This window comes from Amycolatopsis roodepoortensis (assembly GCF_014873915.1).
GTDB classification, from domain to species: Bacteria; Actinomycetota; Actinomycetes; order Mycobacteriales; family Pseudonocardiaceae; genus Amycolatopsis; species Amycolatopsis roodepoortensis.
Genome location: NZ_JADBEJ010000008.1, coordinates 1,073,544 through 1,130,443 on the forward strand (window position 1 = coordinate 1,073,544; position 56,900 = coordinate 1,130,443).

Here is a 56,900-nt window from a genome sequence, read left to right on the forward strand (position 1 = left end):
TGGCATGAACACGCTCGCGCTCGGTGACGACGTCGCCGTCGCGCTCGGACGGCGGGTCGGCCGGACGCGGCTGCTCGGGGTCGCCGCGATCACGCTGCTGACCGGCGCGGCCGTCGCCGCCTGCGGCCCGATCGCGTTCCTCGGCCTGCTGGTCCCGCATTTCGCGCGGGCCATCAGCGGACCCGACTACCGGTGGCTGGTGCCGTTCTCCGCCGTGCTCGGCGCGATCCTGCTGCTGGCGGCGGACCTGCTCGGCCGCGTCGTCGCCTCGGACAACCTGGAGGTCGGCATCATGCTGGCGGTGCTCGGCGTGCCGGTGTTCGTCCACCTCGTCCGCAAGAAGGGCCTGGCACGGATATGACGGCTCCCAAGGTGATCTCACTCGGCCCGGCGGCCTGGACCGTCCGGCCGAGGACGCTCGCCGTCGTGCTCTTCGCGGCGGTCGCGCTGGTGCTGGTCGCGGCGCTGAACATCGGTATCGGCACCTCCCACATCGGCGTCGGCGACGTTTTGAAGACGCTGTTCGGCGGCGGTACCGCGCGGGAACGCGGGATCATCTTCGACCTGCGGATGCCGCGTACCTTGACCGCGATCGGCGTCGGCGCCGCCCTCGGGCTGTCCGGCGCGCTGTTCCAGACCATCGCCAGGAACCCGCTGGCCAGCCCGGACATCCTCGGCATCACCTGGGGTGCGGGCGTCGGCGCGGTCGGCGTGATCGTCGCGGGCGGTACCGGCGGCCAGGTCAGCGGCCTGGCGAGCACGCTGGGCGTCCCGCTCGCCGGGCTGGCGGGCGGCGTGATCGCGGGAATCCTGCTGTACGCGCTTTCGTGGCGGCGCGGGATCGACGGCTACCGGCTCGTGCTGATCGGCATCGCGCTTTCGGCCGTCGGCTACAACCTCGTGTACTGGATGCTGACCATCGGAGACGTCGACAACGCCGCGCGGGCGACGACGTGGATCGTGGGCAGCCTCGCCGACGTCGGCTGGGAATCGGTCGCTCCGGTCCTACTGGCGCTGGCCGTCCTCGCGCCGATCACCCTGGTCGCCGGGCACACCATCGGCGGCCTGCAGTTCGGCGACGACACCGCGCGCGGCCTGGGTATCCGGGTCGACGCCGCCCGCGCGACCCTGCTGCTGCTCGGTGCGGCCTTGGCCGCCGTCGCCACCGCGGCCGCGGGCCCGATCACCTTCGTCGCGCTGGCCACCCCGCAGATCGCCTTGAGGCTGGTCCGCTCCGCGCAGCCGCCGTTGTTCGGCTCGATGGTCCTCGGCGCCCTGCTGACCGTCGGCGCGGATTTCGTCGTCCGGGTGACGCCGGGCCTGTCCGGGCTCCCGGTCGGGGTGCTGACGGCGATCCTCGGGGCGCCGTATCTGATCTTCCTGTTCATCCGCAGCCGTAAGGAGGAGCGCGCGTGAACGCCAGACTGCGTGCCCGGGAATTGGAACTCGGCTACGGCGAAACGCCCGTCGTGACCGGGCTGGACCTCGACGTCCTCGACGGGACCGTCACCGCGATCATCGGCCCCAACGGCTGCGGCAAGTCGACCCTGCTGCGCGCGCTGGCGCGCTTGCTCAAGCCACGGCAGGGCGCGGTGCTGCTCGACGGCGAGCGCATCGACAAGCTGCCGACCCGCGAGGTCGCCAAGATCATCGGCCTGCTGCCGCAGACCCCGTCCGCGCCCGAGGGGCTGACCGTCTCCGATCTGGTCCGGCGGGGGCGGCATCCGCATCAAAGCTGGTACCGGCAGTGGTCTTCCTCCGACGACGAGGCGATCGAGCGGGCGCTGCGGCTGACCGGGATGGAAGAGCACGCCGGCCGGGTCGTCGACCAGCTTTCCGGCGGGCAGCGGCAGCGGGCGTGGATCTCGATGACGCTGGCGCAGGAGACCGGCCTGCTCCTGCTGGACGAGCCGATCACGTATCTCGACCTGGCGCACCAGATCGACGTGCTGGACCTGGTGTACCGGCTGCACGAAGAACGTGGCACCACCGTGGTGATGGTGCTGCACGATCTGAATCTCGCCGCCCGCTACGCCGACAAGCTGGTCGCCATGCGCGGCGGCCGGATCGTCGCGCAGGGCCCGCCCGCCGAGGTGCTCACCGAGCCGCTTCTCGAGGAGATCTTCGGCCTGACCGCGAAGGTCATGGCGGATCCGGTGTCCGGTACGCCCCTGGTCGTGCCGGTGAGCGCACACCTTCGGGGGTAAGGCCGCAACCTGCCCGTCGGCTGGGCGTCTAACAGGCATGGAAAGAAGGGCGTTCCTCAAACTCGCCGGTGCGACGGCGGCCGGGTTGGCCGCGACGGCGTGTTCCGCCGCGCCTCCGGCCCAGGCGCCCAGCTCCGCTCCGGGAACGTCGTTGCCGCCGAGCACCGACGTCACGCCGCCGTCCGGCCCGCCGGACTGGGCGGCGTTGCGGAACAAGGTTTCCCTGCTCTTGCCGGGGGATTCCGGCTACGACAGCGCCAAACGCGTGTTCAATCCTGCCTTCGACGGGTTCAAGCCCGCCGCGATCGCGAAATGCGCCAAGCCCGAGGATGTGCAGGCGGCTGTTTCCATCGCGGCGAGACGGGTTCCCATCGCCGCGCGCAGTGGTGGGCACAGCTACGCCGGATACTCGGTTCCCGACGGGGGATTGATGATCGACCTCGGTGGAATGTCCTCAGTGGACGTCCAAGGTGAACAGGTCGTGATCGGCGCGGGCGCGAAGCTGAAGGACGTCTACGCGGCGCTCGGCGGGGCGGGCCGTTGCCTGCCCGCGGGTTCCTGTCCCAGCGTCGGGATCGCCGGGCTGACGCTCGGCGGCGGAATCGGTGTGCTCGCGCGGAAATACGGGCTCACCTGTGACCATCTGGTGTCCGCGCAGGTCGTCACGGCGGACGGGAAACTGCGGACGGCGTCGGCGGATTCCGAGCCGGAACTGTTCTGGGCGCTGCGCGGCGGGGGAGGCGGCAACTTCGGTGTCGTCACCTCGTTCACCTTCCGTACCGATCCGGCGCCCTCGGCCGTTTCGGTGTTCTCCTTGCGGTTCCCGGCGGGCAGCGCGAACGACGTCGTAGCCGAATGGCAGCGTTGGCTTCCCGAAGCGCCGCCCGAGCTGTGGGCGAATGTCGTGCTGTCCGGCGGATCGACGGTCGGTGTGCGCATTTCCGGTTGCTACGTCGGCGATTCCGCTTCGCTGGGCAGGCTTCTCGACCAGGTCGGTGGAACGCGGACGGTCAAGCAGCTCGACTACCTCGGTGCCATGAAGTACTTCTCCGGCAGTGAGAACCGTCAGTCCTTTGTGGCCTCATCGCGGATACTCGAAGAACCGGTGGAGCCCGCGAAACTGACGTCAGTCCTCAAGGGCAGGCAAGGAATGGACCTGCTGGTCGACGGTCTCGGCGGCGCCGTCGCCGATATCGCCCCGGACGCCACCGCGTTCTGGCACCGGAAGGCGATCGGGAGCGTGCAGATCTACAGTCAGGCGGACGTGAGCAATCGTTCCGCGGCAACGAAATCCGTCGCGGAGGTGGTGTCGGGTCTCGGGCTGGGCGGGGGCTACGTCAACTACATCGACCCCGCCCTGCCCGACTGGATGACGGCCTACTACGGCGGCAACGTCGCGCGCCTCAAGCAGGTGGCGAAGACCTACGACCCGGACAAGGTGTTCGGGTTCGCGCAGGCCGTCACCCGGGACTAGAGGTCGATGCCGGTGAAGACGGTGACCCGTTCCTCGGTCAAGTCTTGCATCGCGGCGAGGACGCCTTCCCTGCCGACGCCCGATCCCTTGACGCCGCCGTAAGGCATCTGGTCCGCTCGGTAGCTCGGGACGTCGCCGATGATCACGCCGCCGACTTCGAGTTCCGTCGACGCGTAGAAGGCGAGATGCACGTCGCGGGTGAACACCCCGGCCTGCAAGCCGTACGCGGATTCGTTGACCGAAGCGAAAGCCTCGTCCACGCCGTCCACAATGGACACGGCGAGCACCGGGCCGAAGATCTCCTCGGCCCAGGCCTTTGTGGACGGTGGCACGTCGGTGAGCACGGTCGGCTCGACCGTCGCGCCGTCCCGTTTGCCGCCGGTGAGGATCTTCGCGCCGGCGGCGACGGCCTCGTCGATCCAGGCGACGATCCGCTCCGCCGCGGCCTCGTCGACGACCGGGCCCACGTCGGTGTTCTTGTCGTACGGGTCTCCGGTTCGCTGTGCCCGCACGGCTTCCACCAGTGCGGGCACGAATTCCTCGGCGACCTCACGTTCGACGATGACCCGCTGCACGGCGATGCAGGACTGTCCGGCCTGGTAGTTGCCGAAGGTCGCGATGCGTTCCGCGGCGCCTTCCGGATCCGGCCAGTCGCGGAGCACGACGGCGGCCGCGTTGCCGCCGAGTTCGAGCACGACGTGCTTGCGTGGCGCGGCGTCCGCGATCGACCAGCCGACCGGACCCGAGCCGGTGAACGAAACGACCGGCAGCCGGGGATCGGCGACCAGCGCCGACGTCTCGTCGTTGCCGAGCGGCAGCACCGAGAACGCGCCTTCGGGCAGGTCCGTCTCGGCCAGGATCTCGCCGAGGATCAGCGCGGCCAGCGGCGTGCGCGGCGCGGGTTTGACGATGATCGGCGCGCCGACCGCGAGCGACGGCGCGACCTTGTGCGCCACCAGGTTCAGCGGGAAGTTGAACGGCGCGATGCCGAGCACCGGTCCGCGCGGGATCCGGCGGGTGAGGGCCAGCCTGCCTTCGCCCGCCGGATCGGTGTCCAGGCGCTGCAGGTCGCCGCTGAACCGGCGGGCCTCTTCGGCCGCGATCCGGAACACCGACACCGCTCGCCGGACCTCCGCCTCGGCCCACTTGAGCGGCTTGCCGTTCTCGGCGGTGATGACCTCGGCGATCTCCTCGGTCCGGCCGGCGATGACCCGCGAAACATGGTCGAGCGCCGCGGCGCGGCTGTGCGCCGACGACCGGCGGAACTCCTTCGCGACGCTCGCCGCCGCGCTCACCGCTCGTTCGACCTGCTCCGGGCCGGGCACCGCGACGGTGGCGACTTCGCTGCCGTCGTAGGGGTGGTGCACGGTGATCGTCGAAGCGCCCTGCTCGGGGCGTCCGGCGATCCAGGCGGGGCGCGGCTCCGGGGTGATCATGTCCATGGAGACAAGGTATTCGAGGCAGGGCTTGACGAGCACCTCGAGCATCGCGTTTAGCCCGCTAAACGCGATCCGGCCGTGGGCGTGAGCGAAAGAGGTCGCGCAGGAGGAGGACCTCGGCGCCGTGGTGGATGGCCTCCCGGTTGATGTGGAGGACGAGGGTCGCGAGCGGGTACTCCGCGTACGGGCCTTCGGCCTCGCCGCAGGGGCGCTGGAGGTCTTCGGCGGTGAGGCCGCGGACGCCGTCACGCCAGTGCGCGTAGGCGTCGTCGAGTTGCTTCAGTGCTTCTTCGGCGGAGGCCGCGTAGGGGAAGGTCTGGTAGTCGGCGGGCGGACCGCCGAAGTGCGACGCGTTCCGCATCGCGAAGACGCCGACGATGATGTGGGCGAGGCGCCAGGCGATCGTCGTCACGGGCGGCGGCGATGGCTCCGGATACGCCCAGTCGATCGTCGGCTTGCCGCTCTCGTCCCGCCGGATGCTCCAGCAATCCTCGACGGGTTCCCAGAGGTATTCGTCGTCGATGAGGTCGTCCAGCCGGGGCCGGAGATGCCGCGTCCAGTGCCAGTCGAGCTGTTCGGAGAGTTCCTTGCTCCAGTCGATGTCCATGTCCGGACGGTAGGACGCCTCGCGGTCATCCGCTGCCCTGAATCGTGAGGGGGTTGGCGACGAGGTGGCCCGGCCCACCTGGGACGATGGTGGGGAAGCGTACTGCTCTGATCTGGAGGTTTCAGGTGCCAAGTCCCACCGGTCCGGTACTCGTCGTGGACTTCGGGGCGCAGTACGCGCAACTGATCGCGCGGCGCGTGCGTGAGGCGCAGGTCTACTCCGAGGTCGTCCCGCACACCGCCACCGCCGAGGACATCCTCGCCAAGGACCCCGCCGCGATCATTCTTTCCGGTGGTCCTTCCAGCGTGTACGCGGAGAACGCCCCGGCTCTCGCCCCCGGGCTGGTCGACGCGGGCGTGCCGATCCTCGGCATCTGCTACGGCCACCAGGTGCTCGCGCAGGCCCTCGGCGGGACGGTCGAGCCGACCGGGATCCGCGAGTTCGGCCGCACCGAGGTCCGCGTCGCCGGTGAAGGCGGCGTGCTGCACGCCGGTCTCCCGAGCAACCAGCCCGCGTGGATGAGCCACAACGACAGCGTCACCAAGGCTCCCGAGGGCGCCACCGTGACCGCTTCGAGTGACGGCGCCGCCGTCGCCGGGTTCGAAGACGTCGAACGCCGCTTCGCCGGCGTCCAGTACCACCCGGAGGTGCACCACTCGCCGCACGGCCAGGAGGTGCTCCGCCGCTTCCTGCACGACATCGCGGGCATCAAGCCGCAGTGGACGACGTCGTCCATCGTCGACGACCAGGTCAAGCGCATCGCCGAGCAGGTCGGCGACGGCCGGGCGATCTGCGGGCTCTCCGGCGGGGTCGACTCCGCCGTGGCCGCCGCGCTGGTCCAGCGGGCCATCGGTGACCGGCTGACCTGCGTGTTCGTCGACCACGGTCTGTTGCGTTCCGGCGAGCGCACCCAGGTCGAGCGCGATTTCGTCGCCGCCACCGGGGTGAACCTGGTGACCGTCGACGCGCGGGATCGGTTCCTCGACGCGCTGGCCGGGGTCACCGACCCGGAGGAGAAGCGGAAGATCATCGGCCGCGAGTTCATCCGCGTGTTCGAGCAGGCCGAGCGCGACCTCAAGGCCGAGGGCGACTACAAGTTCCTGGTACAGGGCACGCTGTACCCGGACGTCGTCGAGTCCGGCGGCGGCGAGGGCGCGGCGAACATCAAGAGCCACCACAACGTCGGCGGCCTGCCCGACGACCTGCAGTTCGAGCTCGTCGAGCCGCTGCGCCTGCTGTTCAAGGACGAGGTGCGGCGCGTCGGGCTGGAGCTCGGGCTGCCGGAGACGATCGTGCAGCGGCAGCCGTTCCCCGGTCCGGGGCTCGGGATCCGGATCATCGGCGCCGTCGACGCCGAGCGGCTCGAGACGCTGCGCGCGGCCGACGCCATCGCGCGTGAGGAACTCACCGCGGCCGGGCTGGACGGCGAGATCTGGCAGTGTCCGGTGGTGCTGCTGGCCGACGTCCGCAGTGTCGGGGTCCAGGGCGACGGGCGGACCTATGGGCACCCGATCGTGCTGCGGCCGGTGTCGTCCGAGGACGCGATGACCGCGGACTGGACGCGGCTGCCGTACGAGGTGCTGGAGCGGATCTCGACCCGGATCACCAACGAGGTCGCCGAGGTGAACCGGGTGGTCCTGGACGTCACGTCCAAGCCGCCGGGCACCATCGAGTGGGAGTGACCGCTCCCGGCTCGGACCTGCGTTTAGCGGGCTAATCGCGATCTGCCGCCTCTGGGCACCCAGGCGACCGGATCGCGTTTAGCCCGCTAAACGCGCTCTGGGTTCTGGGGGCACCCGGCGCGACCCGGATCGCGTTTAGCCCGCTAAACGCAGGTCGGCGGCCGGGGCATCTGGAGCGGCCCGGATCGCGATTAGCCCGCTAAACGCAGGTCCGGGCGCAGGTGGGAGCAAGGCGAAGGCCCCGGCGAGGGGCCGGGGCCTTCGGAGTGGGGTGGAGCGTGAAGCGGCGCCGCTAGCGGCGGCTCTTGCGCAGCGAAGCCGCGAGCAGCATGACGCCGACGAAGATCGCCCCACCCGCCATGACCCACCGGAAGTCGAACTGCGGGAGCCACGAGGCGCCGTCCGAGAGGACGTACCCCGACACCAGCAGCGTCGCGATCCCGAAGATCAGGGTGAAGACGTCCACCCCTCGCTTGGCGGGCTGCGACGACTGGGCCTGCGCGTTGTCGTAGTCGTACTCAGCCACGGCGCACCTCCACGTTCCCGACACCGTTCTCGACCTTCACGGTGATCTTCTGTCCATTGGTGCCCGGCGACGTGAAGTCGACGACCTCCTCGCCGACCCCCGAGCGCGACTGGCCTAGGCAGTCGATGTCGCCAGCGCCCGTCTCGCAGGAGACCTTCACTTCGGCGCCCGCCGGCACGAGCACCGTCGAGTTGCCCGCCCCGTTCGAGACCTTCGTGCTCACCGACGCGCCGGCGGGCAGCTTGGTCAGGTCGACGTCGATGTTCCCCGCCGACCGGTGGTACTCCGGGAGCACCTCGGACGCCTGGACGGGCGTCGCCGTCAGGTCGCCGACGCCGCCCTTCACCGAGAAGTTCTCGAACGGGACCGTGGTCAGCGCCATCCCGACGATCGCGAGCGGCACCGCGAGCCCGATCAGCCCGCGGCCGCCCCGGACGAACGAACCGGCCACCAGCCCGATACCGATCACACCCAGGGTGAGCCCGACGACGTGTTGCGGAGTGAACCACGCTTCGCCGTCCAGTCCCAGGACGGTGCCGACCCCGGCGACCAGCACGGCGATCCCGAAGGTCGCGACACCGATCTTCGACTTACGACCGCGGGGCGCGGGCGGCGCGGGAGACGGCGGAGGAGTCTGCGGCGGCAGCCCGCCGGATGGCGAAGCATTCGGCAGATCCCAAGCGGACGGGTCCGCCGCGAGCGGGTCCCAGCCGCCCTCGGTCGCCGTCGAGGTGGAGGCCGCTGACGCCGATGCCATGGAGAACGCGGCCGTCGGATACACCGGTGCGGGCATCGTCGGCCGGTTGAACTGCCCGCGGTTGCGGTGCAGCAGATACAGCGCGACGGCCATCAGCGCGAACCCGATCAGCCCGGTGCCGTCGGCCATCCAGCCGCCGCTCAGGGTCCAGGTGAGCCCGGGGAAAAGCAGAAGCAGCAGCAGCACCGCGAACGCCGGCGAGCTCGACGCGCGCCCACGGCCGATCAGGCTCTCGAACGCGGAAACGGGGTCGCCCTCCTGCGGCAGGAACAGCCAGCCCAGCAGATAGACGAAGACGCCGAAACCGCCGAACACGGTCGCCGCGACCAGCGCGACCCGGACCACGGTCGGGTCGATGCCGTACCGGTAGCCGATACCCGCGGCGACGCCGGCGAACTTGCGGCCGGCCACCGGACGGACCGGCCTGCTCCGCCAGAAATCCTTGACGGTCTCCTCGAAGCCGGCCGCGGGGCCGCGCTTCGGAACCTGTGTCTCACTCCCACTCATGCCACAAAGAATGCGCCCCGCCGGGCCCCACCACATCCGGGAACGTCCCTGAGGTTTCCCCCAGCGGGAAGAGTCAGGGGTTTCCCCGATGGATCGGTACCCCGTGGCATGTGACCATGGAGAACGTGCAGGAATCCGCCCCCAACGACCTCGCCGAGCAGGTGAAGCCGACGATCATCGAGCGCCCTCCGGTGCCCGTTCCCGGCAGCCTGTCCCCGGCACCGTTCGAGCCGCCCAAGATGTACCGCCGCCGTTCCGGCCGCGCCATCGCGGGTGTCGCCGGCGGTCTCGCCGATCACCTCGGCGTCAAGGTGCTCTGGGTCCGGACGGCGTTCGCGTTGCTGGCCGCGCTGAACGGCGTCGGCCTGCTCGCCTACGGCCTGCTCTGGGTGTTCGTCCAGCAGCAATCCGGTGAAGTCGAGCCGGAGAAGTCCGCGCCGAAGGAGAAGCAGCAGGCGTTCGGCCTGATGGCGCTGGGGGTCGGCCTCGCCGTCGCCAGCGGCACGCTGACCGGCCTGATCAGCGGCTGGGTCGCCATCCCGCTGGCACTGGCGATGATCGGCGCGGCCGTCGTCTGGCGTGAGGCCGACGAGTCGCAACGCCGCCGCTGGCGCCTCGGTGCCAAGGGCGGTGTCGCCACGGCGTTCCTCGGCGGCGGTGGCTGGTCGGCCGCGATCCGCGTGGTCGCCGGCGTCGCGCTGGTGATGACCGGGATCGGCGTCGTCGTGCTGGAGAGCGGCAGCATCGACCAGGTCAAGTTCGCGCTGGTCGCCGTGATCGCGACGCTGTTCGGGGTGGCCGTGCTGACCGTCCCGTTCTGGCTGCGCCTGGTCCGTGACCTGTCCGACGAGCGCATGGCCCGCATCCGCACCGACGAACGCGCCGAGATCGCCGCGCACCTGCACGACTCGGTCCTCCAGACCCTCGCGCTGATCCAGAAGCAGGCGGATTCGCCCCGCGAGGTCGCGAGGCTCGCGCGCGGTCAGGAACGTGAGCTGCGGGGCTGGCTGTACGGGCCGTCGGGGTACGGCAAGAACAAGAAGACCGAGGACGAGGCCGTCAGCGGCCAGCTGTCCGAAGTGCTCGCTGCCGCGTGCGGCGAGGTCGAGGACGCGTTCGCGATCTCGGTGCAGCAGGTCGTCGTGGGGGAGGCCACGCTGAACGAGCCGCTGACCGCGTTGGTCCAGGCGGCGCGCGAAGCGATCGTCAACGCCGCCAAGCACGCGGGTGTCGACGAGGTCAGCGTGTACGCCGAGGTCGAGCCGACCGCGGTGACGGTCTTCGTGCGCGACCGGGGGAAGGGGTTCGACCCCGACGTCGTGCCGAGCGATCGGCACGGGCTCGCCGATTCCATCCGGGGGCGGATGGAGCGGCACGGCGGGAAGCTCAAGCTTCGTACCGCACCGGGTGAAGGGACCGAGGTCCAGCTGGAGATGCCGGTCAAGGCGGGGAAGGGCGCGGCGTGAGGTCGCTATGCTCACGGGACAGGGCGAGCGAGGGAGCATCGTGACGGAGAACCAGCAGACGCGGGAGCCGGTCAAGGTCTTCCTCGTCGACGACCACGCGCTCTTCCGCGCGGGTGTGCGCACCGAACTGGACTCGATCACCGACGACGTCCGCGTGGTCGGCGAGGCGGGCTCGGTCGCCGAAGCGGTCGCGGGTATCGCCCGGACCAAACCGCAGGTCGTGCTGCTCGACGTGCACATGCCGGACGGCGGCGGCGCCGAGGTGCTGCGCCGGGTCCGGCCGGAACTGCCGGACGTCGTGTTCCTCGCGCTGTCGGTCTCCGACGCCGCGGAAGACGTGATCGCCGTGATCCGCGCGGGGGCGCGGGGGTACGTCACGAAGACGATCTCGTCGAAGGAGCTCGTCCGCGCCGTCGTGCGGGTCTCGGACGGGGACGCGGTGTTCTCGCCGCGGCTGGCCGGGTTCGTGCTCGACGCGTTCGCCGACCGGCCGGGTTCCGCGCCGATCAGCGACCCGGATCTCGACCTGCTGACCCCGCGCGAGCGCGACGTGCTGCGGCTGCTCGCGCGCGGGTACGCGTACAAGGAGATCGCGTCGGAGCTGTTCATCTCGGTGAAGACCGTCGAGACCCACGTGTCGAGCGTGCTGCGGAAGACGCAGCTTTCGAACCGGTACGAGCTTTCGCGCTGGGCTTCCGACCGGCGTCTCGTCTAGGTGGCGGCTGTTCTCATCGGCCTGGTGGCCGTGTTCTTCCTGGGCATGGGGCTGCTCGGGCTCGTCGCGCCGAAGCGGCTGATCCGGCCGTTCGGTATTTCGCTGGAGTCGGCGACGGCGCGAACCGAGGTGCGCGCGGTGTACGGCGGCTTCGGTGTGGCTGTCGCGGTGCTGCTCGGGTTCGCGGCTTTCGACGTCGGCGGGATCCAGCGGGGTGTCGCGATCGCGGTGGCCGTCGCGCTCGCCGGGATGGCCTTCGGGCGGCTGGTCGCGCGGTTCGCGGAGCGGCCCGAGCGGTTCTATCCGAGCTGGCTCTACTTCTGGGTCGAGCTCGTTCTCGCCACTCTGCTCGTCCTCGCGGTCGCGTCGCCTTTAGCGGGCTAAACGCGATCCGGCGAGCCCCCAGGCCCCACCGCATCGCGTTTAGCCCGCTAAACGCAGGTCACGGCGCGGCGTCCCCGGCGGCGGCCAAAGGGCGCTCGACCTGCGGAGTGGTAGCAAAGGTCCCTTGCTCCCGCGGGCGCAGCCGGGTCAGCGCGACCCCACCCAGCACGACGACCATCCCGGCGATCACCCGCAGGTTCAGCGGCTCGGCCAGGAACACCGCTCCCAGCAGCACCGAAACCACCGGCAGCAGGTAGCCGACGATCGACGCCGCGACGGCGCCCTCGCTCGCGAGGAGCTGATAGTTCAGCGCGAACGCGATCCCGGTCGACCCGATCCCCAGGATCACGACCGCGACGACCGCGCCGGTGCTCAGGTGCACCGGTTCGAAACCGCCCATCGGCATCGCGAGCAGCAGGAACCCGGTCGCCAGCAGCATCTGGCCGCCGGCCAGTGACATCGGCGAGTCGCCGGTGCCGGTGAGGTACTTGCCCTCGTAGACGAAGGCGAAACCGTAGCTCGCGGCCGCCGCGAGGCACGCCAGCGCGCCCCAGCTCAGCAGGCCGGAGGCCTCCCACGGCGCGAAGATCAGCAGGATCCCGACGAGCCCGACGACGAGCCCGGTGACCCGCACCGCGGTCATCTTCGTCCGCGAGCCCATCATCGGAGCGGCCAGCAGCACCCACAACGGCGTGGTCGAGTTCAGCACCCCGGTGATCCCGGAGTCGACGGTCAGCTCACCCCACGCGAACAGCAGGAACGGCAGCGCGTTGTGGAAGAACGCCGCGACGGCCAGATGTCCCCAGATCCGCCGCCCCGACGGCAACCGGTCCCGGCCGAGGTAGCAGAGCCCGATCAGCACCGCCGCGCCGAGCGCCACCCGCGCCAGCACCAGCTGCACCGGCGTGAACGCGTCGAGCCCCAGTTTGATCCAGAAGAAACTCGATCCCCACATGAGCGCCAGCGCGCCGATCCGCAGCAGGGTCTTCGTCTCGCCCACCAGTCCTCCTTAAGTGCCCGGCCCAGCTTCGCCGCGCCGACGCGTAAGGACAAGCGAAAATAACTGCAGGAAGCCTTAAGAAGAACTGTAAGATCGGGGCATGCTGGACGTCCGCCGCATGCAGGTCCTCCGAGCCGTGATCAGCAGTGGTTCGATCACCGCCGCCGCCCGGAATCTCGGCTACACACCTTCCGCGATCAGCCAGCAATTGTCCACCCTGGAAAGGGAAGCGGGCGTCGAACTGCTCGAGCGCGTCGGCCGCGGCGTGCGGCCGACGCCCGCCGGTTCGCTGCTGTCCGAACACGCAGAAACGCTGAGCACCCAGCTCGCGAAGGCCGAAGCCGCGCTCACCGAACTCAAGGAAGGCCGCACGGGCAGGCTCGCGATCCGCTACTTCGCCACGGCCGGCGCCTCGTTGGTGCCCTTGGCCGTCGCCGCCCTGCGCCGGGAGTTCCCCGGTGTCCGCCTCGACCTGAAACTGGTCGAGCCCGACGATTCGATGCCCGAGATCGAGTCGGGCAAGGCCGACGTCGCGATGATCGTGCTTCCCAGCAGTACTCCCCGGATCAAGGGGGTCGAGTACGTCCACCTCCTCGACGACCCGTACCGCGCGATCCTGCCGAAGAACCACCGGCTCGCCCGCAAACGCGTCCTCGATCTCGGCGAACTCGCGGAAGATCCGTGGGTCGGCGTGGACGGCCTTCCCGGCGCCTGCCGCGACATCCTGCTCGACGCCTGCGGCGCGGCCGGATTCGCCCCGAACCACGTCGTCGAATCCGAGGATTACCAGACGGCGCAAGGGTTCGTGGCCGCCGGTCTCGGTGTCGCGCTGATCCCGGAGCTCGGTCTCGGCGCCCCGCACCCCGGCGTCGCCATCCGCAAGGTCCGCCGCCCGGATCCGGTGCGGTCCATCCACGCCGCCGTGGCCGCGCACGCCAGGGAACACCCCGCCGTGCGCCGGTTCCTCGGCGCGATCCGCGAAGGGGCCGGACAGGTAAGCGGGACTGGCCGAGTGGGCACGAAAACCGGCTGAGCTTGATCAGCCGCGCCGGCGGTCGACAACCTGGCAGGGAACCCGCCAGCGAAAGGACCCCGGTGCGTCCCCTGATCGTCCTGCACGGCTCTTGGCACCAACCCGCCCATTTCGACGACGTCGCCGGACGCCTGCGCCGGGAAGGCGCCGACGTCACCGTCCCCGACCTCGGCGGGCGTCCGATCGCCGAAACCACCCGGACCGTCCAGGAACTCGTCGACCGGGCGGCCGAACCACCGGTGGTGCTCGCGCACTCCTTCGGCGGGCTCACCGCCGGCGGGCTTCAGGGGATTTCGCACCTCGTCTATCTGGCCGCGATCGTCAGCGAGCCGGGGGAAACCGCTCAGTACTGGATCGAGCGGATCAAGGAGGAAACCGGTCGCGAACCCGCCCAGGTGCCCTTGACCTTCGACGACAAGGGCCTGACCCATCTCGACCTGGCCGCCGTCCGCGAGGCCATGTACGCCGACTGCACGGACGCCGTCGCCGAGCGGGCGACGGCGTTGCTGCGCCCGGAACCCGTCACGATCTTCGACGAGTCGCCGGAGGGTTCGGCGTGGAAGGACACCCCGAGCACGTACATCGCCTGCACCGAAGACCGGACCCTCGCCCCCGAACTCGTGGCTCACTGCGCCGCGCGCTGCGACACGACGGTGACCTGGCGGGCGAGCCACAGCCCGTATCTCAGCCGTCCGGTCGAGCTGGCGACTCTGGTCCTCGAGCGGCTCTAGCCCGGACCCCGCCCCGCCACCACCCTCAACGGACAGGCGGAGCCTGGCTGGTCAGATCAGGAACAGTTCCGCGAACAGCACACCGATGAGGATCGCCGCCACCACGGCACCGGCCGTGATCAGCCACTTCCGGGTGTCGGGCGACTTCGCGGCCACCGGCGCGGCGGGCGCGTACTGCTGGGTCGGCGGCGCGTATTGCGGCTGCGGCGGCTGATACTGCTGCGGCTGGTGCTGCGGGAACTGCTGCATCGGCTGCTGCGGTGCCTGCTGGACGGGCATCGGCATCGAGGCCGGAACCGTCGGCATGGCGGGCGCGGTCGGCGGGATGAACGCCGTTTGCCGCCCCTCCGTGATCGCGTTCAGCGAGCGCACCGTGTCGGCCATCGTCGGCCGCGCGTCCGGCTCCGCCCGCAACATCTTGCGCAGCGCGCCCGCCAGCGGTCCGGCGGTCTGCGGCGGCCGTTCCGAGGATTCGCCGTCTTCACCGAACGGCGGCACCCCCTCGACGGCCGTGTACAGCGTCGCGCCCAGCGAGAACACGTCGGACGCCGAAGTCGCCGGTTCGCCGCGCGCCACCTCGGGCGCCCGGTACGCGGGGCTCGGGCCACCACCGGTGATGCCGATGTCGGTGAGCTTCACGCCGCCGTCGTCGGCCAGCAGGACCGTGCCCGGCTCGACGGTCCGGTGCACCACCCCGGCCTCGTGCATCGCGGCCAGCGCGCGGCCGAGGACGATGCCCAGCCCGGCGGCCTGTTCCGCGGTCAGCCTGCCGTGCTCGGCGAGGAAGGTCGCCATCCCACGGGACGGGATGTACTCCATCACCAGCCACACGTCCGGCCCGTCGGGCAGCACGTCGTACACCTTGATGGCGGTGGCGTGCTCGAACTTGGCCGCGTCCTTGCCTTCTTGGACGACGACGGCCTTGGCCTGCTCCGCCCGGTCCGGCGGCAGGCCGACCGGCAGGTACATGCGCTTCATCGCGACGGTGCGGAGCAGGCGTGTGTCGAACGCCAGCCACACGATGCCCGCCCGGCCGCGCCCGATGGGCTGGTCCAGGCGGTACCGGCCGCCGACGATGGAACCTTCAGAACTCAATTGCAGCCTCGGATCAAGTGCCGGCCGGAGTCGAAGTCGGTGTCTCCGTGTTCGACTGAGTTGTCGGTGTGGTCGGAGTCGTTGTCTTCGTCGGCGTCGTTTTGGTCGGAGTCTTCGTCGGCGTCGGCGGATCCGGTTCCTGAGTCTGGCTCGCCTTGCTCGAGGTCTTCTTCGACGAAGTCGGAGTGTCCTTGGGCGGCTCGGCCGACTGCGTCTCGGTCGGCGTTTCCGTCGTCTCCGGAGCCGAAGACGTCGCCGAAGGAGTCGGCTTCGTCGACGAGTTGCCCACCTGCGCGGGCGTCTCCGGGTTGTTCGGGCTCAACAGCCAGAAACCCAGCGCGGCCAGCGCCACGACCACGACACCGCCGATGAGCGCGGGCTTCTTCCACGCGCCCGGCTTCTCGTCGTCGTCCTCGTCAACCGGGCTGGTCTGCGCGCGGGTGGGCGGCGGCGGGGGCGGGTCGTCGTAATCGTCGTCGTAGGGGTCGTCGTCGTAGTCGCCCGCGGGGATCGGGACGGCGCGCGTGGGCGCGGGGCCGCCGCCGGGGTGGCCCCGTTCGGCCAGCAACGCCGTCTCGTCGTAGTTGTCGTACCCGTCGTAGTCGTCTTCCGGGTAGCCCGACGCGGGCGGCTGCTGGTAGTCGTCCTCGTCGTCGTAGTACGACCCGGCCGCGTCCTGCTGCTCGTCGAGGAGCGAGCCCGAGTGTCCGGCGGCTTCGCTGTCGAGCGCCTGGGTCACGCCGCCACCGGCGAGCGCGCCCGCGATCGGGGCGGCGAGCACGGTGTCGTCCGCGGGGCCGCCCAGCGGCGTTTCACCGCGGGCGACGGCGGCGAGGAGCTCTTCGCACTCTTCGGCGGTGGGGCGGTGCCGCACCTCCGGGTGCAGCAGCACGGCCAGCACGCTGGCGAGCGGGCCGGACTGGCGCGGCGGGATGATCTGCCCGGCCGCGACCGCGTGCAGCAGGCTCAGCGTGTTCTCGCTGAGGCCGAACGGCGGCTGGCCTTCGCAGGCGGCGTAGAGCGTCGAGCCGAGCGAGAAGACGTCGGACTCCGGGCCCGGGTCGCCGCCGATGGCCACCTCGGGCGCCAGGTAGGCGGGGGTCCCGGCGATCATCCCGGTCTTCGTGACCGTGACGTCGTCCTTGGCCCGCGAGATGCCGAAGTCGGTGATCTTCACGGTGCCGTTGGGCGCCAGCAGGATGTTGCCCGGCTTGATGTCCCGGTGCACGATGCCGACCGCGTGCGCCTCGGTCAGCGCGGCCGCGACCTGGGCGCCGATCCGCGCGACCTCCGTCGGCGGCAGCGTCCGCTCCTCCTGCAGCACCTGGGCGAGGCTGGTGGAGTTCAGGTACTCCATGATCAGGCACGGCTGGCCGTTGTCGTCGGTGACGACGTCGAACACCGAGATGGCGTTCGGGTGGTGCAGCCTGGCGGCGATCCGCCCCTCGCGCATCGTGCGCTGCCGGGCGTCTTCGGCGTCGTGAGCCTCAAGCCCGGGTTGCAGAAGCAACTGCTTGATCGCCACCGTGCGGCCGAGTACCTCGTCGTGCGCTTGCCACACGGCCCCCATCGCGCCCGTGCCGATCCGCCCGGCGATGCGATATCGACCGGCGACCAGGCGACCCTCGTCGCTCACGCGACCTCCCTTTGGGCTCCGTCTTCACGACGCGGAATCGTCCGCGTGCGCGGTGCGGCCTTCAGCACGCCACAGCGTTGGAGCGTATGCACATGTAGTGGTCTGTGTGCCGGCTTTTCCGAGACCGACTCGTGACAAGGCTAGGCGCTCACTCTGCGCACACACACGCGGCACACTCTGATCGCCCTGGGTGGAGGGCTGTTACACGCGCGGTGTCCGTCACATGTGCTGAGCGGACAGCAGCCGCGCGTCGGTGATCAGGCCGGAGGTCTCGTCGGCGAATTCGAGCACCTGCGTGACCCGCAGCAGGCCGCCGTCCGGGTTGCGCATGGTCACGACGGCGAGGATGGTGCCGTCGGCCTGTTCGTGGAGGTCCTGGATCTGGATGGCGTCCATCGCGCTCCACGCCTCGATCAGCTTGCCCGCCTCCGACTCGGCCAGCACCGGCGTGATCAGCGACATCGCGCCGTAGGGATCGGCGTCGACGGTCTGGTAGAACTTCCGGACCGCGTCGATCTTGTCCTCGGCCGTGCTGACCGCGGCGGGCTTGACGGCGGGCTGCGAGCTGGTGCTGCTGGACGACGAGCCCTGCGGCGGGAGCGAGCCCGAGCCGGTGCCCGAAGACGGCTGAGGTGTCGTGCTGGTGCCCGACGGCGTCGGGGTCTCCTGCTTCCGCTGCGGCTCGGTGGAGTCCGGGACGGCGAGCCCGCCGAGCGCGGCGGCCCCGCTCATGGCTTCGGGTGCGGCGGCACCCGGCACGGTGCCCTGCGGCTGCGCGCCGGCGAGCACGCCCGCGGTGACGACGGCGCCCGCGACCAGGAGCCCGGCGGCGACCAGGCCGGCCAGCTTGGCCCGCCGGACGGTGCGGCTCTCCGGCTCGTCCACCTCGGGTTCGGGTCGCGCCGGCCGCTCTTCGCGGGTGCGCGCGGGTACGAACTTCTGCGGCTCGCGGAAGACCTGCTCCAGGTACTCGCGGTCGACGCGGGTGTCGTTCAGGATCTCTTCCGGGATGACGTCCTCGACACGTACGGCGTCCTCACGCCGTATGCGCTGTCGATCAAGCACGAAATTCCTCGCTCTGGTCCGGGGCAGGCGCTGGGCCGTTCGGCCGACGCCTCTGGTCCGCGCGGCCGTCTTCTGAACGGTGCGGACCCTGCAGTCGCCAGGTAACCCTGTGCGGACGGCCCACGGCCAGACTCCATCGCCGGAATGCCGTCGCGATACGACGAACGGCAGCTTAGGTCACCCACCCGGACCAGGGACGACCGCTCAACGCACCGCACGTGCAGAGGAACAGGACACTTGCACGTGCGTGGTCGCCTACATGCCGTCGTCGACGATCTTGGCCTCGTCGCCGAAGGTGAACGTGCGCTGCTCCATGGTCTTCGTGCCGTCCTTGTGCGTGACCTCGACGGTGTTGACCGTGACGCCGCGGCGCTGGTCGATGCTGACCTTCTTCACCTCGAAGTAGGCGACGTCGGCGTAGCGCTCACGGAGGCCCTCCGCGCCTTCTTCGCGAAGGCCGCCGGAGGTCACCGAGGCCGCTTCCTGGGGGTTCGTGGTGACCGAGTTGAGGAAGATCTCGGTGTTGTCACCCATCGCCTCCGCGTCCTGCTGCTCCGAGTACCAGGGGGCCGGTGTGGTGGTGCGGTTGGCCGGGACGACCGGCGGCTTCTGTGGCCGGTCGCTCGACGGCGGCGCGGGCCGCCCCGACGTCACCGGTCCGCTCGAATCGGGCCGCGACGAGCCGGTCCCGGCGGTCTCGCTGTCCGAGGGGGTGCCGGAGTTGGCGGAGCTGCGGTCGTCCCTGGTGGCGGACTCGGTCTGGGATTCGGACGGGTTGCCCGCCGCGCCGCCCTGCGGCGGTGTGGCCGGATGTCCGGCGACACCGTCCTGGGTCAGCGGGCTGCCACCGCGGTAACCGGGCCAGCCGCCCTGGCTCTGCTGCTCCGGGAGGGGTTTGCCGACCAGGTACGAACCGGCGAAGAGCAGTCCGACCACGACGAGCGCGGAAGCCGCCGCCGCGAACCAGGCGGCCTTGCGCCAGGTCTTGGGCGGGGTCACCGACGCGGGCACCGAACCGAGGTCGAAGGTGCTCAGGCCGTCGACCGGCGGGGCGAGGTAGACGCGGACGTCGTCGGTGTCGTCGACCTCCACTGGCTCAGGACGGCGGGGCGCGGGGGCGGTCAGCGTCACCTTCGTACGCTGCGCGACCTTCGCGGTCCGTTCCCCAGTGGGGGGCGAAACCGGTTCGGTGAAGGAGACCTCGACGCGCGCGGGGACCTCGCGTGCGGGTTGTGGGAGCGGCAGACGGCCGCTCGATGGGGCGTAGCCGGGGCTCGGCGCCCTCCTGTCCCGCGGTGGCGGCAGGGGAAGGGAACCGGTGGAGGGCGGGGCGAACTCGCGGTGCGCGTGATGGCCGTGCCCGCCTGGGCGCTGCCGCCTCGGCGGCACGGCCGGAGTCCAGCCTTCGGTACCGCCCGCCCGGTGACGGCCCGCATGCGTGGCGCCGTCCCGTCCCTGGTGTTCCGCCCAGCCGTTCATGTCCGAGCGACCCCCTCACAGGCCGGCCCTGACGGCGATGTGACACCGGTTAAGCCGAACGGAGCAGCGGGTTCACGGGATCCCTCGCTTGCAGACTCCCAAGCACTCTCGTGAGCAAATGCACGCGCATACGACTGGGGGCGCGCGGGGCCATCGCCCCCGCGCGCCATGCGGGCATCGCCCGACCCAGACGCAAGGGTCCACACGAGGTCCACACTAAAAGTTCGACACCCGCAAGTCTTCACCCACTCTGCAAGTTGCAGATGTTTCACTCGGTCGGGCGCGGCCGAACGGGCCTCGGTGACGTTACGGAGTGCTATCGGCGCTGGTGAAGCCGTTCAGTTGCCGCTGCGGTACTTCTGCTGGGTCGATTGCAGGGCTTTCGTGGCGGTGATTCCGCTACCCGCTGCAAGCAGAATGGCGATGATGTCGAGCGTCGTTCCCCCACTCGTGAGCAGCCAGGCGAAAAGCGAGGCGGCGGTGGTACCCGCTGCGATCGGCCAGCGCGTCTTGACGTACTGGGCGATGGGGGTGCCGCCCGCGCGCTTACCCGCCGCGTTGTTCAGCATGGCGAGATAACCGAGATGGCCCAATGCCGCGAGGACACCGGCGATCGCGATGATCACGGCGATGAGGTTAATCATGTGTCCAGTTTGCCCTGTCCCGCGCCGTCGTGGCTCGGGGATCACCCTGAGTTCCGCCTCACGGCACAGGATCGTGACGTCGCCGGATCGCGTTTAGCGGGCTAAACGCGATCCCGGCGCGCCGTGGGGGAGCAAGGGACCTTTGCTACCACCTACCGCCCCAGCCTGCCCCGCCCGAGGTTGAGCAGCGCCATCGCCAGCTGCCGTCCCTCCGGCCCGAGCTCGCGGTAGCGCGCCAGCACGTCCATCTCGCGGTTGTAGACGATCCTGGTGCCGCCCGCGGCCATCCTGGCCGCACCGATCGTCTTGGAGACTTCGACGCGGCGTTTGACCAGCCGCAGGATCTCGCCGTCGAGGAAGTCGATCTCCTTGCGGAGCTCGCCGATCTCTTCGGCGGTGGCGGTGGGTTCTTCGGCGTCGGGCTTCTGTGTGGTGTTCATCGGGACCTTTCTTCGGTCCGGATTCCCATGCTGGCCCCCGGAACAGCGTAAAGCCCCGGGGTCCGTGGACTCCGGGGCTTCGGGTGATGGCATTTCGGCACTATGCGATCACGGGAGCCGGAGTCCGGGTCCCGTAAAAAAATCGCGTCGCGTGGTGCCGCATGCCGCTCATTATGCCACAGCGACCCCGTCCTCCGGCTTGAAGCGGCGGCGTGCTCCGCGGACGCGGGCGTGCACGAGGACGCTCATCGCCAGCCAGAACATCGGCATCGCGGGCCAGAAGAACGGCGCCCCCGAAGCCGTCCAGCGGACGATCAGCAGCACCGAAAGCACCACGGCGATCGCGAGGTGGATCCGCACCGCCGGATGCCCGAAGGCGACCGGGCGCCGCTTCGGCACGGGTTCCGGCAGATCCGACGTGAGCGCGACGAGGTCGTCCGTGTATTTGGCGGAATACACAGCGCTCAGCCGGTCTTCCACTTCTTCGAGAGTGAGACGGCCTTCACCGCCGGCGGCCTGGATGCGGGTGGCGACCCGCTCGCGGTCGACGTCGGCGGCCCTGAGCCGGGAGGGGATTCCGTTGGTGTCCATGACGACCGATCCTCCGCCGCGAACACCGCTCGCGCGTCGGACGGCAGGCGGCAACATCGCCTACGCCCGGCGCTGTAGCGTGGACCGGCGATGAACACCCTCTTCGATCTCCCAGCGGACGGTCCGGCCAAGTCCCGGCACTCGGACCTGCTCGACGACCTGAACCCGGCGCAGCGCGAGGCCGTGACCCATGCGGGCTCGCCGCTGCTCGTCGTCGCGGGCGCGGGTTCCGGCAAGACCCGGGTGCTGACCCGGCGGATCGCGTACCTGCTGGCCGAACGGGACGTGCACCCCGGCCAGATCATGGCGATCACGTTCACCAACAAGGCGGCCGCGGAGATGCGGGAGCGCGTGAGCGACCTCGTCGGCCGCCGCGCGAACGCCATGTGGGTGTCGACGTTCCACTCCATGTGCGTGCGGATCCTGCGCCGTGAGGCCAAAACGCTGGAGATGTCGTCGAGTTTCTCCATCTACGACTCGGACGACACGAAGCGGCTCATCACCCTCGTCGCCCGGGATCTCGACATCGACCCGAAGAAGTACGCGGCGCGCACGCTGGCCGTGCACATCTCGAACCTCAAGAACGAGCTGATCGATCCGGAGACGGCGGTCGCCGACGCGGGCAACGACCTGGAACGCCGCGTCGCCGAGGTCTACGTCGAGTACCAGCGGCGGCTGAACCAGGCCAACGCGTTCGACTTCGACGACCTCATCATGCGGACGGTCGAACTCCTGCAGCGGTACCCGGACGTCGCCGAGTACTACCGGCGGCGGTTCCGGCACGTGCTCGTCGACGAGTACCAGGACACGAACCACGCGCAGTACACGCTGGTCCGCGAGCTGGTCGGCACCGAGGCGAACGAGGCCGGGATCGAGCCCGCCGAGCTCTGCGTCGTCGGCGACGCGGACCAGTCGATCTACGCCTTCCGCGGCGCGACGATCCGCAACATCGAGGAATTCGAGCGCGACTTCCCGAACGCGCGGACCGTGCTGCTGGAACAGAACTACCGCTCGACCCAGACGATCCTGAACGCGGCGAACGCGGTCATCGCGCGCAACCCCAACAGGCGCGCGAAGCGGCTGTGGACCGATTCCGGTGACGGCGAGAAGATCGTCGGCTACGTCGCGGACAACGAGCACGACGAAGCGGCGTTCGTCGCGGGCGAGATCGACGCGCTGGCGGACAAGGGCGAAGCGGACTACTCCGATGTCGCGGTCTTCTATCGCACCAACAATCAGTCCCGTGTCTTCGAAGAGATCTTCATCCGCCTCGGCCTGCCGTACAAGGTCGTCGGCGGGGTGCGGTTCTACGAGCGGCGCGAGGTCCGCGACATGCTCGCGTACCTGAGGGTGCTGGCGAACCCGGAGGACACGGTCAGCCTGCGCCGCATCCTCAACGTCCCCAAACGGGGCATCGGGGACCGCGCCGAAGCGGTCATCGCGACGTACGCCGAGCGCGAGCGCATCTCCTTCGCGCAAGCGTTGCGCGGCGCGGTCAACGGCGAAGTGCCGCTGCTGAACCCGCGCTCCGCCAAGGCGATCACCGGTTTCGTCGAGTTGATGGACGAGCTCGGCGAGGTCGTCGAGAGCGGCGCGGAAGTCGCCGACATCCTCGAAGCGGTGCTGGAACGCACGGGCTACCGCACGGAACTCGAGGAATCCGAAGACCCGCAGGACGCGTCGCGGGTGGAGAACCTGACGGAACTCGTCACCGTCGCGCGGGAGTTCACCGAATTCACCACCGAGGTCGCCGGTCCGGAGGGTGAACTGCCGGAGGCCGAGCCGGGAGTGCCGGAGCCGGGGTCGCTGCCCGCGTTCCTGGAGCGGGTCTCCCTGGTGGCGGACGCGGATTCGGTCCCGTCGCCCGACGGTGGCGATGACGGAGAGGGGCACGACGCGGGCGTGGTCACGCTGATGACCGTGCACACCGCGAAGGGCCTCGAATACCCGGTCGTCTTCGGAACGGGCTGGGAGGACGGGATCTTCCCGCATATGCGCGCGCTCGGTGACCCGACCGAGCTGGCCGAAGAGCGCCGCCTCGCCTACGTCGCGATCACGCGGGCGAGGAAGAGGCTGTACGTCTCCCGTTCGATGGTGCGCTCCGCCTGGGGCCAGCCGCAGATGAACCCGGCCTCGCGGTTCCTCGACGAGCTTCCCGCCGACCTGGTCGATTGGCGCAGGCTCGCGCCTTCCTCGTCCTCCGGTGGTTTCGGTTCGTCCGGCGGGTCGCCGCGGGCCGCGACGACCTGGGGGAGCCGCGGCGGTGGCTCGCCGGCGTCGAGGACGGCGAGCACGAGCCCGTTCGGCAAGGGCTGGAAGGACACCGTCGCGCTCAAACTGGACGTCGGTGACAGGGTCAGCCACGACAAGTACGGGCTCGGAACCGTCGTCGCTTGTGACGGCACGGGCCCGCGGGCCACGGCGACGATCGACTTCGGTGCCGCCGGCAAGGTCCGGCTGATGCTCATCGGCAGCGTCCCGATGGTCAAACTCTAGCCCTGACCTGCGGTTTCTTCACCGCTCGCGAAAACTGTCGGACCCTTCCCGTATACCTGTGCCATCGAACACGAGTTCGATGCGCTGGGGTAGGCTGGACGAGCCGGTGTGCCCCGATCAGGAGGAGGGGGCGCAGTGGTGTGGACGGGGTCTTGTTTGGGGTTCTCTCGAGTGGGGTACTCGAGTATCTGCGGGGTGTTGAAGAAGGGGCGGGGACGGATCGGGGTCCGGAACCGCCGGAAGTGCTCAGGCTGGTCGCGGCCTGGCGCGCGTTACTGCGGACGCACGAACCGGACGGGGCCGGACGGTGCGTCGTATGCGGGCACGCGCGGCGATGGCTGTTCGGGCCGCGGCCAGCCGGGTGCCGAACTCTTCCTTGGGGACTTTTCGCCCGACGGCGGCCAGCGGGTCTCTGCACGGTCTGGCAGATCGCCGTGGGGTACTTCGTCCGGAAGCTGCCCGACGGCGTCGCGTGAGGTCGCTGAGGGTCTGAAAGACCACACATGCTCCGGGCCTGATGGCCTACGACGCTTCCCGTTGTCCTCGAAGCTGTTGTCTTCGCAGGGGAAAGCGGAGGTCTTGAAGGCGCGCCAGAGCGTCGTCGCCCGGCGCGCCCTCTACGCGAGCGGCCTCACCGGTGTGGTGAAAAGGTGCGGCGTCGAAAGGAAAGCGGAGGCTCGATCAGCCGACGCTCACGCCACGGGCGGCGAGCCACGGGCGCGGGTCGATCTTCTTCGTGCCGTTCTGCCAGACCTCGAAGTGCAGGTGCGGGCCCGTGCTCTGGCCACGGTTGCCGACCTCGGCGATCTCCTCGCCGCACTTGACCTTCTGGCCTTCGCGGACGGAGAACGAGTTCATGTGGCCGTAGACGTGGATGGTGCCGTCGGCGAGCTGGACCTTGACCCAGAGGCCGAAACCGCTGGCCGGGCCGGCCTCGATGACCGTGCCGTCGGAGGCCGCGACGATCGGCGTGCCGATCGGGGCCGCGATGTCGATGCCGAGGTGGCTCGTGCCCCACCGGGCGCCGAAGCCCGAGGTGAAGGTGCCCTTGGCAGGCATGCAGGTCTTGGGGCGCTTGGCCTCTTCTTCGGCCTTTCGGGCCGCTTCGGCCTCACGCTTGACCCGGGCCTGGGTGATGCTGTTGTTCTCCGAGAGCTTCTGGGCTTCGGCGGAGGCATTCGTCGACTGGCTCGTCGGCAGCAGCTCGGGTGCGCCACCACCGGCTCCGCCACCGAGGGCGAACGAGGCGCTCGCGTCCTGGGTGCTGGCCAGCGGCGTGACGGCGGCGTCGGAGGATTCCGAAACGGACTTCAGGGTCTGCCCGGCAGCGGCGGCCGCGAAGGCGCCGGCAGCGACGGCTGCGACCACGACACGACCGCGAAGGGCCGAGGACGGGGGCGACAGGCGGTGCGAGCCCCGGACGCGGACGACCGCACCATCGAGTGCGTTCTCGAGCGCCGGGGAAGGAGCTTGGCCGCCGGGGGAGCGGTGTGAAGCCAAGACGGGGCCTTCCGTGTTCGGGGAGTCGGATCAAGAGCCCGGGCGGGGGATCCCGGTGAAGAACCTCGGGGGTGGTTCGTTCGGTGCTCTCATTCGTGATCTGACTGTAATGGGGACCCCGGGACAGTAACGAAGCGGCACCCCGATCAGCAAGATCTGGCGGCGCTCTCGGCCGATCGGGTGGCGGCGATCTGGCCGTTGTCCAGTGAGGATTACCCAAAGTTAGAGCAGGTTTACTCGCAACCGTGTGACTTGCGTTACAAGATCAGAGGGCCGTTCGGGGGTACCGGAGGGCCGGAAAGGAGGCAAACGAGGGAAATAAGCGGTTGCCCGACGGTGTTGAAGGAGGTTTACCCGGACTGGACCGTCTCAACCCTTCTTCAAGGGCTGGCCGAGCGCCGATGGAACCAGGGCGCCCCCTGCTGCCGGGTCGCGCCGGCCCCGGCTTGCTAGCGTCGCCGTCGATGACTTCGCGCTCACGGCACCCTGGCGACTCCGCCGGGCAAGCCGTCCCCGGTACCGCGTCCGCCGAACTTCTCCGGAGCGAACCGGGGTCCCGCCCGCGAGCGCTCCTTATGTCGGCGGGGCTGGTGTCGGCCGGTGCGGTCGCGCTGGCGGCCGGTGCTCTCCTGCCCGTCATCCAGGGCGGTTCGCCTGGTTTCACCGCCGCTCCTCTGCTGGTCGTGCTGGCCTTGGCGCCCGCGGCGGCCGTGCTCTTCGCGGTGGTCACCGGACGCTCAGGGCTCGCGGCGGGTCTGGTGCTCGGGCTCACCGCGCTCGCGCCCGGACGGCTACTGCTGGATCTGCAGCTGCTCGCCGACGGCTCCCTCGCCGCGCGCCCGGAACTGTTCCTCGCCGACAGGCTGCTTGCGCTGCCTCCGGCGGGGCCGGGACTGTGGCCGCTGGTGGCGGGTCACCTGCTCACGCTCGCGGCCGGCGCGTTCGCCGCCGGGGCCGCCCGCGACGAGGCGGAACTGGCGGGTGAACTCGACGGGCGGCGCCGCTGGCGGCTGCTCGGGCCGGTGCTCGGAGTGGCGGGCGGGGTCGGCCTGCTCCTCGCGCCGTTCGGTTCGGGCAACGCGTACCTCCTGGCCAAGAACGCCTTCGAGGGTCCGACCGTCGCGATGGCCGGGTACCTGTTGCTCGCGGCCTTGCTGCCGTTGACCGCGCTCGTGGCGGTGAGTTCGCCCTCGGCCGAGGTCGGCAAGGGCGGATTCGCCGGAGCGGGGCTGGCCGCGCTCGCGGTCGGTGTCCCGCCCGTGCTCGCGGGACTGGTCGTGGACCGGCTTTCGGTCGCGCCGGGTTCGGTGGTCGTGGCCGTCGCGGGCCTGGCGCTGGTGGGGCTGGCCTTCACCCGGTTCGACGTCGCGGAAGCGGGCGAAGCCGTCACCGGGGACATGGCGGGCGAGGCCAAGCTGCCGGGGCTGTTCTGGTGGCGGCTGGCCACCGGCGGTCTGGCGCTGCTCGCCGCCGCGGCCGCGGCGGCGGGTGCGCTGGCTCCGGTACTGAAGGCCAACGGTCCGGCGCCGGTACCCGAGACACCGGCGCGCTGGCTGCTGCTCGGCGCCGCGGTCGTGCTCGCCGTCCCCGCGCTGTTCGTCTTCGTGCCGCGGCTCTCGGCGTTCGCCAGGGGAGTCGTCGCGGCCACGTGGGCGGGTGTCGTCCTCGCGGGCGCGGCGGTGCTGAGCGCGGCCCTGTCCGTGACCGAGGACAAGGCGGTGGACCCGGCGCTGTTCGGCGTCGACCTGCCGGTGCCGTTGCCGGACAAGGTCGGCTTCTCGGCGGGCCCCGGGGTCACGTGGACGTTCATCGCGCTCGTGCTGGCGGCCGTGGCCGCGCTCGCCGCGGTGATCACCGGCGTCGTGGAACGCGACGTCTCCGACGACGACAACGCGGAACTGGACACCGGCCTCGACGGAACGCGGGCCGGCGGGAACGTGCTCACCCCGCTCGTCGCGGCGGCGGTACTGGCGATCGCCGCGTTCGGCACGCCGGTGTTCACCGCGCCCGGCTACACCGCTCCCGGGCTGTGGTCGGACTTCGGTGCGGCGTCGTGGGGCCTGCTCGGCGCGCTCGCGGTCGTCCTGGGGCTGTACGCGCTCGTCCCGCGCTCCCGGCCGGTCGCGGCGGCGTCCGCCTTGGCCGGGGCCGCACTGGTACTCGGCCTGCGCGCGGCGGAACTCCCGCTCGTCGGCTCGGAGTACGACGGCTCGTCCGCCGGGATCGGGTTCTGGCTCGCGCTGGCCGGCGCCGTCGTCACCCTCGTCACGGCCGGGATGGCCGTCGCGGGCGCACGGCGGGCCGGATGACGCGCCGTCTTCTCCGGGTCGTGCTGGCCGAGTTCGACGTCGAGGAAGGCGCGGCCGTCGCTCTCGGGCGGCTGCTGCGTGACGACGGCGTCGAGGTGGTCTACGCCGGGCGTCTCGACACGGTCGACCAAATGGCCAGAACAGTCGAACAGGAGGATCCGGACATCCTCGGCGTCCTGTGCGGCGCGAGCGAACCGGCGGGTCTGGCCGACGCCGTCCCCGGCGTTCTCCTCTTCGCGGTCGGTAACGGCCCGAGCGGGTTCGAGAACGCCTTCGAAAGCCTGGAAAACGCGGCGAACTGGGTCTCCGGTGTGCGGTCTCACACCGTGGAAACACCGTCTGACCGCGTACGGTGACCGACTTCACCAGGTGCGGAGTCCCCTGCTTCTACGCAGGTCGCTAACCTCGACTGGTCCGACAGCGCGGTCCGGCAACGGACCACCACAGTGGCGTGTCGTCAGGAGACTGGAGTAGTGGACCTCTACGAATACCAGGCGAGGGATCTCTTCGCCGCCCACGGAGTACCGGTTCTGCCGGGTGCCGTGGCAAACACCCCCGAAGAAGCCAAGGCCACCGCCGAGAAGATCGGCAACCAGGTCGTCATCAAGGCCCAGGTCAAGACCGGCGGCCGCGGCAAGGCCGGCGGCGTCAAGCTGGCCCAGACGCCGGATGAGGCCGCCGAGAAGGCCGAGGCGATCCTCGGTCTGGACATCAAGGGCCACATCACGCGTCGCGTGCTGGTGGCCGAAGCCTCGGACATTTCCGAGGAGTACTACTTCTCCTTCCTGCTGGACCGTGCGAACCGCACCTTCCTCGCGATGGCTTCCGCCGAAGGCGGCGTGGAGATCGAGCAGCTGGCCGTCGAGCGTCCCGAAGCGCTCGCGAAGATCCCGGTCGACGCGATCGCCGGTGTCGACACGGCGAAGGCCGTCGAGATCCTGACCGCGGGCAAGTTCCCGGAGAAGGTCGTCGACGAGGCCGCCGACGTCGTCGTGAAGCTCTGGGAGACCTTCGTCTCCGAGGACGCCACGCTGGTCGAGGTCAACCCGCTGGTCCGTGACCCGCAGGACAAGATCATCGCCCTCGACGGCAAGGTCACCCTCGACGAGAACGCCTCGTTCCGTCAGCCGGGCCACGAGGCCCTGGTCGACAAGGACGCGGAGAACCCGCTCGAGGCGAAGGCCAAGGCCAAGGACCTCAACTACGTCAAGCTCGACGGCGAGGTCGGCATCATCGGCAACGGCGCGGGCCTCGTGATGTCCACGCTGGACGTCGTGGCGTACGCGGGCGAGAAGCACGGCGGCGTCAAGCCCGCCAACTTCCTCGACATCGGCGGCGGCGCTTCGGCCGAGGTCATGGCGGCCGGGCTGGACGTCATCCTCAACGACACCGACGTGAAGAGCGTCTTCGTCAACGTCTTCGGCGGCATCACCGCTTGCGACGCGGTCGCGAACGGCATCGTCGAAGCGCTGAAGATCCTGGGCGACGAGGCCACCAAGCCGCTCGTCGTGCGGCTGGACGGCAACAACGTCGTCGAGGGACGTCAGATCCTTGCCGACGCGAACCACCCGCTCGTCACCGTGGTGGACACAATGGACAACGCGGCCGACAAGGCCGCCGAGCTCGCCGCGGCAGGTGCGTGAGATGTCGATCTTCATCAACGAGAACAGCAAGGTCATCGTCCAGGGGCTCACCGGCTCCGAGGGCATGAAGCACGCGACCAAGATGCTGAAGTCCGGCACGAACATCGTGGGTGGCGTCAACGCCCGCAAGGCCGGCCAGACCGTCTCCATCGAGGGCAAGGACCTCACCGTGTTCGGCACGGTCGAGGAGGCCATCAAGGAGACCGGCGCCGACGTTTCGGTCATCTTCGTGCCGCCGAAGTTCGCCAAGGACGCGGTCATCGAGGCGATCGACGCCGAGATCCCGCTCGCCGTGGTGATCACCGAGGGCATCCCGGTGCACGACTCGGCCTACTTCTGGGCGCACGCCGTCGCGACCGGCAACAAGACCCGCATCATCGGGCCGAACTGCCCCGGCGTGATCAGCCCCGGCAAGTCGAACGCGGGCATCATCCCGGCCGACATCACCGGTGCCGGCCCGATCGGTCTCGTGTCGAAGTCGGGCACGCTGACCTACCAGATGATGTACGAGCTGCGTGACATCGGTTTCTCGACCGGTGTCGGCATCGGCGGCGACCCGGTCATCGGCACGACGCACATCGACGCCCTCGAGGCGTTCGAGGCCGACCCCGAGACCAAGGTCATCGTGATGATCGGCGAGATCGGCGGCGACGCCGAAGAGCGCGCCGCGGCCTACATCAAGGACAACGTGACGAAGCCGGTCGTCGGCTACGTCGCGGGCTTCACCGCGCCCGAGGGCAAGACCATGGGCCACGCCGGCGCCATCGTCTCCGGTTCCTCCGGCACGGCCGCCGCCAAGAAGGAGGCCCTCGAGGCCGCCGGCGTCAAGGTCGGGAAGACCCCGAGCGAGACCGCCGTCCTGGCGCGCGAGCTGTACAACAGCCTCTGATCTTCCGGAGACTGACGCTTTCCCCGGCGGGCCGGGCACCCTCACCGGTGCCCGGCCCGCCTCTTTCGCCCCGGATCGCGTTTAGCCCGCTAAACGCAGGTCGGGGGCAGACCTGCGTTTAGCGGGCTAAACGCGATCGGGCGGCCGTGTCGCGTTTAGCGGGCTAATCGCGGTCGGGTGCCCGTGTCGCGTTTAGCGGGCTAATCGCGATCCGGGGGCCGACCTGCGTTTCGCGGGCTAATCGCGATCCGGCGGTCGCGTCGCATTTCGCCCCCTAATCGCGATCCGGTCGTCGTCGAGGGGTTCCGCCGGGAACCTGACCGGGTGTAGAGACGTCTCAGAGCCCGAGGCGTGGGGTGTCCGCGTGTGCGCTAGCGTTCGAGCATCACAGCCGCCTCGTTTGTCCCGGGAGTCCCGCGCGCCCCGGGGTGCCGGTCGAACGACAGGAGAGCATTCGGATGTCCTATCCCAGCGGTGGGCCCGGCTACCCCCAGCAGGGTGGCGGCCAGCAACACCCCAACCCCAGCTCGGGAGCCTTTCCTCAGCAGCAGGCGCCGTCACCGGCCGCCCCGCTGAACCTGGCGTTGCTGCTCGCGCTCGCCGTCACCGTCCTCGGCCTGGTGCAGTTCTTCATCGGCTTCTCAGACGAGGCCGACGCCGCCGGGCAGGTCTCGCTCTTCCTCCTGGTCAGCGGTCTGCTCGCGGCCTTGCACGCGCTGCCGCGCGGCCCGAAGACGCTGCCGTTCGCCGCGCTGTTCAGCGTCATCGGCGCGTTCGGGGCACTGGACCTGGTCATCGGCTACGGGAGCGGCCGTGAGGACGTTTCGGTCCCCGGCATCCTCACCGTGGTGCTGATCCTCGGCATCCTGCAGATGCTGGTCGCGGTCGCCGCGCTGCTGTTCGAGCACGACGTCATCAAGCTGCCCGCCGCGAAGCCGCAGCAGCAGGCGCCGCAGGCCCCGTACAGCCAGCAGTTCCCGCAGCAGGGCCCGCAGGGTCCGTTCGGCCAGCAGGGTCAGCAGGGCCCGGCCGCCACGCAGGTCCAGCCGTTCCCCGGCTCGGGTCAGCAGGGCCAGCAGGGTGAGCAGTCCGGTCCGTTCTCGCAGCCGGGCGGGTTCCAGCCGCCGGTCACGCAGCCGCCGGGCCAGCAGGCCACGACGTACGCGCCGCAGCAGGGCCAGTTCTTCCAGCAGCCGCCGTCCTCCTCGTCGGAGTCGGGCCAGAGCCAGAACCCGGGCACGCCGCCCGGCGGTTTCGGCAAGCAGAGCTGACCTCTCGCTTCAAAGAACACCCGCTGTGACTCTCCGTGTCACGGCGGGTGTTTTTCTTTTCCGGGTTACCCGACCGGGTGGGTTGAGCCACGTGCGCTGTCCGGCGGCGGCGTGCCTCACCCGGACGGCCCAGTCCGGATGTAATGGTGCGGATCATGAAGCTGCTCACCCGCGACGAACGCCCGCCGGGCGAAGAGCCGGTGAGCGACCTCGTCCCCGAGCTGGAGGTCTCCAGGGCGAAGCGGGTTCGTGTGTTGCTCGCGGCGGCCTGCTCACCCCTGTTGTTCTCCTTCACCGCCATCGCGGCGGTCCTCGCGATGGTTTCGTTCGCCGCCGACCGGTCCCGCTTTTCCGCCACCGGCGCCGTGCTCGCCGCAGGCCCTGGCTGGCTCGCCTCGTGGCAGGTGGAGCTCGACCTCGGCGGTCATCCGCTCGGTGTGCTGCCACTGCTGCCGACCCTCCTCGTCGGCTGGCTCGTGGCGAGGGCGGCCGCGCGCGCCGCTCGCCGGTGCGGCGGCCGGACCCCGGCGGACGCCGTTCCGGTGGTGACGGTGATCGCCGGCGCCCACGCCCTGTTCGGTGTGCTCGTCGCCCTGCTGGCGGGAGGATCGCCGGTCGACGTGAACCCGCTGACCGCCTTCTGCGTGCCGGGCCTCCTCTCCGGACTCGCCGCCATCGCGGGCGTCGCGAAGGTCTGCGGGCTGCCTGCCGCCGTGCGGGACCGGTTCGATCCCGTGGCCGTCCAAGGCCTGAAGGCGGGCGCGCTCGGCCTCGCCGCGTTGATCGCGTGTGGTGCCGTGGTGTTCACCGCGGCCACCGCGCTCTCCTGGTCCACTGTGGACAGGCTGTTCGAGCCGGGGTTCGGTGCGAGCTTCGGCCTGTTCGTGCTTTCCGTCGCCTACCTGCCGAACGCGGTCGTCGCCGCGCTGTCGTTCACCACCGGGCCGGGTTTCTCGGTCGGTTCGCTGACCGTCGGCATGTTCGGCTACCAGGAAGGGCAACTTCCGGGAGTGCCGGTGCTGGCGGGGATCCCGTCGCAGCACGCCGTCTGGTGGCCCGCGTTGCTGGTCCTGCCCGCGCTGGTCGGCGCGCTGGTCGGCTGGCGGATCCGCGCGATCGACGAGGACCCGATGCTGCGGATGCGGGCGGTCGCCGTCGCGGGCGCGCTCGTCGCGTTCGGCTGCGTCATCCTCGGGACCCTGTCCGGCGGCAGGCTCGGCGATGGTCCGTTCGATCCGGTCAGCGTGCCGGTCGGGGTCGCGTCGGTGATCGCCTTCTGCTGGATCGTCGTCCCTGGCGGCTTCGTGGCGTTCTTCGCCGGAGCGCACGAGGCCCCCGAGCCGCCGGGCGAACCCGAAGTCGAGGAAGACCTCGTCGAGCCCGAAGAGGATGAACCGGCGGAGGAAGAAACCGAGGCCGAAGCCGAAGAATCGGCTGAGGACGTCGACGAGGCCCCCGCGGAAGAAGAGCCCGAACCCGAGCCCGAAGCGGAGTCGGAACCCGAACCCGAGCCCGACGGTGCCGTCGACGACGCTGTGACCGAATCCACCGAGGGGTCCGGCGACGAAAGCGCCCCCGGCGACGACCGTTAGGGTTGTCGCGACCAGGTGAAGCGCCGTACGCCCGAGTGCGTACCGCCGTGGCAAGGAGCCCGTTCTGGCTAGTCGGTTGGACCTGCCCACTCCGGTGAAGCTCGTCGTCCTCGCGTCCGGTTCCGGCACGCTGCTGCAAGCCGTGCTCGACGCCGTCGAAAAGCCGAACTTCCCGGCGAAGGTAGTCGCCGTCGGAGCGGACCGCACCGGGATCGAGGCGCTCTCCCGTGCCGAACGCGCCGGCGTGCCGTCGTTCGCCGTGCGGATGGCCGATCATCCGGACCGCGCGGCGTGGGACAAGGCGATCACCGAAGCCGTCGCCGCCTACCAGCCGGACCTGGTCGTCTCGGCGGGGTTCATGAAGATCCTCGGCGCCGAATTCCTCGCGCGGTTCCCCGGCCGCGTGATCAACACCCATCCGGCGTTGCTGCCGTCGTTCCCCGGCGCGCACGCCGTGGCCGACGCGCTGGCGATGGCCGTCAAGGTCACCGGGTCGACGGTCCATTTCGTCGACGCCGGAGTCGACACCGGGCCGATCATCGCGCAGGAGCCGGTGATCGTGGAGCCCGACGACGACGAGCACGTCCTGCACGAGCGGATCAAGGCCGTGGAACGCAGGCTCCTGGTGGAAACGATCGAAAAACTCGGCCGGAGCGGGTGCGCGGTCGAGGGACGAAAGGTGAGGTTTTCGTGAGTACCGCACAGGGACAGCGTCCCGTCCGGCGCGCGCTGATCGGCGTCTCCGACAAGGCCGGCCTGCTCGAACTCGCCACCGGGCTGCACGCGGCGGGTGTCGAGATCGTGTCGACCGGCGGCACGGCGAAGGTCATCGCGAACGCCGGGGTGCCGGTGACGCCGGTCGAAGAGGTCACCGGGTTCCCCGAGTCCCTCGACGGCCGGGTCAAGACGCTGCACCCGCGCGTGCACGCGGGCCTGCTCGCCGACCGCGACCGCCCGGAGCACGTCGAGCAGCTCAAGCAGCTCGACATCGCGCCGTTCGACCTGCTCGTGGTCAACCTGTACCCGTTCACGCAGACCGTCGCCTCGGGCGCGAGCCCCGAAGACTGTGTCGAGAACATCGACATCGGCGGCCCGGCGATGGTGCGCGCCGCGGCGAAGAACCACAACAGCGTCGCCGTCGTGGTCGACCCGTCCCGCTACGAGTGGGTGCTGGAGCGTGTCGCCGCGGGCGGTTTCGAGCTGGCTGACCGCAAGCGGCTCGCCGCGCAGGCCTACGCGCACACGGCGGCGTACGACACCGCCGTCGCCTCGTGGTTCGCGAACGTCTACGCGCCCGCGGACGACTCCGGCTTCCCCGACTTCACCGGTGCTTCGTGGGAGCGCGGCGATGTCCTGCGTTACGGCGAGAATCCGCACCAGAAGGCCGCGCTGTACAAGCACTGGCGGCCGGGCCTCGCGCACGCGGAGCAGCTGCACGGCAAGGCCATGTCGTACAACAACTACGTCGACACCGACGCCGCGCGCCGTGCCGCCTACGACTTCGAGGCCCCGGCCGTCGCGATCATCAAGCACGCCAACCCGTGCGGGATCGCGGTCGGCGAGGACATCGCCGAGGCGCACCGGAAGGCGCACGCGTGCGACCCGGTCTCGGCCTACGGCGGGGTGATCGCGACCAACCGGCCGGTGAGCCGCGAGGCCGCCGAGCAGATCTCCGAGGTGTTCACCGAGGTCGTCCTGGCGCCGGACTTCGACGCCGAGGCGCTGGAGATCCTGCAGCGCAAGAAGAACGTGCGGCTGCTGAAGCTGCCCGCGATCACGTCGCCGGATCCGATCGAGTTCCGGCCGATCTCCGGCGGCATGCTGGTGCAGACCGTCGACACGATCGCCGCCGAGGGCGACGACCCGGCGAACTGGACCCTGGCGACCGGCGCGCCCGCCGACGAGCGGACGCTGGCCGACCTCGAGTTCGCGTGGCGTTCGCTGCGCGCGGTGAAGTCGAACGCGATCCTGCTGGCGAACGACGGCGCGACCGTCGGCGTCGGCATGGGCCAGGTCAACCGGGTCGACTCCTCGCGGCTCGCGGTGTCGCGTGCGGGCGACCGGGCGAAGGGCTCCGTCGCGGCTTCGGACGCCTTCTTCCCGTTCCCGGACGGGCTCGAGGTCCTGCTGGAGGCCGGTGTCCGCGCCGTCGTCCAGCCGGGCGGCTCGATCCGCGACGCGGAGGTCATCGCCGCCGCCGAGGCCGCCGGGGTCACCCTGTACCTGACCGGCACGCGCCACTTCGCCCACTGACGCCGACCTGCGTTTAGCGGGCTAATCGCGATCCGGGCCCGACCTGCGTTTAGCGGGCTAAACGCGATCCGGCGGGGTGGACAGGACCACGGGCATTTCGGTGCCCGGCCGCGGCGGTCGTGCCATGCTGGCCGCGGATCGCGTTTAGCCCGCGAAACGCAGGTCCGGGCGCGCGTCGCCTTTAGCGGGCTAAACGCGACGCGGACGTAGGCGAATCGGTAGGGGAGGATCGGTGCACCAGCCGCCGCAGGGGTACGGCCAGGGGCCGGGTTACGGCCCGCCACCTGGGCAGGGTTACGGGCAGCAGCCGGGGTACGGCCCGCCTCAGCCCCCGTACGGTCCGCCGCCCGGGTACGGCACTCCCGGTTACGGACAGCCGCCCAAGAAGAAAAAGACCGGGCTGATCGTCGGACTGATCGTGGGCGGCGTGGTCCTTCTCGGGCTGGGCATCCCCGGTGCGATCTTCGCGTCCGAGTACTACTCGTCGGTCGGCAAGGCGCCGGTCTCGCAGCAGCCGCCCGCCGAGTGCGCCCTCTCCCCGGAGATCCTGAACAAGACGTTCACCAGCAGCTTCCAGGGCGTCCGGGACAACGAGATCAAAGCGGGCGACATCGTCACGAAGCAGCAGGGTTGCTCCTGGCTGCCGCCGGAGAGCGACAACGTCCACGACCGCGCCCTCCAGGTCATGGTGTACCGCTACGAGGGACGGGACGCCGAGAGGCGCGCGTCGGAGTCGTCCACCGGGTCGGCCGCGCCGTCCGAGCGTCAGCAGCAGGTGCAAGGCATCGGGGAGAAGGCGGTTCTCGTCTCCCTCGACACCGACAGCGCCTTCAGCGGCGCGGAGCTGCGGGTCACCCAGGGCGTGTACGTCGTCATCGTCACCTACAAGGGCTGGGACAAAGGGTTCTTCACGAACTCGCCGATCCCGCCCGCGGAGTCCGCCGAAGTGGCGAAGTCCGTGGGCGCGGAGCTCGTGAAGAACCTGCCCCGCTAGGCGTACAGGTCGTTCAGCCAGGCCGTCCACGCCTTCGCGGCCTTCTCCGCGTCGGCGTCTTCGGCGAACAGGTGGTGCCCGATGCCGACGGGCCAGCCCCAGACGTTCCGGCCGTAGAAGCGGTACAGCGCGTCTTCGGTCCGAACGCCGATGAAGGCCGGTGTCAGGTAGTCGACGACGCCCTCGACGCCGGGGACATCGAGATACACCCGGTCACCCACGGCCTTCGCGCCTATCGCCGCCCGGACGGCCTCGAACGCCTCCGGGGCCGCCGATGCTTCGGGTGCATCGGCCGCGAAGTACTTCGCCTGACGCCGGTTGAAGTGCGTCAGATACTCGCCCAGCGAGTGGTAGTAGAACGACGTGTGCTGCACGCACGCGTCGTATTCGACGTCCCAGTCGTCGAGGACGGTGGTGTGCTCGAAGCGCAGGTAGGTGCCCCCGTCCTTCGGTTCGAGGACGTATTCGAGCGTGTTGAACCAGCCGCTCTCGTCTTCCGCGTAGGTGACGAAGCGCTGTGACGGCTTCCAGACGGTGACCATGCCGCCGTCGGGGGTGAGGCCGGACTCGGCGCCGCCGTCGCGCGGTTCGTACTGGATCGGCCAGAGCCAGCCGCCGCTGCCCGTGGTGATCGCGGCCCAGGTGTCCTCGGGTGTGGTGGGGAGGAAGCCCTCGAAGCGGACCTCGGATTCCTTCGCCATGACTTGTCCCTCTTTCTCTGCCTTTACAAGAGCGACGCCTGGCCAGGGGCACTTTCGACAACCAGATCGCGTTTAGCCCGCTAAAGGCGGTGTGACGCGGGGCACATTCTGGAGTGTCGAAGTGCGCAGGACAGCGGCGTCCCTGGGGTGTCCGCGAAGACGGCGACCTGAGGAGAGAGACATGAAGCAGAACACGATCGACGAGATCCTGAACCGCCCGCTCAGTCAGGAGCTCCTGGCGCGCGACCTGGCCCGCCTGGCCTACACCGCGCTCGACGGCACGCCGCGGGCGATCCCGATCGGCATCCACTGGAACGGCAGGGAGATCGTCATGTGCACGTCGACGAACGCCCCGAAGCTGCCGGCGCTGCGCCGCAACCCGGCCGTCGCGCTGACCATCGACACCGAATCGCACCCGCCGAAGGTCCTGCTCCTCCGCGGCACTGTCGAACTGGACTACGTCGACGGCATCCCCGACGAGTACCTGCAGTGGAGCGGCACCTACGAGATGACGCCCGAGCAGCGGGTCGAGTGGGAGGAAAACGTGCGGTCGCTCTACGACGGTATGGTCCGCATCGTGCTGACCCCGACCTGGGTCAAACTCATCGACTTCGAGACGACACTGCCTTCCGCCGTCGAGGAGCTCATCCGCCGGAAGAGTGCCTGAGCTCGTACGCCGGGAAGCGTAGACGAGAAGCCGCGCCTCGACGGATTCCCGCGAAGCCGTGCGCTGCCAGCATTTCCGCCATGACACTGACAGGAATCCTGGCCGCCGCGCTGATCGTCACCGGCGCGCCCGCCATCGCGACGGACGACGTCCGCGTGCACACCGGAGTGATCGACGGCGCCCGGTACCGGGTCGAGGTGCCGTCTGACTGGAACGGCAAATTGCTGCTGTACAACCACGGCATCTACCCGCCTGGGTACGTCCCCGAAGAGATCGAACTCGCCAACCGGGAAGAGGCGAAACCCGTTCTCCTCGGCGAGGGTTACGCGCTGGCCGCGTCGCTCTACAGCAAGCCGAACGGCTTCTCGGCCCGCGAAGCCGTCCACGACCAGACGGCGCTGCTGTCCTGGTTCGACCGCGCTGTCGGCCGTCCGGAGCAGGTGCTCACCTGGGGAGCTTCCGGCGGCGGGCTCAACGCGGCCCTGCTGTCCGAGCGGCTTCCGCACCGGATCGACGGCGTGCTGGCGATGTGCGGCCCCGTCGCGGGCGGTTCCGCGTTGTTCGGTCAGGCGCTCGACCTGGGGTTCGCGGTCCGGACGCTGCTGGCGCCGGAACTGGAGGTCGCCCGCATCGCCGACCCCGGGGCGAACCTCGCGAAAGCCCGCCAGGTGGTCGCGAAGGCGCTGGAATCACCCGGTGGGCGGGCGCGACTCGCCCTCGCCAACGCGTTCGCCGACGTCCCCGGCTGGTCGACGGCGCACCATCCCCGATCCACCGACGTCGCCGCGCAGATCCGTCAGCAGACGGAGTTCGTTCTGGCCGTCTACGACCAGCTGGCCTGGGGTGCGCACCGGGCCGACCTGGAGGTGCAGGCAGGCGGGAACCCGATCGGGAACACCGGAGTGGATTACCGCGACGTGCTCGCCCGGTCGAGCGAACGTGACCTCGTGAAACAGGCCTATCGTGCGGCCGGGCTGGATCTCGGCGCCGACTTGGCCGCGCTCGCCGCCGCGCCCCGGGTCGAGGCCGACAACGCCGCCGCCCGATGGCTCACCCGCGTCGGGACGCCGACAGGACGTGGCCGGCCGCCCGTCGTCACGCTGCATCCCATCGGTGACGGCGTCGCCCCTGAACACGAGCGGACCTACGGCGAGCGCGTCGATCCCGGCCGGATCCGGCAGCTGTTCGTGAACCGGGGCGGCCACTGCCAGCACACCGCCGCGGAGGAACTGACGGCGTTGCGCGTGCTGCGGGACCGCGTCGAGACCGGCCGCTGGCCGTCGACGTCACCGGAGCGGTTGAACGCCGAGGCGAACCGGTTCGGCCCGGAATTCCGCTTCCTCTACGACTGGCTGCACGGTGAAGGTGGCACCGCCACAGCCGCGTTCCAGCGGCACCACCCGGCCCCGCTGCCTCGCTAAGGCTTATCGCGGAACCGGTCCGTCGCCTCCAGCAACGCGGGCAGGATGCCGGGCTCGTCGTACACGTGCCCGGCGCCCGGCACGATCACCAGCTCCGATTCCGGCCACGCCTTGTGCAGCTCCCACGCGGATACCGCGGGCGTGGCGAGGTCGTACCGCCCCTGCACGATCACGCCGGGGACGCCCTTCAACATGTCGGCGTCCCGGATCAGCTGGCCCTCCTCGAGCCAGCCGTTGTGCGCGAAATAGTGGTTCTCGATACGCGCGAACGCCAGCGCGTACTCGGGCTCGGCGAAATCCGCCACCAGTTCGGGGCGGGGGAGCAGCGTGGTCGTCGCGGCCTCCCAGGTACTCCACGCGACGGCGGCGGGTCCGTGCACCGCGGGGTCGGGGTCGGCGAGCAGCTTCGCGTACAGCTCGACGGGATCGCCCTCGAGCCCGGCGATCGGCGTGGTGAACTTCTCCCATAGATCCGGGAAGACGTTCGCCGCCCCACCACCCCGGTAGTACCAGTCCACTTCGGACGAACGCATCGTGAAGACCCCGCGCAACACCAGCTCCGACACCCGTTCCGGGTGCTTCTCGGCGTACGCCAACGCCAGTGTCGACCCCCAGGATCCGCCGAACACCTGCCATCGGGAGATGCCCAGCGACTCCCGCAGGCGTTCCATGTCGTCGACGAGATGCCAGGTCGTGTTCGACGAAAGATCGCCCGACACCGAAGCGTGCGGCAGCGACCGCCCGCACCCGCGCTGGTCGAACAGGACGATCCGGTAGGCGGACGGGTCGAACTGCCGGCGGTGCGACGGCGAGCAGCCGCCGCCGGGGCCACCGTGCAGGAACACAACGGGCTTGCCGTCGGGATTCCCGCATTCCTCCCAATACACGAGGTTGCCGTCACCGGTGTCCAGATGACCTGACGCGTGGGGCTCGATCTCCGGGTACATGTGCCTATCGTGGGGCAAGCGACGGGTTCACGGCGACGAGGTTTCATTCCCCGTGGTAGCGCAGGCCGGTGCGCTTCAGGACGACCCAGCGTTCACCGGGACGGTCCGCCACGACCGGATACCACCGCGGAGCCACCGCGGCGGTCAGTTCGCCACCCCGTTCGATGAGGGAGCTCACCGCGGGTTCACCCACCACGATGAGCGCGGACCAGTCGACGTGCGCCAGCAGGTCGTCCTCGGTGACTCCGAACCGTTCCTCCAGCACCGTGACCAGGTCGTGCCCGGTGTCCGGACCGGACCGGACTTCGGTGACGTCAGGCATTTCTTCGGCTACGACGGGTTCGTCGTAGTCCTCGTAGTCGTCATCATCTTCTTCGTCGTCTTCACGTTCTTCGGACCAGACGTGGTGATCGAGCCGCGAAATGCTGTTGCTCAGGTCGAAGGCCTGCTCGTCGGTCATGACCAACGTCACGGTGTGCCCCTCGGTCAGCGTGAACGTCAGTTCGGCCTCCGGATGACCGCTGGTGCCGGGCTTCGCCTCGACCATCCCCGCCACGGTCCCGGCCAGCGCCGAGTCCGCCGGACTCGTGCTCCAGTCCAGTGACGGCAGGTTCGCCGCCATCTCCAGCACGCACGTCGCGGCGGTCCAGAACGCCTTCTTGTCGCGGAAGTCCTTGCGACTGCTGGTCAGGGTCCGTCCGCCCCCCAGCGGTTCGGTGCGGGCGTCGACCTGGCCCCGCCCGGTCCCGTTCTCCCAGATCGCGGTGACCGTGACCCGGTTGGCCAGCCGTTTGCGGTAGTTCTCGATATGGCCCTCCCTGGCGAGTTCCCAGCCGTTCACCGTCTCGGGCCAAGCGTCGTCCACTGCGGGTTTTCCTTTCCTGACGCGGTGATTCCGGGTATCGGACGTGACAGGTCCGGTGATCGTTCCGGCTCGCTTGACAACCGCTGCGCCACCCGGTCTACTGGAGGCATCGAACACGCGTTCGAAGTGCCGCCTTCCCCGTGGCACGCCGGTTCCGTCCACAAAGGACGGTCTAGGTGTCGTGGGGAGGCGAGGTCCGGTGACAGCGGAGGTGGTCGAGGCGCGGGCCTTGCCGTTGGCGAGGCTGGCGGCTTTGCCAGGAGTGAGCACGGCCAGTGGCGTGGCTTCCGCGGCCGAACACGCGAGGACGACGGGAAGGGTGCTCCCGGTGTCCCCGGCGTTGTCCGGTCTGCTGCCCGCCGCGGGGCTCCGGCGCGGGAGCACCGTTTCGGTGCTGGGGTCCACGTCACTGATGCTCACCCTGCTGGCCGCCGCGACCGCCGGCGGTGCGTGGGCGGTCGCGGTCGGCCTGCCCACGCTCGGGGTGGTCGCCGCCGCGGAACTCGGGGTCGAGGTGGGCAGGCTGGCGCTGGTCCCCCGTCCCGGTGCCGAGTTCCCGGCGGTGACCGCGGCCCTGCTCGACGGTTTCGACCTCGTGGTCGTCGGTCCGGGGCTCGCCCGGCCCGAGGTGGCGAGAAGGTTGTCCGCCCGCGCGCGCAACCGTGGTTCGGTGCTGCTTTCGCTGGGCTCCTGGCCCGGTGCGGAGGTCGAACTGAGCTGCCGTCGCACGCGATGGACGGGTTTCACCGGCGGCGGCGCGGGCTACCTGCGCACCCGTGAGGTGGAGGTGCGGGCGGGCGGCCGGGGCGCGGCCGCCCGGCCGATGTCGGCCCTGCTGCGGTTTCCCGGCCAAGGCGAGGTCGAGCGGGCGGACTTCCCCGCGACCAGGTGGGGGACAGCGTGAACCTGCCTGTACGCATGCTGGTGCTGTGGTGCCCGGACTGGCCGGCGGTCGCCGCCGCGGCCGTCGCGGGCGAACCCGTCGGCCGTCCCGCCGCGGTCTTCTCGGCGAACCGCGTGGTCGCCTGCACCGCGGTGGCCAGGGGATACGGCGTCCGCCGCGGGATGCGGCGGCGCGAGGCCCAGTCCTGCTGCCCGGAGCTGGCGGTCTTCGGCGAGGACGACGGTCGTGACGCCCGGCTCTTCGAGTCCGTCGCACGGGCGGTGGAGGAGCTGGCCGTCGGTGTCGAGGTGGTGCGCCCGGGGATCGTCGCCGTCCCGGTCGACGGCGCCGCCGGGTACTTCGGCGGTGAGCACGGCCTGCTCGAAAGACTGGTGGACGAGGTGTCCGTGGCGGCGGGGGTGGAAAGTCAGGTCGGCGTCGCCGACGGACTGTTCGCCGCGACGCTCGCCGCCCGCCGTTCGACGCTGGTCGAACCGGGTGGCACGGCGGAGTTCCTGGCCCCGCTGCCCATCCGTGAGCTCGACCAGCCCGAGGCGGGCCGCGCCGAGCTGGTCACCCTGCTCAAACAGCTCGGCCTGCACACGCTGGGTGCCTTCGCGGCCCTCGACGAAAGCGACGTCTCCGCGCGCTTCGGGGCGGAGGGAGTGCTCGCGCACAGGCTGGCGCGAGGACGGTCCGAACGTCCGCCGTCGCGTCGGCGGCCGCCACCGGAACTCTCCCTCGCGAAGGCGTTCGACCCGCCGATCGACCGGGTCGACGCCGCCGCGTTCGTGGCGAAAGGGCTCGGCGAACGCTTCCACGCCGGGCTCGCCGCGCACGGGCTGGCCTGCACCCGGCTCGGTATCTACGCCACCACCGAGACCGGCGAACAGCTCGGCCGGGTGTGGCGCTGCGCCGAACCGCTGACCCCGCTCGGCGTCGCGGACAGGGTGCGCTGGCAGTTCGAAGGCTGGCTGAAAGCCAAGGACCGCCCCAATTCCGGCGTCGTGCGGTTGCGGCTGGAGCCGGAGGAGACGGTCGAAGGGCGGTCGCTGCAGCTCGGGTTGTGGCAGGCGGGCGCGACGGGTGTGCTGAGACCGTCCACAGAGGACGAAGGAGTGTCCGGCGAGCGGGCGGGCCGCGCGCTGGTGCGGGTGCAGGGGCTGCTCGGCCCGGAGAGCGTCTTCACCGCGGTGCTCGACGGCGGTCGCGATCCCGCCGAGCGGGTCCGGCTGGTGCCGTGGGGCGACCGGCGGGAGAAGTCGGCGCAGGCCGACGCGAACTGGGCGGGGCGGCTCCCGTCGCCCTCCCCGGCGACGGTGTTCGCCCGGCCGGTGCCCGCTCAGGTGCTGGACGAGAACGGGTGCGTCGTGGAGATCACCGCGCGGCGCCGGGTCACCGCCGCTCCGTTCCTCGTGAGTTTCGAGGGTGGTGAGCCGCGCGAGGTGATCGCCTGGGCCGGGCCGTGGTTCGTCGGGGTCCGGGCCGGGGCGGGGCACGCCCGGTCGGGGACCCGGATGCGGTTGCAGGTGCTGCTGGCCGACGGGCAGGACGCCGAAGAAGCGGTGCTGCTGCGCTTCGAGCACCACAAGAATCCGATGTGGACACTGGAAGGGAAGTACGACTGACCATGGACGAGGAGTACACGCGGCTGGTGCGGCGCTGGCTGGAGGAGCCCGCCATCCCGGTGCAACGTGCCGAGCTGGACACGGCCTGGGCGGCGTGCGTCCCGCGCGCGGAAGTGTTCGTCCCCGCGCCGAGAAGCTCGACCGAGAATCGGTGACCCATGGGCTGGAACAACCCTCCGCGGCCGTGGAAGGATCTCGCCCGCGAGCTCGCGGGCGAGGTTCCGCCCGGCGACGGCGGTGACAGCCCCGCTTGGAGTGCCAAGCGGCAGGGTTATCAGCCGCCCGCGGATCTGACCGGGCTGATCGGTGAAGACGACGGCGCCACCGCGCACCGGGTGCCGTACGCCGAACTGCACTGCCATTCGAACTTCAGCTTCCTCGACGGCGCGAGCCATCCCGAGGAGCTGGTGGAGGAGGCGGCGCGGCTGGGCCTGGACGCGATCGCGCTCACCGATCACGACGGCATGTACGGCGTGGTCCGCTTCGCCGAGGCGGCGAGGGAGCTGGGCGTGCACACCGTCTTCGGCACCGAGCTCAGCTTCGGCCTTTCGGGGCCGCAGAACGGATTCGCCGACCCCGAGGGGGAGCATCTGCTCCTGCTGGCCAAGCAGCAGGACGGGTACCTGAGCCTGAACCGGGCGATCACCGCCGGCCAGTTGTACGGCTTCGACAGGCAGTCGTTGTCCCCCAAGGAAAGGGCGGAGAAAGGCAGGCCGGTCTACGACCTGCGCGCGGTCGCCGAAGAGGTACGCGGGAAGTGCGTGGTGCTCACCGGGTGCCGCAAGGGCGCGGTGCGCAAGGCGCTCGTCACCGAAGGTCCCGCCGCGGCCGTCGTGCGGCTGAAGGAACTCATCGACTGCTTCGGCCGGGAGAACGTCTACGTCGAACTCATCGACCACAGCCTTCCCCTGGACAGCACACACAACGACCTGTTGAGCGAGATGGCCGTCGAGTTCGGCCTGCCGACGGTGGCGACCACGGCCGCGCACTACGCCCGGCCGGAGCGGGCTCCGCTCGCCGACGCGCTCAGCGCCATCCGTGCCCGGCGGGGCCTGGAGGACATGGAGGGCTGGCTGCCCGCCGCGGGAACGGCGTTCCTGCGGTCGGGGGAGGAGATGGCCGAGATCTTCGCGCGGTATCCGGGCGCGGTGCAGCGGGCGGCGCTGCTCGGCCGGGAGTGCGCGTTCGAACTCCACCACATCCAGCCGAAGCTGCCGCCGTTCAAGGTGCCGGAAGGCCACACCGAAGCGACCTACTTGCGCTACCTCACCAAGGAAGGCGCGAAGGAGCACGAGAAGAACAAGAACGCCGAATATCGCGAGAAAGCGCGGAAGCTGATCGATCACGAACTGGACATCATCGAAGAGTTGGGCTTCCCCGGCTACTTCCTGATCGTCTGGGACATCGTGCGGTTCTGCCGGGAGAACGACATCCTCTGCCAGGGCCGGGGATCGGCCGCGAACTCGGCGGTCTGCTACGCGCTCGGCATCACCAAGGTCGACGCCGTGCGGTACGGCCTGCTCTTCGAGCGGTTCCTCGCCCCGGATCGCGACGGCTACCCGGACATCGACCTCGACATCGAGTCCGACCGCCGCGAAGAGGCGATCCAGTACGTCTACGAAAAATACGGGCGGCTGAACACCGCGCAGGTCGCGAACGTGATCACCTACCGGGCGCGGTCCGCGGTCCGGGACGCGGCGCGGGCGCTGGGGTACACGCCCGGCCAGCAGGACGCGTGGAGCAAGCAGATCGACCGCTGGGGTGCGTTGCGGGCCACGGAGAAGGACCACGATCACGACATCCCCGAAGAGGTCGTGGAGCTGGCTTGCGCGCTCGAAGACTTCCCCCGGCATCTGGGCATCCATTCCGGTGGGATGGTGATCTGCAAGCAGCCGGTGAGCGAGGTCGTCCCGATCGAATGGGCCCGCATGGAGAACCGCAGTGTCGTGCAGTGGGAGAAGGACGACTGCGCCGCGGCCGGGCTGGTCAAATTCGATCTGCTCGGGCTCGGGATGTTGTCGGCCCTGCACTACATGATCGATCTGGTCCGTGATCATAAGGGGGAAGAGGTCGACATCTCCGAATTGGATCTCAAGGATCAGAACATCTACGAAATGCTCTGCCGGGCCGACGCGATCGGTGTCTTCCAGGTGGAGAGCCGGGCGCAGCTGGCCACGCTGCCCCGCTTGCGCCCCGAGACCTTCTACGATCTGGCGGTCGAGGTCGCGCTCATCCGGCCCGGTCCGATCCAGGGCGGTTCGGTGCATCCCTACATCCGGCGCAAGAACGGCCAGGAGAAATGGGATTTCGACCATCCGAAACTGGCCAACGCGCTGGGAAAGACCCTCGGTGTCCCGCTGTTCCAGGAACAGATGATGCAGATCGCCCTCGACATCGCCGACTTCACCCCGGCGGAGGCGGATCAGTTGCGGCACGCCATGGGGGCGAAACGGTCCGAACAGAAGATGGAGCGGCTCAAACGCCGTTTCCTCGAAGGCGCCGCGAAGAACGACGTGGAAGGCGAGCTCGCCGAGAAGATCTTCGGCAAGCTCAAGGCGTTCGCGAATTTCGGCTTCCCGGAGAGTCACGCGCTGAGTTTCGCCCTGCTGGTGTTCGCGAGCGCGTACTTCAAGTACTACCACCCGGACGCGTTCCTGGCGGGTTTGCTGCGCGCGCAGCCGATGGGGTTCTACTCGCCGCAGTCGCTGGTCGCCGACGCGCGGCGGCACGGGGTGCGGGTGCTCAGCCCGGACATCAACGCGAGTCTTCCGCACGCGACGCTGGAACCCTTGCCGGAAGGGGGAAAGCTACTCGCCGTGCGGGGCGGCCTGTCCACCGTGCGGATGATCGGCGAGAACTTGGCGAAGAAGATCGTCGAGGAACGGGAAAACGGCGGTCCGTTCGCGGATCTGTCCGAGGTCGCCCGGCGGGTGCGGCTGACCAGGCCGCAGGTCGAGGCGCTGGCCGCGGCCGGTGCCTTCGGCTGCTTCGGCGAGAGCAGGCGAAGTGCGCTCTGGGCGGCGGGCGCGGTCGCCGACGAAAGCCCGGAGAAACTGCCGGGACTCATCACCGGGGCGAAGGCGCCGATGTTGCCGGGAATGGACGAAATCGATGTCGCGGCCGCGGACGTCTGGGCCACCGGGGTGTCACCGGACAGCTTCCCGACCCAGTTCATCCGGGAGCACCTCGACGAACTCGGCGTCGTCACGGCGGCGGGCCTGCGCGAGATCCCGCACGGCACACACGTGCTGACCGGTGGCGCGGTGACCCATCGCCAGCGGCCGGCGACGGCGGGTGGCGTCACCTTCATGAACCTCGAAGACGAGACGGGGATGATCAACGTGATCTGCACGATGGGGGTGTGGCAGCGCTACCACCGGGTCGCCCGCGGCAGCCCCGCGCTGCTGGTCCGGGGTGTGGTCGAGCGCACCGGCGAGGTGGTGAACGTCCTCGCCGAACAGATCCGGCACCTGCCGTTGCGGATCACCGCCAAGTCCCGCGACTTCCGCTGAACCCTCTTGACGATCATCAGGGGCCCGTGCTGAAGTGTTTCCAGCGTCGCAGTGCACCCGGCAAAGAGACCGTCGCGGGCATGGAGGCGCCGGACCATGGGAAATCATGGAAACCCCTTCTCGGACGAACGGCCGGTTGACGGCGTTCGGAAATCAACTCGTTCAGGTTCACAACTGGCTGCGTAAAGAGCTGGCCCTGCTGCACGACGACCTCGGGTCGGTCGCGGAGGGGCGTGCGGAACGGTTACGCGATCTCCGCGCGCATTGCCTCACCTTCTGCTCGGCGCTCACCAGGCATCACACCGGCGAGGACGGTGGCGCTTTCCTTGTACTGGCGGAGAAATTCCCCGAATTGCGGCCGTCGCTCGAAGAGCTCGCGCACGACCACGAGGTCATGACCGGGCTCATCGAACGGATCGAAGAGCTGGTCGCCGGGGTCGGCCCCGGGTCGAGCCCAGCCGAGATCCTCGACATCCAACGGGAACTGGACGGGCTCACGGCGATCATGGAGACGCATTTCCGCTACGAGGAGAAGCGGATCGTCGAGGTGCTCAACTCGCTGGACATGCCGGAGTGGCAGGAGTCGAAGCCTTCTTTCCTGCTGAAATCCCATTAGGACATGATCTGTCCTATACGGGCTTTAGCGTTCTTCTCATCGCACCACGACGACTGAGGAGAACTCCGATGACCAACCCGATCCCCGACGGCTACCACTCGGTCACCCCGTGGATCATCTCGCGCGACACCGCGGGCATGATCGACTTCCTCGAGCGCGTCTTCGACGCCGAGCCGCTGGGTGACCCGGTGTACGTCGAAGGCGGGAAGATCGGGCACGCGGAGGTCCGGATCGGCGACTCGGTGGTCATGCTGTTCGACTCGCGGGACCACTGGGTCGACACTCCCGCGTACCTGCGGCTCTACGTCGAAGACAGCGTCGAGACGCAGCGCCGGGCGATCGAGGCCGGGGCCAAAGAGGTCACGAAGCAGACCGAACTGTTCTTCGGCGACCGAGTCGGCCGGGTGCTCGACCCGTTCGGCAACCTCTGGTGGATCCAGACCCGGCTGGTCGATCTCGACTATCCGGAGATGGAGCGCCGGATGAACGACCCGAAGTTCATCGAGGCCATGCGGTACGTCTCCGGCACGGAGATCATCCCGAGCCGCTGATTTCGGTAGGGTGGTGATCGCGACGCGGAGGTGAGCCGGTGGATCACCACCCACTCCGGGGCAACCCCGGGGAGTACGAAGTCAGCGAGACAAGGCGCCCCGCGCGAGCGCGGCATGCTCCGCGTGCGAGTCCGCGCGGATGACAGGAGAAAAAGTCACCTCCGCGTCGCTCCTCGAACCCCTGCCGCCGGTCTGGCGATTCCAGGTGGCCCGCTGGGCGACCTTCGACGAGTGCGCCGCCGGACTCGGCCTGACACCCGGCGAACTCTCGTGGTTCGCCGACGCGAAGGGCTGGAACAGGCGTGCGGCCGGGCCGATCCGGCACTACACCTACCGCTGGATCCCGACCGCTTCGGGCGGGGTGCGGCTCATCGAGCGGCCGAAGCCGCGCATCGCCGAACTGCAACGCCGGATCGTGCGGCACGTCGTCGACGCGCTGCCGGTGCACGAGGCCGCGCACGGATTCCGGCGCGGCCGGTCGCCGATGTCGTGCGCGGCACCGCATTCCGGCCGGGCGACCGTGGTCCGGATGGATCTCGAAGGGTTCTTCCCGACGGTGTCCGCGCGCCGGATCTCGGCGTTGCTCGCCCTCGCCGGCTATCCGTCCGTCGTGGCGGAGGCGCTGGCGGGTGTGCTCACCACGGCCGTTCCGCCGGATGTCCTCGCCACCGTGCCCGACGGCCGGCGGGACCCGGCGCGCGTGCGCCTGCTGAGCAACCTGGCGGCCACGCATCTTCCGCAGGGCGCGCCGTCGTCGCCCGCGGTCGCGAACGCGGTCACGCACCATCTCGACCGGCGGATCGACGGCCTCGCCCGTGCGCTGGGCGCGGTCTACACGCGGTACGCCGACGACCTGGCGTTCTCCGGGGATTCCCTGCCGCTGCACCGGTTGCTGCCCGGGGTCCGGCGGATCGTGACCGACGAGGGCTTCCGGCTCCGGAACGACAAGACGTCGATCGCCGCCGCGCACCAGCGGCAACGGGTCGCGGGGCTGGTGGTCAACAGCGCGCCCGCCGCGACACGCGCCGACTACGACGCCCTGCGCGCGGTGCTCCACAACTGCGTCCGGACCGGCCCGCAGGAACAGAACCTGGCCGGTCACCCGGACTTCCGCGCCCACCTGCTCGGCCGGATCGGCTGGATCGCCGCGTCTTCGGAGCGCCGAGCGGCGAAGCTGCGCGACTTGTTCGGCGGCATCACCTGGCCGTGAGCGGGTATGCGATCCTGGACGGGTGATCGAGACCGCGGAGGACTACCGAGAAGCCGTTCTTTCCGAGCAATGGTGGGAAAAACGCAGTTTCGTCGGCTGTGATTTCACCGAAGCCGACCTGCGCGGGCTGCGCACCCAGGGCTGCACCTTCGACCAGTGCGACTTCACCAAGGTCGACTTCGAAGGCTCGCGCCACGAGGCGTCCGCGTTCCGCTCGTGCACCTTCGACCGCAGTGTGCTGGCGAGTACGCGGTGGAGCTCCTGCTCGATGCTCGGATCGTCCTTTGTGGACTGCCGGTTCCAGAAGATCGCCTTCACCGAATGCGATCTCTCGCTGGTGTCGCTCAGCAAGGCTCGTTTGTCCAAAGTGGACCTGGGCGGCCTGCGGCTGCGTGAGGCGAACCTGCTCGACGCGGATCTGACCGGCGCCGACCTGCGTGGCGCGGACCTCACCGGCGCCCGGCTGGCGGGCGCGAAGCTCGACGGCGCGGACCTGCGCGGCGCGCGGCTCGACGCCAACGGCCTGGTGCAGGCGAACCTCACCGGGGTCCACGTGGACACCGAGACCGCGATCGCCTACGCCGCCGCGCACGGCCTCGTCATCCACTGACCCCGCATGCGACGAACGGGCCGTTCCTCGCGAGAGCTGCGAGGAACGGCCCGTTATAGCGCCTAGGGGGTTTAGTCGATCGGCGGTTCGCCCGGGTCCAGCTCGATGAGGTCGCCCTCGGCGAGCAGTTCCTCGATGGACGCCGGCAGCAGGTACGCGGACCCGCCACCCGGCTGGTTGAACCACGGGATCGCGACACCGGCGAGGGCTTCGAGCGGACGCTGCACGCGGTAGACGTGGTACGGCCGGTTCACCCACTCCGGCACGAGCGAGCGCTCCTCGAACGGCGTCCCGGCCGCGTAGGTCAGGTTGCCGTTCGGGCCGCCGAAGCGGTCCAGCTCGCTGCCCGCGGGCAGCTCACGCAGCTCCTTGCCGCGGAACAGCGTCAGCGGCGGCTCACCGTTGAGCGGCGAGATCGGCCAGTTCTGCTTGGCGTCGGGCGCTCCGGCGCTCGCTGCCGCGGCCGGACGGGCCGGTTCCTCGCGCCGCATCGGCGGCGGCGGAGGCGGCGTCACCGGCGGCTCACGCCGCGGCGGCGCGGGCGGCGGGCTCGCCAGCACCGGGTTCGGCCGCGCCGGGGGCGCGGGCGGGACCGGCGCGGGGGCGGGCTCGTCGTCCAAATCGTCCCCGAGCAGCTCTTCGGCCGTCGTGAACGCGGTCTGTTCCTGTGCCGGGATCGACTCCCGCGGCGGCACCGGATGTGAACCGGTCGCGATCTCGGGGGAAAGCGTCGCCAGCACGGGCGGCGCGGGAGCGGGTTCCTCGACCGGTTCTTCTTCGGCGGCGGGCTGTTCCGCGGGCGGCGGAGCACCGTTCGGGTTCAGCAGGACCTTGCCGAGCATGAACGCGGCCGCGTCCTCGGCATCGCCGAACACCGCCGGATTCGTCAGCTTCCCGTCGTACCAGCCGACCCGCCAGCCGCCACCGTCGACCTGCTCGACACTCCAGCCGTGCTCGGCGGGCGAGCCGATGCGGTAGACGTCGCCGGGCACGTCGAGTTCGTCGAACTTCGCCTGCAGCTCGTTCAGCACCGGCTCGGGGTGCTCGGCGCGGCGCGGCGGCGTTTCCTCGCGCCGCGGCTCGGGCTCCGGGTGGGGCACGGGGGCGGTAGCAAAGGTCCCCCGCTCCTGCGGCGGGGCGTCGACCTGCGTGATCTCGGTGTCCGACGGCGGGGGCGCCACGTCCGGCTCCGCGTCGTGCGTGAGGAGAGGAAGCTCGGGACCGGCGTCCGCCTGCTCGACCGGCGTGTAACCGGTGGTCGTCTCCTCTTCCGGCGGCGCGTACGGCTGGTCTTCTTCCTGCCGCGCGTACGCGTCCTGCTCCTCCTGGAGCGGTGGCTGCTCGTAGGCGCCGGGCTGCGGGGCCCGCGCGTACGTGGTCGCCTCCGGGTCGGCGAGCTGCGGCTCGGGCTCGGTGCCCTGCCGCTCCTCGTCGGTGAAGGCGTCCTGCTCGGACGCGTACGGCTCTTCGTAGCCGTCTTCGTACTGCTGCTCGGCGGCGGCTTCGTGGAAGTCCTGCGCCTGGTAGTCCTGGGTGTCGTAGTCGTCTTCGTACCGCTGGGCCTGCTCGGCCTGGTCCGGGACGGTGGATTCGGCGGACGGGACGGCCGCCGCCGCGGCGACCGGAGCGGCGGCCGCGGCGGCCACCGCGGCCTGATCCGGACCCTGCTGGTGCGGCGGCGGGACGGGCGGCTGAGCGGCCTGGTTCGGCGGGCCGGCGGGAGCGCCGGGCGCGGCCTGCTGCGGCGGCACCGGGCCGTTCTGCGGCGGACCCTGCGGAGGCGGGCCCGCGGGCACGCCGTTGTTGGGGCCACCAGGCCCGCTGGGGCCACCCGGGCCGTTGGGGCGCTGCTGCGGAGGCTGATTCCCCCGGGTGAGGTACCCCGCCGCGGCCTGCAGTGTCTGGCCGTCGACCTCGGGCAGCGTGAAATCGTTCTGCCGGACGTGCTCGATCAGGTCGAGCTCCGGCGAGACGCCGTACTGGCGCAGGTAGAAGTTCACGGCGGCAGGCCAGATCCACTGCCCGTCGCTGTGGAAGGCGACCGGGACGGTGGCCTCGGGGGTCTGGGCGAGCCGGTCGATGTCGTAGCCGCGTTCGGTGACCACCAGCGGCGCGTGGTCGAGGTACTCGAGCAGCCTGTCCTGCTCCTCGATCTCCAGGTCGGGCCGGTTGATCACCGGACGCCCGGCCGGGCCGATGGTGTCGAAGATGCGGGCGATGCGGAAATGCGGTCCGGGCTGCTCGGGGCCGAGGCCGGACATGCGCCGGATCAGCCATTCGGGCACGTTCTCCTCGGAGCGGGGGAACATGCGCAGCTCGTCGGAGAGCGCCTGCGGCGGCGGCGCGAGGCGCCACTGCGGCTCGTCGCGGTTGTACTCGAGGTTGTAGCTGGACGGGTGGTCGAGCTGGTAACGGGCGTTGAACCAGGTGCCGCGGCCGTCGCGGTACATGCCGGCACGGAGTCTGCCGAACAGCGTCGCGATGTCGTGCGTCGCGACCCATTCGTGCGAGGTGCCGTCCTCGGTGATGATCTCCCCGGTCATCTCGTGGTACCTGCCGACGGCTCGGTACTCGGCGGTCACCTTCCGCCAATCACGCGGAGCGGCCCGGAGCAGGGCGAGGCCGATCTGTTTGACCAGGGTGTCCTGCTCGGTCGCGTTCAACTGAGTCGTCGGTTGTGCCACGGTCACATTTTGACCGTATCCGCGCTCGTGTGCACCCCGCATGTGGGTTTTGCCGCTATTGACTCGCCGGAAGACGCCCTGACCTGGTGCCGGGTCACTCACCCGGGATACTGACCGAGTGAACCGAATCGCCCGCGAGACCCTGAAGGACGAGGACTGATGGCGGTGGCCGGACAACGGCGTGACCGTGGGGCACTGCTCCGTCACCTGCCGTTCCTGCTGGTGATGCTGGTGGTGGCGGTCGCCGCCCTCCGGATCGGCCAGTACCACTGGCGGCAGGGCGCGGCGCTGATCGGCGGCGCGTTACTGCTCGCCGGGCTGCTCCGGGCGGTACTGCCCGAGGCGAAGGCCGGGCTGCTGGCGATCCGGGGCAAACCGGTCGACGTCCTGACCTACGGCGCGCTTTCCGTCTTGATCCTGTTCATCGCGCTCACGATCACCGGCGGGCCCCTGTCCTGATGCGCGTGAAGGCCCCCTTCCCTCGGCTGAGCCGAGGGAAGGGGGCCTTCACGCGCATTGAGCGCTCAGGAAGCCATGGCGGGCGCGAGCCGGGCTTCGCGGCGGTCCATACCGCCGGACACAACGGCCAGCGAGAGCCCCAGGACGGCCAGCGACGCGCCGACCCAGTTGGGCGCGACCAGGCCGAGCCCGCCGGCGATCACCAGGCCGCCGAGGTAGGCGCCGATGGAGTTCGCGATGTTGAACGCCGACTGCACGGCCGCGGAGACCAGCGACGGCGTCCCGCCCGCCTTCTCCATGATCCGCGCCTGCATCATCGGGCCGATCATGAAGCCGGCGAGGCCGACGAAGAAGATCGTCACCGCCGCGCCGACCTTGCCGTTCGCGGTGAAGGTGAAGATCGCCAGCACCGAAGCGAGCGCGATCAGCGAGACGTAGAGGCTCGGCATCAGCGCCTTGTCGGCGAGCCTGCCGCCGAGGTAGTTGCCGATGGTCATGCCGACGCCTGCCAGGGACAGCAGCAGCGTGACGTCGGATGGCGCGTAGCCGGTGACGTCGGTCAGCATCGGCGCGATGTAGGACAGGCAGGCGAACACGCCACCGAGGCCGAAGGTGACGATCGCGAGCGCGAGCCACACCTGCGGGCGGCGGAAGGCGCCGAGTTCGCCGCGCAGCGACGGCTCGACCGGTTTGCCCTGATGGGGGACCAGTTTCGCGATCGCGGCCATGGCGAGCAGGCCGATCACGGCGACGACGCCGAAGGTCGCGCGCCAGCCGACCTTCTGGCCGAGCAGCGTGCCCAGTGGAACGCCGACGACGTTGGCCAGGGTCAGGCCCATGAACATCATCGAGACGGCCTTCGCGCGTTCGCCCGGCTTGGCCAGGCTGGACGCGACGACCGCGCCGGCGCCGAAGAACGCGCCGTGCGGCAGGCCGGCGAGGAAGCGGAAGGCGACACCGAACTCCTGGTTCGGCGAGAGCGCGAAGAGGGCGTTGCCGAGCGTGAACAGCCCCATCATCGCCAGCAGCATCGTCTTGCGCGGCAGGCGGACGGCGGCGGCGGTGAGCAGCGGGGCGCCGACGACGACGCCAAGGGCGTAGCCGGAGATGAGGTACCCGGCGGACGGGATCGACACGCCGAAGTCCGCGGCGGCTTCGGGCAGCACGCCCATCATGACGAATTCGGTGGTCCCGATGCCGAAGGCACCGATGGCGAGCGCGAGCAGCGCGACGGGCACGGCTCTCCCTTCGAGGGTCGTACGTGAGTAAACGATTACTCGCCCAGCGTCGCGGATGGGGAGCTGAATCGATTTAGGTCTCGGACACAAAAGAAGACAGCGTGTGCGGCCCCGCTGTCCTGTGTCCAGTTCAACCGATCGAGGGTGCCTTTGTCATCCCGGTTTCGGGTGAGGCTGGCCACCCTCAGCGGCGGGCGGCGAGCACGCCCTGGAGCAGGCCGGGGAACAGTTCGTCGAGATCGTTGCGGCGCAACGAGTTGTAGCGGGCGGTGCCCTGCTGGCGGCCCATGATGATGCCCGCTTCGCGCAGCGTGCGCAGGTGATGGGTGAGTGTGGACTTGGTCACGGCGACGTCGAATCCGCTGCACGAGATCTCGGTGCCGGGCTCGGCCAGCTGGCGGACCATGTCGAGGCGGACCGGGTCCGCGAGCGCGGCGAGGACCGCCTCGATCCGGATCTCGTCCTGATCGGGATAGACGTACTGCTGCGTCGCGGCCATTCGTCCATAGTACGACGCCCCTCGAACTTCCGGCGAGTTCGTAGTACGGTCACCATCGAACTACGACAACCATCGAACAACGACCCCCATGTCGCCTTTAGCGGGCTAAACGCGATCCGGCGCCGACCTGCGTTTAGCGGGCTAAACGCGATCTGTGGGGTCTGGAGCTGGGGAGTCATGAATTTCGCACCACCCAGGACCGCGGTGCTGGCGCTCGGGACCTTCGCGGTCGGCACCAGCGGCTACGTCGTCGCCGGGCTGCTGCCCGCGCTCACCGGCGAGCTCGCGGTCTCCGAGACGGCCGCCGCCCAGCTGGTCACCGCCTTCGCCATCGCGTACGCGGTAGGCTCACCGCTGTTCGCCGCGGTCACCGGCCGCTGGGAACGCCGGACGCTCCTGGTCGCCGCCCTCGTCGTCACCGCCGTCGGAAACGCTCTCGCCGCCCTCGCACCCGGCTACGTGACCCTGCTCCTCGCACGGGTCGTCACCGCGATCGGCGCGGCGGTCTTCACCCCGGCCGCGAGCGCCGTCGCCGCCGAACTCACGTCGCCGGAACGCCGGGGCCGCGCGGTCGCGCTCGTCTTCGGCGGGCTCACCGTCGCGACGATCCTGGGCGTCCCGCTCGGCAGTGTCCTTTCGCAGAGCGTCGGCTACCAGGCCGTCTTCGCGCTCGTCGCGGCCTTCTCGCTCCTCGGCGCCTTCGCGGTCCGGATGGTCCTGCCCGCCGTCCCGGCGCCACCTCCGGTCCGGCTGGCCGAACGGTTCACCGTCGCCAAGGATCCGCGCGTCCTCGCCATGCTCGGCGCGACCGTGCTCGGCTGCCTCGCCGCGTTCTCCGTCTACACCTTCATCTCGCCGGTCCTGTCCGCCACCGCGGGCGTCCACGGCACGACGGTCAGCCTGCTGCTGTTCGTCTACGGCGCGGGCGGCGCGCTCGGCAACGTCCTCGGCGGCCGCGCGGCCGACCGCTGGGGCGCCAAGGGACCGCTGCTGGTCGTGTTCGGCGGGATCACCGTCGTGCTCGCTTTGCTGCCGCTGGTCGCGACCACCGTCGCGGGCGCGGCGATCGTCCTCTTCCTGTGGGGGCTGGCCACCTGGTCGGTCAATCCGCCGATCCAGCACCGGCTGATCGAGCTGTCCAAGCAGAACGCCGGGCTCGTCCTCTCGCTCAACGCGTCCGCGATCTACCTCGGCGTCGGCCTCTCCGGCGTGGTCGGGGGAGCGGTGCTGAGCGGCGGCGGGCCGCTCCTGCTGCCCGAGGTCGCGGCGGTGCTGACCGCGCTCGGCGCGGCCGTGGTCGTGGCGGGCTGGCGGAACCGCGTGAAGCGGCCCGCGTTGGCCGAATGACGTCTATTCGGCGCGCGACTGGACTTCGCAGTCGGGGCCGGGGAACACCAGCCCTTCGTGTCCGTCCGCGAACCGGACGAGATACGGCGGGGCACCGTGTTCGCCGCGTACCTCGAGGATCTCGCCGCGTTGTCCGGCCGAGCCCACCGTGCGTCCGTGCACGTGGATCTCGTCTCCGACGGTCGCCTGCATGAGAACCACCTCCGACGCCTTCAAGGTTAGGAGCGTCGGAGTGATCCCGCTACAGTGTCGGCATGATCCTCGAAATCCTTGGAGGCGCGACGCCTCACGTCCGGTGAGCCCGTCGATCAGGGTCCGCACGCCCTCGGAACTGCGGGCGGCCAGAAGAAGGAAAGCCCACTCCTGCTGGGGACATCTCGTCGCCGCGCCGCTGTGGCCACTGCACGGAGCGAACCTCGGCACCCTGCTGCGAACCTGTGACGCGGTGGGTGCCTGCCTCGCCGTGCCGCGGTTTCCGTGGGTGCCCGAGGCGCTGCGCCGGGGGAACACGTTGCGCCGTCCGGCTTGTGTGCACTGGGTGCACGATCCACCCGGCTGGCTGGCGCGGGAAAAGGCGGCAGGCACGGCGATCGTCGGTGTCGAACTCGCCGACGAGGCCGTGCGTCTCGCCGATCTC

General features: G+C 70.1%; 53 protein-coding genes (2 of these 53 cut by a window edge). 33 read left to right on the top strand and 20 right to left on the bottom strand.

Going from position 1 to position 56,900, the window contains the following annotated elements; translation table 11 throughout:
- The 4 genes in view from H4W30_RS42945 to H4W30_RS42960 are tightly spaced (at most 37 nt apart) and all read left to right on the top strand, a layout consistent with a single transcriptional unit that may run on beyond the window.
- Positions 1 to 361 carry the 3' portion of a FecCD family ABC transporter permease gene (locus H4W30_RS42945; protein WP_225950844.1) on the top strand. The gene continues 647 nt to the left of window position 1, outside the view, so the window shows 361 of its 1,008 coding nt (coding positions 648-1,008); the start codon falls outside the window, past its left edge; the stop codon is at positions 359 to 361.
- Positions 358 to 1,416, top strand: a complete 1,059-nt coding sequence (locus tag H4W30_RS42950) for a FecCD family ABC transporter permease (protein ID WP_192747871.1) — start codon at positions 358 to 360, stop codon at positions 1,414 to 1,416. Before H4W30_RS42945 ends, H4W30_RS42950 begins: the two co-directional genes overlap by 4 nt.
- Positions 1,413 to 2,207, top strand: a complete 795-nt coding sequence (locus H4W30_RS42955) for an ABC transporter ATP-binding protein (RefSeq protein WP_126736626.1) — start codon at positions 1,413 to 1,415, stop codon at positions 2,205 to 2,207. The genes H4W30_RS42950 and H4W30_RS42955 overlap by 4 nt, the downstream gene beginning before the upstream one ends.
- Positions 2,208 to 2,244: 37 nt before the next feature.
- Positions 2,245 to 3,681, top strand: coding sequence for an FAD-binding oxidoreductase (locus tag H4W30_RS42960; RefSeq protein WP_225950845.1), 1,437 nt, complete (start codon positions 2,245 to 2,247; stop codon positions 3,679 to 3,681).
- Here the strand turns inward: H4W30_RS42960 and H4W30_RS42965 are convergent.
- On the bottom strand, positions 3,678 to 5,123 hold the full coding sequence (locus H4W30_RS42965; protein WP_192747872.1) for an aldehyde dehydrogenase family protein: 1,446 nt from the start codon (positions 5,121 to 5,123) through the stop codon (positions 3,678 to 3,680). The two genes, H4W30_RS42960 and H4W30_RS42965, sit on opposite strands and share 4 nt — an antisense overlap.
- A gap of 58 nt (positions 5,124 to 5,181) precedes the next feature.
- On the bottom strand, positions 5,182 to 5,727 hold the full coding sequence (locus H4W30_RS42970; RefSeq protein WP_192747873.1) for a DinB family protein: 546 nt from the start codon (positions 5,725 to 5,727) through the stop codon (positions 5,182 to 5,184).
- A gap of 125 nt (positions 5,728 to 5,852) precedes the next feature.
- Here H4W30_RS42970 and guaA point away from each other — a divergent pair, with 125 nt between their 5' ends.
- Positions 5,853 to 7,409 (top strand): glutamine-hydrolyzing GMP synthase, encoded by a 1,557-nt coding sequence (guaA, locus tag H4W30_RS42975; RefSeq protein WP_016331177.1) that lies wholly within the window; start codon positions 5,853 to 5,855, stop codon positions 7,407 to 7,409.
- A 292-nt stretch (positions 7,410 to 7,701) separates the two neighbouring features.
- Here the strand turns inward: guaA and H4W30_RS42980 are convergent, their stop codons facing one another.
- Entirely contained in the window at positions 7,702 to 7,935 is a 234-nt protein-coding gene (locus H4W30_RS42980) for a hypothetical protein (protein ID WP_126736629.1), read from the bottom strand.
- Entirely contained in the window at positions 7,928 to 9,199 is a 1,272-nt protein-coding gene (locus H4W30_RS42985) for a PspC domain-containing protein (protein ID WP_192747875.1), read from the bottom strand. Before H4W30_RS42985 ends, H4W30_RS42980 begins: the two co-directional genes overlap by 8 nt.
- Positions 9,200 to 9,309: 110 nt before the next feature.
- Between H4W30_RS42985 and H4W30_RS42990 the strand changes: the two genes are divergently transcribed.
- The 3 genes from H4W30_RS42990 to H4W30_RS43000 are packed head-to-tail and all read left to right on the top strand — an operon-like array spanning position 9,310 to position 11,764.
- Positions 9,310 to 10,665, top strand: a complete 1,356-nt coding sequence (locus H4W30_RS42990) for an ATP-binding protein (RefSeq protein ID WP_192747876.1) — start codon at positions 9,310 to 9,312, stop codon at positions 10,663 to 10,665.
- 7 nt (positions 10,666 to 10,672) lie between these two features.
- A complete protein-coding gene (locus H4W30_RS42995; protein WP_085939730.1) occupies positions 10,673 to 11,380 on the top strand; it encodes a response regulator in 708 nt (235 codons plus the stop codon).
- A complete protein-coding gene (locus H4W30_RS43000) occupies positions 11,381 to 11,764 on the top strand; it encodes a DUF4345 family protein (RefSeq protein WP_192747877.1) in 384 nt (127 codons plus the stop codon).
- Positions 11,765 to 11,822: 58 nt separating this feature from the next.
- Here the strand turns inward: H4W30_RS43000 and H4W30_RS43005 are convergent, their stop codons facing one another.
- Positions 11,823 to 12,764, bottom strand: a complete 942-nt coding sequence (locus H4W30_RS43005) for a DMT family transporter (RefSeq protein ID WP_192747878.1) — start codon at positions 12,762 to 12,764, stop codon at positions 11,823 to 11,825.
- Between the two features lie 100 nt (positions 12,765 to 12,864).
- Here H4W30_RS43005 and H4W30_RS43010 point away from each other — a divergent pair, with 100 nt between their 5' ends.
- Both H4W30_RS43010 and H4W30_RS43015 read left to right on the top strand, forming a co-directional pair.
- A complete protein-coding gene (locus H4W30_RS43010; RefSeq protein WP_126736635.1) occupies positions 12,865 to 13,797 on the top strand; it encodes a LysR family transcriptional regulator in 933 nt (310 codons plus the stop codon).
- Between the two features lie 62 nt (positions 13,798 to 13,859).
- Positions 13,860 to 14,528 (top strand): alpha/beta hydrolase, encoded by a 669-nt coding sequence (locus H4W30_RS43015; protein WP_192747879.1) that lies wholly within the window; start codon positions 13,860 to 13,862, stop codon positions 14,526 to 14,528.
- A 51-nt stretch (positions 14,529 to 14,579) separates the two neighbouring features.
- Here the strand turns inward: H4W30_RS43015 and H4W30_RS43020 are convergent, their stop codons facing one another.
- The 7 genes from H4W30_RS43020 to H4W30_RS43050 all read right to left on the bottom strand — a co-directional run bounded on the left by H4W30_RS43020 (position 14,580) and on the right by H4W30_RS43050 (position 21,478).
- Positions 14,580 to 15,623 carry a serine/threonine-protein kinase gene (locus tag H4W30_RS43020; RefSeq protein WP_192747880.1) on the bottom strand — a complete coding sequence of 348 codons (1,044 nt, stop codon included), beginning with the start codon at positions 15,621 to 15,623 and terminating at the stop codon, positions 14,580 to 14,582.
- A 13-nt stretch (positions 15,624 to 15,636) separates the two neighbouring features.
- Complete coding sequence (locus H4W30_RS43025; RefSeq protein WP_192747881.1) at positions 15,637 to 17,259, bottom strand: serine/threonine-protein kinase; 1,623 nt, start codon at positions 17,257 to 17,259, stop codon at positions 15,637 to 15,639.
- Between the two features lie 219 nt (positions 17,260 to 17,478).
- Entirely contained in the window at positions 17,479 to 18,324 is an 846-nt protein-coding gene (locus H4W30_RS43030) for a hypothetical protein (RefSeq protein WP_192747882.1), read from the bottom strand.
- A gap of 255 nt (positions 18,325 to 18,579) precedes the next feature.
- The gene (locus H4W30_RS43035; protein ID WP_225950847.1) at positions 18,580 to 19,803 is read right to left on the bottom strand and encodes a hypothetical protein; all 1,224 of its coding nucleotides are present in this window, start codon (positions 19,801 to 19,803) and stop codon (positions 18,580 to 18,582) included.
- 338 nt (positions 19,804 to 20,141) lie between these two features.
- The gene (locus H4W30_RS43040) at positions 20,142 to 20,447 is read right to left on the bottom strand and encodes a hypothetical protein (RefSeq protein ID WP_126736640.1); all 306 of its coding nucleotides are present in this window, start codon (positions 20,445 to 20,447) and stop codon (positions 20,142 to 20,144) included.
- Positions 20,448 to 20,599: 152 nt separating this feature from the next.
- Complete coding sequence (locus H4W30_RS43045; RefSeq protein ID WP_016331191.1) at positions 20,600 to 20,887, bottom strand: chorismate mutase; 288 nt, start codon at positions 20,885 to 20,887, stop codon at positions 20,600 to 20,602.
- 171 nt (positions 20,888 to 21,058) lie between these two features.
- Positions 21,059 to 21,478, bottom strand: a complete 420-nt coding sequence (locus tag H4W30_RS43050) for a DUF1707 SHOCT-like domain-containing protein (protein ID WP_192747883.1) — start codon at positions 21,476 to 21,478, stop codon at positions 21,059 to 21,061.
- Between the two features lie 90 nt (positions 21,479 to 21,568).
- Here H4W30_RS43050 and pcrA point away from each other — a divergent pair, with 90 nt between their 5' ends.
- On the top strand, positions 21,569 to 23,974 hold the full coding sequence (pcrA, locus tag H4W30_RS43055) for a DNA helicase PcrA (RefSeq protein WP_192747884.1): 2,406 nt from the start codon (positions 21,569 to 21,571) through the stop codon (positions 23,972 to 23,974).
- Between the two features lie 681 nt (positions 23,975 to 24,655).
- Here the strand turns inward: pcrA and H4W30_RS43060 are convergent.
- Positions 24,656 to 25,342, bottom strand: a complete 687-nt coding sequence (locus H4W30_RS43060; protein WP_126736643.1) for a M23 family metallopeptidase — start codon at positions 25,340 to 25,342, stop codon at positions 24,656 to 24,658.
- Between the two features lie 596 nt (positions 25,343 to 25,938).
- Between H4W30_RS43060 and H4W30_RS43065 the strand changes: the two genes are divergently transcribed.
- The 9 genes from H4W30_RS43065 (at position 25,939) to H4W30_RS43105 (ending at position 36,425) form a co-directional block, all read left to right on the top strand.
- Entirely contained in the window at positions 25,939 to 27,783 is a 1,845-nt protein-coding gene (locus H4W30_RS43065) for a hypothetical protein (RefSeq protein WP_192747885.1), read from the top strand.
- On the top strand, positions 27,780 to 28,139 hold the full coding sequence (locus H4W30_RS43070) for a hypothetical protein (RefSeq protein ID WP_192747886.1): 360 nt from the start codon (positions 27,780 to 27,782) through the stop codon (positions 28,137 to 28,139). The genes H4W30_RS43065 and H4W30_RS43070 overlap by 4 nt, the downstream gene beginning before the upstream one ends.
- A gap of 117 nt (positions 28,140 to 28,256) precedes the next feature.
- Positions 28,257 to 29,426, top strand: a complete 1,170-nt coding sequence (gene sucC, locus H4W30_RS43075) for an ADP-forming succinate--CoA ligase subunit beta (protein ID WP_192747887.1) — start codon at positions 28,257 to 28,259, stop codon at positions 29,424 to 29,426.
- A 1-nt stretch (position 29,427) separates the two neighbouring features.
- Positions 29,428 to 30,315 carry a succinate--CoA ligase subunit alpha gene (gene sucD, locus H4W30_RS43080; protein WP_005165134.1) on the top strand — a complete coding sequence of 296 codons (888 nt, stop codon included), beginning with the start codon at positions 29,428 to 29,430 and terminating at the stop codon, positions 30,313 to 30,315.
- Positions 30,316 to 30,773: 458 nt separating this feature from the next.
- On the top strand, positions 30,774 to 31,586 hold the full coding sequence (locus H4W30_RS43085; protein WP_192747888.1) for a DUF5336 domain-containing protein: 813 nt from the start codon (positions 30,774 to 30,776) through the stop codon (positions 31,584 to 31,586).
- A 143-nt stretch (positions 31,587 to 31,729) separates the two neighbouring features.
- Entirely contained in the window at positions 31,730 to 33,178 is a 1,449-nt protein-coding gene (locus H4W30_RS43090; protein ID WP_192747889.1) for a cell division protein PerM, read from the top strand.
- A 76-nt stretch (positions 33,179 to 33,254) separates the two neighbouring features.
- Positions 33,255 to 33,872 carry a phosphoribosylglycinamide formyltransferase gene (gene purN / locus H4W30_RS43095; RefSeq protein ID WP_192747890.1) on the top strand — a complete coding sequence of 206 codons (618 nt, stop codon included), beginning with the start codon at positions 33,255 to 33,257 and terminating at the stop codon, positions 33,870 to 33,872.
- A complete protein-coding gene (gene purH / locus H4W30_RS43100) occupies positions 33,869 to 35,431 on the top strand; it encodes a bifunctional phosphoribosylaminoimidazolecarboxamide formyltransferase/IMP cyclohydrolase (RefSeq protein ID WP_192747891.1) in 1,563 nt (520 codons plus the stop codon). Before purN ends, purH begins: the two co-directional genes overlap by 4 nt.
- A gap of 232 nt (positions 35,432 to 35,663) precedes the next feature.
- The gene (locus H4W30_RS43105; protein ID WP_192747892.1) at positions 35,664 to 36,425 is read left to right on the top strand and encodes a hypothetical protein; all 762 of its coding nucleotides are present in this window, start codon (positions 35,664 to 35,666) and stop codon (positions 36,423 to 36,425) included.
- On the opposite strand, the gene H4W30_RS43110 is transcribed toward H4W30_RS43105, so the two are convergent.
- Complete coding sequence (locus H4W30_RS43110; protein WP_192747893.1) at positions 36,422 to 37,126, bottom strand: SRPBCC family protein; 705 nt, start codon at positions 37,124 to 37,126, stop codon at positions 36,422 to 36,424. The genes H4W30_RS43105 and H4W30_RS43110 overlap by 4 nt on opposite strands.
- 181 nt (positions 37,127 to 37,307) lie before the next feature.
- Here H4W30_RS43110 and H4W30_RS43115 point away from each other — a divergent pair, with 181 nt between their 5' ends.
- Together H4W30_RS43115 and H4W30_RS43120 are read left to right on the top strand one after the other, a co-directional pair.
- Positions 37,308 to 37,793 (top strand): pyridoxamine 5'-phosphate oxidase family protein, encoded by a 486-nt coding sequence (locus H4W30_RS43115; protein WP_192747894.1) that lies wholly within the window; start codon positions 37,308 to 37,310, stop codon positions 37,791 to 37,793.
- A gap of 80 nt (positions 37,794 to 37,873) precedes the next feature.
- The gene (locus H4W30_RS43120; RefSeq protein ID WP_192747895.1) at positions 37,874 to 39,214 is read left to right on the top strand and encodes an alpha/beta hydrolase family protein; all 1,341 of its coding nucleotides are present in this window, start codon (positions 37,874 to 37,876) and stop codon (positions 39,212 to 39,214) included.
- Here H4W30_RS43120 and pip read toward each other — a convergent pair.
- Together pip and H4W30_RS43130 are read right to left on the bottom strand one after the other, a co-directional pair.
- Positions 39,211 to 40,161 carry a prolyl aminopeptidase gene (pip, locus tag H4W30_RS43125; protein WP_192747896.1) on the bottom strand — a complete coding sequence of 317 codons (951 nt, stop codon included), beginning with the start codon at positions 40,159 to 40,161 and terminating at the stop codon, positions 39,211 to 39,213. The genes H4W30_RS43120 and pip overlap by 4 nt on opposite strands.
- Positions 40,162 to 40,204: 43 nt before the next feature.
- Positions 40,205 to 41,026, bottom strand: coding sequence for a hypothetical protein (locus H4W30_RS43130; RefSeq protein ID WP_192747897.1), 822 nt, complete (start codon positions 41,024 to 41,026; stop codon positions 40,205 to 40,207).
- A 229-nt stretch (positions 41,027 to 41,255) separates the two neighbouring features.
- Between H4W30_RS43130 and H4W30_RS43135 the strand changes: the two genes are divergently transcribed.
- The 8 genes from H4W30_RS43135 (at position 41,256) to H4W30_RS43170 (ending at position 50,036) form a co-directional block, all read left to right on the top strand.
- Positions 41,256 to 41,930 carry a hypothetical protein gene (locus H4W30_RS43135; protein ID WP_225951105.1) on the top strand — a complete coding sequence of 225 codons (675 nt, stop codon included), beginning with the start codon at positions 41,256 to 41,258 and terminating at the stop codon, positions 41,928 to 41,930.
- Positions 41,931 to 41,944: 14 nt separating this feature from the next.
- The gene (locus H4W30_RS43140; protein ID WP_192748039.1) at positions 41,945 to 43,537 is read left to right on the top strand and encodes a DNA polymerase Y family protein; all 1,593 of its coding nucleotides are present in this window, start codon (positions 41,945 to 41,947) and stop codon (positions 43,535 to 43,537) included.
- A gap of 2 nt (positions 43,538 to 43,539) precedes the next feature.
- Positions 43,540 to 43,692 carry a hypothetical protein gene (locus tag H4W30_RS43145; protein WP_167373507.1) on the top strand — a complete coding sequence of 51 codons (153 nt, stop codon included), beginning with the start codon at positions 43,540 to 43,542 and terminating at the stop codon, positions 43,690 to 43,692.
- Between the two features lie 3 nt (positions 43,693 to 43,695).
- A complete protein-coding gene (locus tag H4W30_RS43150) occupies positions 43,696 to 47,049 on the top strand; it encodes an error-prone DNA polymerase (protein ID WP_192747899.1) in 3,354 nt (1,117 codons plus the stop codon).
- A 106-nt stretch (positions 47,050 to 47,155) separates the two neighbouring features.
- Entirely contained in the window at positions 47,156 to 47,665 is a 510-nt protein-coding gene (locus H4W30_RS43155; RefSeq protein WP_192747900.1) for a hemerythrin domain-containing protein, read from the top strand.
- 68 nt (positions 47,666 to 47,733) lie between these two features.
- Entirely contained in the window at positions 47,734 to 48,216 is a 483-nt protein-coding gene (locus H4W30_RS43160) for a VOC family protein (RefSeq protein WP_192747901.1), read from the top strand.
- A 139-nt stretch (positions 48,217 to 48,355) separates the two neighbouring features.
- Positions 48,356 to 49,426, top strand: coding sequence for a reverse transcriptase family protein (locus H4W30_RS43165; RefSeq protein ID WP_192747902.1), 1,071 nt, complete (start codon positions 48,356 to 48,358; stop codon positions 49,424 to 49,426).
- 22 nt (positions 49,427 to 49,448) lie between these two features.
- Positions 49,449 to 50,036, top strand: a complete 588-nt coding sequence (locus H4W30_RS43170) for a pentapeptide repeat-containing protein (RefSeq protein WP_192747903.1) — start codon at positions 49,449 to 49,451, stop codon at positions 50,034 to 50,036.
- Between the two features lie 71 nt (positions 50,037 to 50,107).
- Here H4W30_RS43170 and H4W30_RS43175 read toward each other — a convergent pair whose 3' ends face one another.
- Positions 50,108 to 52,726 (bottom strand): TNT domain-containing protein, encoded by a 2,619-nt coding sequence (locus H4W30_RS43175; protein ID WP_192747904.1) that lies wholly within the window; start codon positions 52,724 to 52,726, stop codon positions 50,108 to 50,110.
- Between the two features lie 153 nt (positions 52,727 to 52,879).
- Here H4W30_RS43175 and H4W30_RS43180 point away from each other — a divergent pair, with 153 nt between their 5' ends.
- Entirely contained in the window at positions 52,880 to 53,179 is a 300-nt protein-coding gene (locus tag H4W30_RS43180) for a DUF3017 domain-containing protein (RefSeq protein ID WP_192747905.1), read from the top strand.
- A 65-nt stretch (positions 53,180 to 53,244) separates the two neighbouring features.
- Here the strand turns inward: H4W30_RS43180 and H4W30_RS43185 are convergent, their stop codons facing one another.
- Both H4W30_RS43185 and H4W30_RS43190 read right to left on the bottom strand, forming a co-directional pair.
- A complete protein-coding gene (locus tag H4W30_RS43185) occupies positions 53,245 to 54,417 on the bottom strand; it encodes an MFS transporter (protein ID WP_192747906.1) in 1,173 nt (390 codons plus the stop codon).
- Between the two features lie 184 nt (positions 54,418 to 54,601).
- Complete coding sequence (locus tag H4W30_RS43190) at positions 54,602 to 54,916, bottom strand: ArsR/SmtB family transcription factor (protein WP_192747907.1); 315 nt, start codon at positions 54,914 to 54,916, stop codon at positions 54,602 to 54,604.
- A 177-nt stretch (positions 54,917 to 55,093) separates the two neighbouring features.
- Between H4W30_RS43190 and H4W30_RS43195 the strand changes: the two genes are divergently transcribed.
- Positions 55,094 to 56,263: an MFS transporter gene (locus H4W30_RS43195; RefSeq protein ID WP_192747908.1), complete on the top strand. Its 1,170-nt coding sequence runs from the start codon at positions 55,094 to 55,096 to the stop codon at positions 56,261 to 56,263.
- 3 nt (positions 56,264 to 56,266) lie between these two features.
- Here the strand turns inward: H4W30_RS43195 and H4W30_RS43200 are convergent, their stop codons facing one another.
- A complete protein-coding gene (locus tag H4W30_RS43200; RefSeq protein ID WP_034304523.1) occupies positions 56,267 to 56,455 on the bottom strand; it encodes a DUF1918 domain-containing protein in 189 nt (62 codons plus the stop codon).
- A gap of 103 nt (positions 56,456 to 56,558) precedes the next feature.
- On the opposite strand from H4W30_RS43200, the gene H4W30_RS43205 reads away from it, so the two are divergent.
- Positions 56,559 to 56,900 carry the 5' portion of a TrmH family RNA methyltransferase gene (locus tag H4W30_RS43205; RefSeq protein ID WP_318780780.1) on the top strand. It continues 177 nt past the right edge of the window, so the window shows 342 of its 519 coding nt (coding positions 1-342); the start codon lies at positions 56,559 to 56,561; its stop codon lies beyond the right edge, outside the window.

Bases quoted from the DNA above. Each gene is read 5' to 3' on its own strand.
- H4W30_RS42950 (WP_192747871.1), top strand. From the start codon at position 358: ATGACGGCTCCCAAGGTGATCTCACTCGGCCCGGCGGCCTGGACCGTC.
- H4W30_RS42960 (WP_225950845.1), top strand. From the start codon at position 2,245: ATGGAAAGAAGGGCGTTCCTCAAACTCGCCGGTGCGACGGCGGCCGGG.
- H4W30_RS42965 (WP_192747872.1), bottom strand. From the start codon at position 5,123: ATGGACATGATCACCCCGGAGCCGCGCCCCGCCTGGATCGCCGGACGC.
- H4W30_RS42970 (WP_192747873.1), bottom strand. From the start codon at position 5,727: ATGGACATCGACTGGAGCAAGGAACTCTCCGAACAGCTCGACTGGCAC.
- H4W30_RS42985 (WP_192747875.1), bottom strand. From the start codon at position 9,199: ATGAGTGGGAGTGAGACACAGGTTCCGAAGCGCGGCCCCGCGGCCGGC.
- H4W30_RS42995 (WP_085939730.1), top strand. From the start codon at position 10,673: ATGCTCACGGGACAGGGCGAGCGAGGGAGCATCGTGACGGAGAACCAG.
- H4W30_RS43010 (WP_126736635.1), top strand. From the start codon at position 12,865: ATGCTGGACGTCCGCCGCATGCAGGTCCTCCGAGCCGTGATCAGCAGT.
- H4W30_RS43035 (WP_225950847.1), bottom strand. From the start codon at position 19,803: ATGAACGGCTGGGCGGAACACCAGGGACGGGACGGCGCCACGCATGCG.
- H4W30_RS43040 (WP_126736640.1), bottom strand. From the start codon at position 20,447: ATGATTAACCTCATCGCCGTGATCATCGCGATCGCCGGTGTCCTCGCG.
- H4W30_RS43045 (WP_016331191.1), bottom strand. From the start codon at position 20,887: ATGAACACCACACAGAAGCCCGACGCCGAAGAACCCACCGCCACCGCC.
- H4W30_RS43050 (WP_192747883.1), bottom strand. From the start codon at position 21,478: ATGGACACCAACGGAATCCCCTCCCGGCTCAGGGCCGCCGACGTCGAC.
- pcrA (WP_192747884.1), top strand. From the start codon at position 21,569: ATGAACACCCTCTTCGATCTCCCAGCGGACGGTCCGGCCAAGTCCCGG.
- H4W30_RS43065 (WP_192747885.1), top strand. From the start codon at position 25,939: ATGACTTCGCGCTCACGGCACCCTGGCGACTCCGCCGGGCAAGCCGTC.
- H4W30_RS43070 (WP_192747886.1), top strand. From the start codon at position 27,780: ATGACGCGCCGTCTTCTCCGGGTCGTGCTGGCCGAGTTCGACGTCGAG.
- sucD (WP_005165134.1), top strand. From the start codon at position 29,428: ATGTCGATCTTCATCAACGAGAACAGCAAGGTCATCGTCCAGGGGCTC.
- H4W30_RS43085 (WP_192747888.1), top strand. From the start codon at position 30,774: ATGTCCTATCCCAGCGGTGGGCCCGGCTACCCCCAGCAGGGTGGCGGC.
- H4W30_RS43090 (WP_192747889.1), top strand. From the start codon at position 31,730: ATGGTGCGGATCATGAAGCTGCTCACCCGCGACGAACGCCCGCCGGGC.
- H4W30_RS43110 (WP_192747893.1), bottom strand. From the start codon at position 37,126: ATGGCGAAGGAATCCGAGGTCCGCTTCGAGGGCTTCCTCCCCACCACA.
- H4W30_RS43115 (WP_192747894.1), top strand. From the start codon at position 37,308: ATGAAGCAGAACACGATCGACGAGATCCTGAACCGCCCGCTCAGTCAG.
- H4W30_RS43120 (WP_192747895.1), top strand. From the start codon at position 37,874: ATGACACTGACAGGAATCCTGGCCGCCGCGCTGATCGTCACCGGCGCG.
- pip (WP_192747896.1), bottom strand. From the start codon at position 40,161: ATGTACCCGGAGATCGAGCCCCACGCGTCAGGTCATCTGGACACCGGT.
- H4W30_RS43140 (WP_192748039.1), top strand. From the start codon at position 41,945: ATGCTGGTGCTGTGGTGCCCGGACTGGCCGGCGGTCGCCGCCGCGGCC.
- H4W30_RS43145 (WP_167373507.1), top strand. From the start codon at position 43,540: ATGGACGAGGAGTACACGCGGCTGGTGCGGCGCTGGCTGGAGGAGCCC.
- H4W30_RS43150 (WP_192747899.1), top strand. From the start codon at position 43,696: ATGGGCTGGAACAACCCTCCGCGGCCGTGGAAGGATCTCGCCCGCGAG.
- H4W30_RS43155 (WP_192747900.1), top strand. From the start codon at position 47,156: ATGGAAACCCCTTCTCGGACGAACGGCCGGTTGACGGCGTTCGGAAAT.
- H4W30_RS43160 (WP_192747901.1), top strand. From the start codon at position 47,734: ATGACCAACCCGATCCCCGACGGCTACCACTCGGTCACCCCGTGGATC.
- H4W30_RS43165 (WP_192747902.1), top strand. From the start codon at position 48,356: ATGACAGGAGAAAAAGTCACCTCCGCGTCGCTCCTCGAACCCCTGCCG.
- H4W30_RS43180 (WP_192747905.1), top strand. From the start codon at position 52,880: ATGGCGGTGGCCGGACAACGGCGTGACCGTGGGGCACTGCTCCGTCAC.
- H4W30_RS43190 (WP_192747907.1), bottom strand. From the start codon at position 54,916: ATGGCCGCGACGCAGCAGTACGTCTATCCCGATCAGGACGAGATCCGG.
- H4W30_RS43195 (WP_192747908.1), top strand. From the start codon at position 55,094: ATGAATTTCGCACCACCCAGGACCGCGGTGCTGGCGCTCGGGACCTTC.
- H4W30_RS43200 (WP_034304523.1), bottom strand. From the start codon at position 56,455: ATGCAGGCGACCGTCGGAGACGAGATCCACGTGCACGGACGCACGGTG.